51 protein-coding genes and 1 tRNA gene (2 of these 52 running past the window's edge) are annotated in these 56,634 nt (G+C 64.8%); 16 read left to right on the forward strand and 36 right to left on the reverse strand.

Going from position 1 to position 56,634, the window contains the following annotated elements; translation table 11 throughout:
- Window positions 1-603, forward strand: partial view of an adenylate/guanylate cyclase domain-containing protein gene (locus QX128_RS20135; RefSeq protein ID WP_315802316.1) — the 3' portion only. The gene continues 588 nt to the left of window position 1, outside the view; the window shows 603 of its 1,191 coding nt (coding positions 589-1,191); its start codon lies off the left edge, out of view; the stop codon is at window positions 601-603.
- A 9-nt stretch (window positions 604-612) separates the two neighbouring features.
- On the opposite strand, the gene clpS is transcribed toward QX128_RS20135, so the two are convergent.
- Window positions 613-918 carry an ATP-dependent Clp protease adapter ClpS gene (clpS, locus tag QX128_RS20140; RefSeq protein ID WP_035654766.1) on the reverse strand — a complete coding sequence of 102 codons (306 nt, stop codon included), beginning with the start codon at window positions 916-918 and terminating at the stop codon, window positions 613-615.
- A gap of 224 nt (window positions 919-1,142) precedes the next feature.
- On the opposite strand from clpS, the gene QX128_RS20145 reads away from it, so the two are divergent.
- Window positions 1,143-1,997, forward strand: a complete 855-nt coding sequence (locus tag QX128_RS20145; RefSeq protein WP_315802317.1) for a DUF1194 domain-containing protein — start codon at window positions 1,143-1,145, stop codon at window positions 1,995-1,997.
- Window positions 1,998-2,298: 301 nt separating this feature from the next.
- Window positions 2,299-2,853 carry a septal ring lytic transglycosylase RlpA family protein gene (locus QX128_RS20150; protein ID WP_315802318.1) on the forward strand — a complete coding sequence of 185 codons (555 nt, stop codon included), beginning with the start codon at window positions 2,299-2,301 and terminating at the stop codon, window positions 2,851-2,853.
- A gap of 302 nt (window positions 2,854-3,155) precedes the next feature.
- Here QX128_RS20150 and QX128_RS20155 read toward each other — a convergent pair whose 3' ends face one another.
- From QX128_RS20155 to QX128_RS20185, 7 genes are all read right to left on the reverse strand, one after another.
- On the reverse strand, window positions 3,156-4,391 hold the full coding sequence (locus QX128_RS20155) for a class I SAM-dependent RNA methyltransferase (RefSeq protein ID WP_315802319.1): 1,236 nt from the start codon (window positions 4,389-4,391) through the stop codon (window positions 3,156-3,158).
- Window positions 4,384-5,121, reverse strand: coding sequence for a TlyA family RNA methyltransferase (locus QX128_RS20160; RefSeq protein ID WP_315802320.1), 738 nt, complete (start codon window positions 5,119-5,121; stop codon window positions 4,384-4,386). The genes QX128_RS20155 and QX128_RS20160 overlap by 8 nt, the downstream gene beginning before the upstream one ends.
- Before the next feature lie 398 nt (window positions 5,122-5,519).
- The gene (locus tag QX128_RS20165; protein WP_315802321.1) at window positions 5,520-6,077 is read right to left on the reverse strand and encodes a nucleoside 2-deoxyribosyltransferase; all 558 of its coding nucleotides are present in this window, start codon (window positions 6,075-6,077) and stop codon (window positions 5,520-5,522) included.
- 30 nt (window positions 6,078-6,107) lie between these two features.
- Window positions 6,108-8,033, reverse strand: coding sequence for a 1-deoxy-D-xylulose-5-phosphate synthase (gene dxs, locus QX128_RS20170; RefSeq protein WP_316238317.1), 1,926 nt, complete (start codon window positions 8,031-8,033; stop codon window positions 6,108-6,110).
- A gap of 960 nt (window positions 8,034-8,993) precedes the next feature.
- Window positions 8,994-9,245, reverse strand: a complete 252-nt coding sequence (locus tag QX128_RS20175) for an exodeoxyribonuclease VII small subunit (protein WP_315802323.1) — start codon at window positions 9,243-9,245, stop codon at window positions 8,994-8,996.
- A gap of 100 nt (window positions 9,246-9,345) precedes the next feature.
- The gene (locus tag QX128_RS20180; RefSeq protein WP_315802324.1) at window positions 9,346-10,275 is read right to left on the reverse strand and encodes a histone deacetylase family protein; all 930 of its coding nucleotides are present in this window, start codon (window positions 10,273-10,275) and stop codon (window positions 9,346-9,348) included.
- 111 nt (window positions 10,276-10,386) lie between these two features.
- Window positions 10,387-12,063 (reverse strand): bifunctional metallophosphatase/5'-nucleotidase, encoded by a 1,677-nt coding sequence (locus QX128_RS20185; protein WP_316238318.1) that lies wholly within the window; start codon window positions 12,061-12,063, stop codon window positions 10,387-10,389.
- A gap of 106 nt (window positions 12,064-12,169) precedes the next feature.
- On the opposite strand from QX128_RS20185, the gene bla reads away from it, so the two are divergent.
- Window positions 12,170-13,057 carry a subclass B3 metallo-beta-lactamase gene (bla, locus tag QX128_RS20190; protein WP_316218409.1) on the forward strand — a complete coding sequence of 296 codons (888 nt, stop codon included), beginning with the start codon at window positions 12,170-12,172 and terminating at the stop codon, window positions 13,055-13,057.
- Between the two features lie 12 nt (window positions 13,058-13,069).
- On the opposite strand, the gene solA is transcribed toward bla, so the two are convergent.
- Complete coding sequence (gene solA / locus QX128_RS20195; protein ID WP_316238319.1) at window positions 13,070-14,263, reverse strand: N-methyl-L-tryptophan oxidase; 1,194 nt, start codon at window positions 14,261-14,263, stop codon at window positions 13,070-13,072.
- 21 nt (window positions 14,264-14,284) lie between these two features.
- Window positions 14,285-15,049, reverse strand: a complete 765-nt coding sequence (locus tag QX128_RS20200) for a crotonase/enoyl-CoA hydratase family protein (RefSeq protein ID WP_316238320.1) — start codon at window positions 15,047-15,049, stop codon at window positions 14,285-14,287.
- Between the two features lie 251 nt (window positions 15,050-15,300).
- Between QX128_RS20200 and QX128_RS20205 the strand changes: the two genes are divergently transcribed.
- Complete coding sequence (locus QX128_RS20205) at window positions 15,301-16,116, forward strand: hypothetical protein (RefSeq protein ID WP_316238321.1); 816 nt, start codon at window positions 15,301-15,303, stop codon at window positions 16,114-16,116.
- Window positions 16,117-16,145: 29 nt separating this feature from the next.
- Here the strand turns inward: QX128_RS20205 and QX128_RS20210 are convergent, their stop codons facing one another.
- From QX128_RS20210 to QX128_RS20220, 3 genes are all read right to left on the reverse strand, one after another.
- The gene (locus tag QX128_RS20210) at window positions 16,146-16,430 is read right to left on the reverse strand and encodes a hypothetical protein (protein ID WP_315802330.1); all 285 of its coding nucleotides are present in this window, start codon (window positions 16,428-16,430) and stop codon (window positions 16,146-16,148) included.
- Between the two features lie 242 nt (window positions 16,431-16,672).
- Entirely contained in the window at window positions 16,673-17,041 is a 369-nt protein-coding gene (locus QX128_RS20215; protein ID WP_315802331.1) for a hypothetical protein, read from the reverse strand.
- Window position 17,042: 1 nt separating this feature from the next.
- A complete protein-coding gene (locus tag QX128_RS20220; RefSeq protein WP_316238322.1) occupies window positions 17,043-17,543 on the reverse strand; it encodes a hypothetical protein in 501 nt (166 codons plus the stop codon).
- Window positions 17,544-17,938: 395 nt separating this feature from the next.
- Here QX128_RS20220 and QX128_RS20225 point away from each other — a divergent pair, with 395 nt between their 5' ends.
- Window positions 17,939-19,204: a DUF892 family protein gene (locus QX128_RS20225; protein ID WP_315802333.1), complete on the forward strand. Its 1,266-nt coding sequence runs from the start codon at window positions 17,939-17,941 to the stop codon at window positions 19,202-19,204.
- A 287-nt stretch (window positions 19,205-19,491) separates the two neighbouring features.
- Here the strand turns inward: QX128_RS20225 and QX128_RS20230 are convergent, their stop codons facing one another.
- A complete protein-coding gene (locus QX128_RS20230) occupies window positions 19,492-19,707 on the reverse strand; it encodes a hypothetical protein (protein WP_316218460.1) in 216 nt (71 codons plus the stop codon).
- 235 nt (window positions 19,708-19,942) lie between these two features.
- Window positions 19,943-20,338 (reverse strand): hypothetical protein, encoded by a 396-nt coding sequence (locus QX128_RS20235; protein ID WP_316238323.1) that lies wholly within the window; start codon window positions 20,336-20,338, stop codon window positions 19,943-19,945.
- A 175-nt stretch (window positions 20,339-20,513) separates the two neighbouring features.
- On the opposite strand from QX128_RS20235, the gene QX128_RS20240 reads away from it, so the two are divergent.
- Window positions 20,514-21,206: a phytanoyl-CoA dioxygenase family protein gene (locus QX128_RS20240; protein ID WP_316238324.1), complete on the forward strand. Its 693-nt coding sequence runs from the start codon at window positions 20,514-20,516 to the stop codon at window positions 21,204-21,206.
- 125 nt (window positions 21,207-21,331) lie between these two features.
- Here QX128_RS20240 and QX128_RS20245 read toward each other — a convergent pair whose 3' ends face one another.
- From QX128_RS20245 to QX128_RS20255, 3 genes are all read right to left on the reverse strand, one after another.
- Window positions 21,332-21,625, reverse strand: a complete 294-nt coding sequence (locus tag QX128_RS20245; protein WP_315802337.1) for an HdeA/HdeB family chaperone — start codon at window positions 21,623-21,625, stop codon at window positions 21,332-21,334.
- Between the two features lie 801 nt (window positions 21,626-22,426).
- On the reverse strand, window positions 22,427-23,584 hold the full coding sequence (locus QX128_RS20250; RefSeq protein ID WP_316216558.1) for an IS481 family transposase: 1,158 nt from the start codon (window positions 23,582-23,584) through the stop codon (window positions 22,427-22,429).
- A 421-nt stretch (window positions 23,585-24,005) separates the two neighbouring features.
- Entirely contained in the window at window positions 24,006-25,784 is a 1,779-nt protein-coding gene (locus tag QX128_RS20255; RefSeq protein WP_315802338.1) for an acyl-CoA dehydrogenase, read from the reverse strand.
- 289 nt (window positions 25,785-26,073) lie between these two features.
- Between QX128_RS20255 and QX128_RS20260 the strand changes: the two genes are divergently transcribed.
- The 4 genes from QX128_RS20260 to QX128_RS20275 all read left to right on the forward strand — a co-directional run bounded on the left by QX128_RS20260 (window position 26,074) and on the right by QX128_RS20275 (window position 29,069).
- A tRNA-Gln gene (locus QX128_RS20260) sits at window positions 26,074-26,148 on the forward strand.
- A 1,010-nt stretch (window positions 26,149-27,158) separates the two neighbouring features.
- A complete protein-coding gene (locus QX128_RS20265) occupies window positions 27,159-27,683 on the forward strand; it encodes a dienelactone hydrolase family protein (RefSeq protein WP_315802369.1) in 525 nt (174 codons plus the stop codon).
- A 208-nt stretch (window positions 27,684-27,891) separates the two neighbouring features.
- On the forward strand, window positions 27,892-28,092 hold the full coding sequence (locus tag QX128_RS20270) for a hypothetical protein (protein WP_316238325.1): 201 nt from the start codon (window positions 27,892-27,894) through the stop codon (window positions 28,090-28,092).
- Between the two features lie 5 nt (window positions 28,093-28,097).
- Entirely contained in the window at window positions 28,098-29,069 is a 972-nt protein-coding gene (locus tag QX128_RS20275; RefSeq protein WP_315802370.1) for a bifunctional enoyl-CoA hydratase/phosphate acetyltransferase, read from the forward strand.
- Window positions 29,070-29,220: 151 nt separating this feature from the next.
- Here QX128_RS20275 and QX128_RS20280 read toward each other — a convergent pair whose 3' ends face one another.
- The 11 genes from QX128_RS20280 to QX128_RS20330 form a co-directional block, all read right to left on the reverse strand.
- Window positions 29,221-29,502: an acyl carrier protein gene (locus QX128_RS20280; protein ID WP_316178390.1), complete on the reverse strand. Its 282-nt coding sequence runs from the start codon at window positions 29,500-29,502 to the stop codon at window positions 29,221-29,223.
- A complete protein-coding gene (locus QX128_RS20285) occupies window positions 29,499-30,710 on the reverse strand; it encodes a dihydrolipoamide acetyltransferase family protein (RefSeq protein ID WP_315802372.1) in 1,212 nt (403 codons plus the stop codon). Before QX128_RS20285 ends, QX128_RS20280 begins: the two co-directional genes overlap by 4 nt.
- 8 nt (window positions 30,711-30,718) lie before the next feature.
- Window positions 30,719-31,726 (reverse strand): alpha-ketoacid dehydrogenase subunit beta, encoded by a 1,008-nt coding sequence (locus tag QX128_RS20290; RefSeq protein ID WP_315802373.1) that lies wholly within the window; start codon window positions 31,724-31,726, stop codon window positions 30,719-30,721.
- Between the two features lie 6 nt (window positions 31,727-31,732).
- Window positions 31,733-32,737, reverse strand: a complete 1,005-nt coding sequence (gene pdhA, locus QX128_RS20295; protein ID WP_315802374.1) for a pyruvate dehydrogenase (acetyl-transferring) E1 component subunit alpha — start codon at window positions 32,735-32,737, stop codon at window positions 31,733-31,735.
- Window positions 32,734-34,548: an acetate--CoA ligase gene (gene acsA, locus QX128_RS20300; protein WP_316238326.1), complete on the reverse strand. Its 1,815-nt coding sequence runs from the start codon at window positions 34,546-34,548 to the stop codon at window positions 32,734-32,736. The genes pdhA and acsA overlap by 4 nt, the downstream gene beginning before the upstream one ends.
- A 404-nt stretch (window positions 34,549-34,952) precedes the next feature.
- Window positions 34,953-35,399 carry a YbhB/YbcL family Raf kinase inhibitor-like protein gene (locus tag QX128_RS20305; RefSeq protein ID WP_316238327.1) on the reverse strand — a complete coding sequence of 149 codons (447 nt, stop codon included), beginning with the start codon at window positions 35,397-35,399 and terminating at the stop codon, window positions 34,953-34,955.
- 11 nt (window positions 35,400-35,410) lie between these two features.
- The gene (locus tag QX128_RS20310) at window positions 35,411-38,251 is read right to left on the reverse strand and encodes an AMP-binding protein (RefSeq protein ID WP_316238328.1); all 2,841 of its coding nucleotides are present in this window, start codon (window positions 38,249-38,251) and stop codon (window positions 35,411-35,413) included.
- 222 nt (window positions 38,252-38,473) lie between these two features.
- Window positions 38,474-39,298: a DsbA family protein gene (locus QX128_RS20315; RefSeq protein WP_316238329.1), complete on the reverse strand. Its 825-nt coding sequence runs from the start codon at window positions 39,296-39,298 to the stop codon at window positions 38,474-38,476.
- 93 nt (window positions 39,299-39,391) lie between these two features.
- Window positions 39,392-41,929: a hypothetical protein gene (locus QX128_RS20320; RefSeq protein WP_316238330.1), complete on the reverse strand. Its 2,538-nt coding sequence runs from the start codon at window positions 41,927-41,929 to the stop codon at window positions 39,392-39,394.
- Window positions 41,926-43,095: a hypothetical protein gene (locus QX128_RS20325; protein WP_316238331.1), complete on the reverse strand. Its 1,170-nt coding sequence runs from the start codon at window positions 43,093-43,095 to the stop codon at window positions 41,926-41,928. Before QX128_RS20325 ends, QX128_RS20320 begins: the two co-directional genes overlap by 4 nt.
- Window positions 43,096-43,213: 118 nt before the next feature.
- Window positions 43,214-44,398 (reverse strand): hypothetical protein, encoded by a 1,185-nt coding sequence (locus QX128_RS20330; protein ID WP_315802381.1) that lies wholly within the window; start codon window positions 44,396-44,398, stop codon window positions 43,214-43,216.
- A 212-nt stretch (window positions 44,399-44,610) separates the two neighbouring features.
- On the opposite strand from QX128_RS20330, the gene QX128_RS20335 reads away from it, so the two are divergent.
- Complete coding sequence (locus QX128_RS20335) at window positions 44,611-44,979, forward strand: CapA family protein (protein WP_316238332.1); 369 nt, start codon at window positions 44,611-44,613, stop codon at window positions 44,977-44,979.
- A 706-nt stretch (window positions 44,980-45,685) separates the two neighbouring features.
- Here the strand turns inward: QX128_RS20335 and QX128_RS20340 are convergent.
- From QX128_RS20340 to QX128_RS20370, 7 genes are all read right to left on the reverse strand, one after another.
- The gene (locus QX128_RS20340; RefSeq protein WP_316218426.1) at window positions 45,686-46,156 is read right to left on the reverse strand and encodes a universal stress protein; all 471 of its coding nucleotides are present in this window, start codon (window positions 46,154-46,156) and stop codon (window positions 45,686-45,688) included.
- A gap of 210 nt (window positions 46,157-46,366) precedes the next feature.
- Window positions 46,367-47,473: an ABC transporter ATP-binding protein gene (locus QX128_RS20345; protein WP_315802385.1), complete on the reverse strand. Its 1,107-nt coding sequence runs from the start codon at window positions 47,471-47,473 to the stop codon at window positions 46,367-46,369.
- Between the two features lie 2 nt (window positions 47,474-47,475).
- A complete protein-coding gene (locus QX128_RS20350) occupies window positions 47,476-48,369 on the reverse strand; it encodes a carbohydrate ABC transporter permease (RefSeq protein WP_316238333.1) in 894 nt (297 codons plus the stop codon).
- On the reverse strand, window positions 48,366-49,262 hold the full coding sequence (locus QX128_RS20355) for a sugar ABC transporter permease (protein WP_316238334.1): 897 nt from the start codon (window positions 49,260-49,262) through the stop codon (window positions 48,366-48,368). Before QX128_RS20355 ends, QX128_RS20350 begins: the two co-directional genes overlap by 4 nt.
- A gap of 55 nt (window positions 49,263-49,317) precedes the next feature.
- Window positions 49,318-50,577: an ABC transporter substrate-binding protein gene (locus QX128_RS20360; protein WP_316238335.1), complete on the reverse strand. Its 1,260-nt coding sequence runs from the start codon at window positions 50,575-50,577 to the stop codon at window positions 49,318-49,320.
- 468 nt (window positions 50,578-51,045) lie between these two features.
- Window positions 51,046-51,294 carry a hypothetical protein gene (locus tag QX128_RS20365; protein WP_315802389.1) on the reverse strand — a complete coding sequence of 83 codons (249 nt, stop codon included), beginning with the start codon at window positions 51,292-51,294 and terminating at the stop codon, window positions 51,046-51,048.
- Window positions 51,295-51,695: 401 nt separating this feature from the next.
- Window positions 51,696-52,337, reverse strand: coding sequence for a MarR family transcriptional regulator (locus QX128_RS20370; protein WP_316178409.1), 642 nt, complete (start codon window positions 52,335-52,337; stop codon window positions 51,696-51,698).
- Between the two features lie 159 nt (window positions 52,338-52,496).
- On the opposite strand from QX128_RS20370, the gene QX128_RS20375 reads away from it, so the two are divergent.
- The 4 genes from QX128_RS20375 to QX128_RS20390 all read left to right on the forward strand — a co-directional run.
- On the forward strand, window positions 52,497-53,729 hold the full coding sequence (locus QX128_RS20375; RefSeq protein WP_316178411.1) for a dienelactone hydrolase family protein: 1,233 nt from the start codon (window positions 52,497-52,499) through the stop codon (window positions 53,727-53,729).
- A 78-nt stretch (window positions 53,730-53,807) separates the two neighbouring features.
- Complete coding sequence (locus tag QX128_RS20380) at window positions 53,808-55,349, forward strand: ABC transporter substrate-binding protein (RefSeq protein WP_315802392.1); 1,542 nt, start codon at window positions 53,808-53,810, stop codon at window positions 55,347-55,349.
- Window positions 55,350-55,363: 14 nt separating this feature from the next.
- Window positions 55,364-56,371, forward strand: a complete 1,008-nt coding sequence (locus QX128_RS20385; protein ID WP_315802393.1) for an ABC transporter permease — start codon at window positions 55,364-55,366, stop codon at window positions 56,369-56,371.
- Window positions 56,364-56,634, forward strand: the 5' end (the start) of a protein-coding gene (locus QX128_RS20390; protein WP_315802394.1) for an ABC transporter permease. It continues 620 nt past the right edge of the window; the window shows 271 of its 891 coding nt (coding positions 1-271); the start codon lies at window positions 56,364-56,366; the stop codon falls past the right edge of the window. The genes QX128_RS20385 and QX128_RS20390 overlap by 8 nt, the downstream gene beginning before the upstream one ends.

The following is a 56,634-nucleotide window of genomic DNA, read 5'->3' on the forward strand; positions in this document are numbered from 1 at the left end:
CAGATCCGCCGCGGCCACACCGATACGCTCGATGCGGCGATCTGGTTGTCGGATCTGCGCGGCTTCACGCCGCTGTCGGACCGGCTGCCGGCCGAGAACGTCGTCGACATCCTCAACCAGTACTTCGACTGCCAGGTGGATCCGATCCGCGAGCAGGGCGGCGAGGTGCTCAAGTTCATGGGCGACGGCCTGCTCGCGGTGTTCCCCATTCGCGCGCAGGGCGGCGATCCGAGCGAGGTCTGCGGCCGCGTGCTCACGGCGGCGCGGGCGTCGCGCGCCCGCGTCGACGCGCTGGAATATGCGGTCGGCGACATCGGGGAGCGGTTTCGTTTCGGCGTGGCGCTGCATGTCGGACGGTTGCTCTATGGCAATATCGGCGGCGGCAACCGGCTCGACTTCACCTGCATCGGCCCCGCCGTCAATCTCGCCGCAAGGCTGGAGAAGATGGCCGCGCAGCTGAAGCGCACGGTGGTCGCGTCCGAGGCCTTTGCCGGCGCCTGTCCCGAGCCGCTGACCGATCTCTGGACCGATCTCGGCGAATTTCCGATCGCTGGCCTCGCGACCGCGCAACGCGTGTTCGGGCTGCGCGAGGAAGGGAATTAGTTCGCCGGCTCAGGTCTCCGGCTCGGTGGTGAACAGCAGCGGATATCCCTTGGCGCGGCCGGCATCGGTCGCGCGCGTCGCCTTGGTCTCGGCGACGTCCTTTGTGAACACCGCCACCACGCAGACGCCGAGCTTATGGGCCGTGATCATGACCTTGTAGGCCTGGTCCTCGGTCATGCGGAATTCCGCCTTCAGGATCATCACCACGAAATCGCGCGGCGTGAAATCGTCGTTGACGAGGATCACCTTGTAGAGCCGCGGACGCTCGGTCTTGGTGCGTACCTTCGTCTTGGGCTTGGTGACGGCATCGTTCATTTGAAGGGCGCGCCTGTGTTCCTGATGCGGCAGTCACGCCACGATACAGGCTTCGAACGCTCCGGGAAACCACGGGCTGCATGCCTTGCGCGATGGGCGCACGCGGCTGCCTGACATCCGGGCAATCCAGGGGACTAACCGGAATGTGAATGGATGTGTGCGTTCCCGCTTTGCGCTCTGCGGATTGCATGTCACCATCATCAGACGCGATTGGAGGGCAGCTCATGCGCTGGTGGATCTCGATCGGGGTGGCGTGTCTGGCGGGCGCCTTGGCTGGCGGCGACGTCGCCAGCGTCGTGGCCGCGCCGAGGACCCAGCCGGCGCAGCAACTGAGCGAGAAGGAAGCCTCCGTCGACGTTGAGCTCATCCTCGCCGTCGACGTGTCCTACTCGATGGATCTGGACGAGCTGGCGATCCAGCGCGAAGGCTACGCCCAGGCGCTCAGCTCGCGCGAGTTCCTGCAGGCGCTGAAGAACGGCGTGCACGGCCGCATCGCCGTGACCTATTTCGAATGGGCGGCCTCGAGCGACCAGAAGATCATCATTCCATGGCGCCTGATCGACGGACCGGAAAGTGCCGACGCCGTCGCCGCCGAGATCATGAAGACGCCGATCCGCCGGGCGTCGCGCACCTCGATCTCGGGCGCGATCTACTTCGCCATGCCGTTGTTCGATGAGAACCCCTATCGCGGGCTGCGCCGCGTCATCGACATCTCCGGCGACGGGCCCAACAACAACGGTCCCTCGCCGGTGACGATCGCGCGCGACGAGGCCGTCAACAAGGGCATCACGATCAACGGCCTGCCGATCATGGTCAAGGAGCCGTCCTACTCGACCATGGATATCGAGAACCTCGATCTCTACTACAAGGATTGCGTCACCGGCGGCCACGGCTCGTTCGTGGTCACGATCAAGAGCCGCGAGGAGTTCAAGGAGGCCATCCGCACCAAGCTGCTGATGGAGGTCGCCGGACGGGCACCGCCGCCGCGCATCGTGCCGGTCGCCGATGACGCCGACAAGGAGCCGCGCGTGTCCTGCACGATCGGCGAGAAGATCTGGCAGGATCGCTGGGGCCGGTGACCCGGGCTGCGCCACACCGGCGCCCCTGATCCGCCATCGACCGGCGCGCAGCGCTTCACACCGCCTGTCCTGGTCGGAGGCGTGCACTGCGCACCCATCGGACGCGTGTCGGGTGCAAGGATTGGTATCCCGATCTCGTGTGGAAAAACCCCGTCCTGTTGCCGATCCGGCGAATCTGTGACCTCACAGCCACACACGATCTGAAAAACCAGGGGTTGCATGGCGCCAAAATTCTCTTTGCCACTGTGCCGCCGCGATTGGGCCGCGACCATGAGCGGGTTGAGGCGGAGGCGCACAGAACATGCGTATCATCGACCGGACAGCAGGTCCCTCGTCAGTCGTCCATGGCCCGGGTGCAGGGCTCGCATCCCAACTTCTGAGGCCAGCGCTGCTGTGTGCGGCGGCGGCTTCGCTCGCCGCCTGCGCGCAATCGTCGGCGGTCCGGCAGGCGCGCTGGGCGGCGCCGACGAAGCAAGCTGCCGCCGAATTCCGGCCGCAGGTGCAGCGTGCGGAGACGGCGCCGGAGTCGGTGGTGCGCGTCCAGCAGGCCGAGCTCAGCCCGCCTCCAGCCCACGCCACCTCGTCGGGCCTCGCCAGCTACTACTCGGAAGGCCGCAAGACCGCGAGCGGCGAACGCTTCGATCCCTCCGAGCTGACGGCCGCCCATCGCAGCCTGCCGTTCGGCACCCGTTTGCAGGTCACCAACGTCAAGACCGGCCGCTCGGTGGTGGTGCGTGTCAACGACCGTGGACCGTTCGTGCAGGGCCGGGTGGTGGATGTGTCCTACTCCGCCGCCCAGGCGCTCGGCATGATCCACACCGGCGTCGCCCCGGTGAAGGTCAGCGTGGTGCGGTAGCAGTCATAGACACGGCAGCGCCGCTGCTTGACCTCTCGTGTTTCTTGAGTGGCCGGGATCTCGCAGCGGCGGCAGTGCACCTCGCCCCGCTTGCGGGGAGAGGTCGGATTGCATCGAAGATGCAATCCGGGTGAGGGGGACAGGTCTATCCACGCACACACCCGGTGCGTTTGCCCCTGCTGACACTTCCCGTGCGGCTGCCTCTCACCCCAACCCTCTCCCCGTAAGAACGGGGAGAGGGTGCGCACCGTTCGTGCCGAGCAAGCTCTGCGCTCAACTAATAGGCATCCCGCATCACCGCCTCACCGCACCAGCCGCGCCACCAACTCCACATGCGGCGTGTGGCGGAACTGGTCGACGGGGACGACCGTCTCGAGCTTGTAGCCGCCGTCGATCAGCATGCGGACGTCGCGGGCGAAGGTGGTGACGTTGCAGGACACCGCGACGATCACCGGCGCCTTGCTGGCCGCGAGCTGCCTGGCCTGGGCCTGCGCGCCCTGGCGCGGCGGGTCGAACACGACGGCATCGATGTCGCGCAATTCCGGCGGCATCAGCGGGCGGCGGAACAGGTCGCGCGCCTCGGCCTTGATCGGCTTGAGGCCGGGCGTCCCGGCCGCCTTCTGCAGCGCCGCGATCGCGCCGGCATCATTGTCCATGGCGGTGACGCGCGCCCGCGTGGCGAGCCGCAGCGCGAACGGGCCGACGCCGCAGAACAGGTCGGCGACGTGCTTGGCCTTGCCGGTCCGCTCCATCACGAGCTGCGCCAGCGTCTCCTCGCCTTGCACGGTGGCCTGCAGAAACGAGCCGGGCGGCAGCGTCACCTGCGCCGTGCCCATCGTGACAACTGGCGCATTGCGCATCAGCACCAGCTCGCCGTGGCGCGTCAGCCGCGCCAGTCGGTGCTGTTCGGCGAGGCGGGACAGGGCCGCGATGCGCGGCGGCGGCAGCGGGCCGGAGCCGCGGATGTCGATGTCGAGGCCGTTGCTGGTCGCGGTCGCCTGGATGTCGAGCGGCTTGCCGGTCGGCTTCAGCGCCTCAGCCAGGGCCCATGCGGCTTCCAGCGCACCGTCCAGAGCAGGATCGAGGATCGGGCAGCGGTCGATCGGCACGATATCGTGGCTGTTCGCGGCCGAGAATCCGACCCTGAGAACGTCGTGCGTGCCCATCCGGGCGTGGAAGGTGGCGCGGCGCCGGCCGGCGCCGTGGGCATCGATCAGATCGGCCACGTCGCAGTCGACCTTGGCGGCCCGTAGCGTCTCGACGATGATGTTGCGCTTCCATTGCTGATAGGGCCCGGGCATCCAGTGCTGGATGGCGCAGCCGCCGCACACGCCGAAATGCGCGCAGAACGGCGCGATCCGCTCGGGACTCGCCGTCTCCACCGCGAGCAGCTTGCGGCGATCGGGATGGCCGGGCACGACGGCCGTCTCCACGGTCTCGCCGGCCAGCGTGTAGGGCACGTACAGCGCCTCGCCCGATGACAGCGACACGCCATCGCCGCGATGGCCGACCTGGTCGATGACGAGACGTTCAACCATGGCGGCGCGCTCCCAGGAAGAATTCGGCGTTGCCGTCGCCGCCCTTGATCGATGACGGAAAGATCGCGATTTCGCTGCAGCCGAGCGAGGCGGCGAAGGCGGCGATGTCATCGCACACGGCTTGATGGACGGCTGCATCCTTGATGATGCCGCCCTTGCCGTGCTTTCCCTGCGCCTCGAATTGCGGCTTGATCAGCGCCAGCAGGCTCATCGGCGAGGCGGCGAGCGATAGCGCGGCCGGCAGCACCGCCTTGAGCGAGATGAAGCTGCAGTCGATCACGACGATGTCGGGGCGCTGCGCCAGCCGCTTGCCGTCGTAGCTGCGGATGTCGGTCTGCTCCATCGAGATGATCTTCGGGTGATTGCGCAATGACGGGTGCAACTGGTCGCGGCCGACGTCGACCGCGAACACGAGCGCCGCGCCATTCGCCAGCAGCACCTCGGTGAAGCCGCCGGTGGAGGCGCCGACATCGAGGCAGACATGGTCCTCGACCTCGATGCCGTAATGCTCCAGCGCCGCCGCCAGCTTGACGCCGCCACGCGACACCCAGGGATGCGCCGGCTCGGCCTGCAGGACGGCGTCGGCGGGAATGCTCTCCGAGGCTTTGCCGACCTGCTTGTCGTTGGCGAACACGAGCCCCGCCTCGATCGCCGCCTGCGCCCGCGCGCGGCTCTCGAACAGGCCGCGTTCGACGAGGAGGATGTCAGCGCGTTTGCGGGCAGGGGTCATGGGCGGTTTGATGAATGGTCATGAGTTGTGGAGTGGTCATGAGTTGTGGAGGTCGCGCAACCATTCCGGTGTCGTCCCGGGCAAGCACTGGCGCGCATCGCGCGTCGGTGCGCCGACCCGGGACCCATAACCACAGGACGTAGTTTGTAGGAAGATGGCAACTACGTGTCTGCCCAACACACCGTCCTGTGGTTATGGGTCCCGGCTTTCGCAGGGACGACATGGGAGTTCGTGTCATCGATCGTGCCACCACGCGAGACTCGTAGGGTGGGCAAAGGCGCGTGCACCGGTGTTTCCGCAAGCTCGTATCGCAATTGACGCGCCGTGCCCACCATCTCGATTGCAGAGCGTGGATGGACGGTGGGCACGCTGCACCTGGCGGCGCCGCTTTGCCCACCCTACGAGACCGTGGCCAGCCGCTCCGCCGCTAGCTTCACGCACAGCTCGAACGCCGAGAGATCGTTCCAGACATTCGCCGGCCGCTCGCGCGGCAGCACCAGTGGATGGCCGCGCAGCTCGAGCGCGTGGATCATCATGAGATTGTCGGGCAGGCCGAAATCCTCGACCGTCAGGCCTTCGCCATCGACCAGGCGGCCGTCCTGCTCCGTCACCGCCGTGAAGCGCCGGGCTCGATCGGCGTAGATGGCCGGGTCGTTGCAGTAGCCGAGACACAGCTTGCCGGATCCGGCCATGTAGCCGAACTCATAGACCGTGCCGGCATCGGCGCCGGGGCCGCGGAACGGCGTGAGATTGGCGATGATGGCATCGGCGTCGTCCATCATCGCCTCGTTGCCATGGAAGATCTGGCGCGAGGCGTCGGAGGAGGCGAGGTCGATGCTGTTGTCGAGGGGGTAGAGGCCGATCAGGCCGTGGCGGTCGCAGATCGCGGCCTTCCGCCGGCCGATTTCAATGGCATCCGGCAGGAACACGTCGGGACCTGCCAGATAGATCTTCATGGCTCACCACTGCGGGACGCAAGCCCGCCCTCAGGCGAGCTTGACCGACTCGGTCGCGTAGTCCTTGCCGAGCGCCTCGAACACCTTGCGGACGATGCCCTTGGCGTCCAGCCCGGCGCGGGCGTACATCGCCGCCGGCGTGTCGTGGTCCTGGAACTCGTCGGGCAGCACCATCGAACGCATCTTCAGGCCGCCGTCCAGCATGCCCTGGTCGGACAGATACTGCATCACGTGCGAGCCGAAGCCGCCGATCGAGCCTTCCTCGATCGTGATCAGGATGTCGTGCTCGCGGGCGAGCTTCATCACCAGCTCCTCGTCGAGCGGCTTCATGAAGCGCGCATCGGCGATCGAGGCGGACAGGCCATGGGCGGCGAGCTCGTCGGCCGCCTTCTCGCACTCGGCCAACCGGGTGCCGAACGAGAGCAGAGCGACCTGCTTGCCCTGGCGGATCATGCGGCCCTTGCCGATCGGCAAGGGAACGCCAACCTCGGGCATTTCCACGCCGCGGCCTTCGCCGCGCGGATAGCGCACCGAGCTCGGCCGGTCGTTGATCGCGACCTGGGTCGCCACCATGTGTACCAGCTCGGCCTCGTCGGAGGCCGCCATGATCACCATGTTCGGCAGGCAGCCGAGATAGGCGTTGTCGAACGAGCCGGCATGGGTGGCGCCGTCGGCGCCGACCAGGCCGGCGCGGTCGATCGCGAAGCGCACCGGCAGGCTCTGGATGCAGACGTCGTGGACGATCTGGTCGTAGCCGCGCTGCAGGAAGGTCGAGTAGATCGCGCAGAACGGCTTGTAGCCTTCCGCCGCGAGGCCGGCGGCGAAGGTCACCGCATGCTGCTCGGCGATGCCGACGTCGAAGGTGCGCTTCGGGAACGCCTTGGCGAAGATGTCGATGCCGGTGCCCGAGGGCATCGCGGCCGTGATGCCGACGATCTTGTCGTCCTTCTCGGCTTCCTTGACCAGGCTCTGGCCGAACACGTTCTGATAGGCCGGCGCGTTCGGCTTGGCCTTGGCCTGGGTGCCGGTGGCGATGTCGAACTTGGCGACCGCGTGATATTTGTCGGCCGCCGCTTCCGCGGGCGAGTAGCCCTTGCCCTTCTGGGTCACGACGTGGACCAGGATCGGGCCGGCCTCCATGTCGCGGACGTTCTTCAGCACGGGGAGCAGATGGTCGAGGTTGTGGCCGTCGATCGGGCCGACGTAGTAGAAGCCGAGCTCCTCGAACAGCGTGCCGCCGTCCATCATGAAGCCGCGCGAATATTCCTCGACGCGGCTGGCGCGGTTGGCAATCACCTTGGGCAGATGCTGGCCGAGCTGCTTGGCGGCATCGCGCAGGGTACGGTAGGTCTTGCCCGAGTAGAGGCGGGACAGATAGGCCGACATCGCGCCGACCGGCGGCGCGATCGACATGTCGTTGTCGTTGAGGATCACGATAAGGCGGGAGTTCATCGCGCCGGCATTGTTCATCGCCTCATAGGCCATGCCGGCGGACATCGCACCGTCGCCGATCACGGCGATCACGTTGTTCTTGCCGCCCGACAGGTCGCGCGCCACGGCCATGCCGAGGCCGGCGGAAATCGAGGTCGACGAGTGCGCAGCGCCAAACGGATCGTAGTCGCTCTCGGCGCGCTTGGTAAACCCGGACAGGCCGCCGCCGGTGCGCAAGGTGCGGATGCGGTCGCGGCGTCCGGTCAGGATCTTGTGCGGATAGGCCTGGTGGCCGACGTCCCAGATCAGGCGGTCGCGCGGGGTGTCGAATACGTAATGGATGGCCGTGGTCAGCTCGACCACGCCGAGACCCGCGCCGAAATGGCCGCCGGTCACCGAGACCGCGTCGATGGTCTCCTGGCGCAATTCGTCGGCGACCTGCCGGACCTGCTCGACCTTCAGCCGGCGCAGATCTTCCGGGGTCTTGATGGTGTCGAGAAGCGGCGTCTTACTAAATGTGGTCACGGTGACATTCCAATTTTGCAGGTCGGGTTCAAGGGCCGACATCTGAGAGGTTCATCGTAACGGGCGGCGAAACCTGAGGTCTTGAAGGTCACATCCGCGCGGATCGAAGCCGCAGTCCGAAGACTAGCCGGGTTTGGGATCGATCTATGTGATGTAAGTCACTCTTGGTGGCCTTGCCGTCCTCGTTAGTCGCCCAAGATCGCCAAGTCGTTCAGCCAAGTGAGTTTTGCTAGCTCTTGCAAGCGCTTAGATTCCTCTCTCTGGAGAGGATGGACACTTCCAAAAACCCGCAGTTGCGAGAAGCTTTACACCAAAGTGCGTCTTAAAGCCAACCCGGCGGGCGTTGGCAAGCCCGCAAACGGTACCTTTGCGCCACGTCTCAACCGCGGCGGCGTGCCGGAGGTTCCAGTGCGCTGCTCAAATCGACGGCAGCCAGCGCTCCGCAATAGACCGGGGACGCGAGCTCGGTCCAGGCTTTTTCCCGCGGCACAGAATCCGCCGATGCGGCGATTGCGCGCGCCGCGGCGCGGTGAGCCATGCGTTCGCGTAAGGGGATCGGTCCGCGGACGATCATGAAGAAGTCGCCGGCGTGCGGCCTTTCGTGGGCCGTCACGAAGCGGACGCGGAAGGCCTATGAGCGCAGCACGTTGTCATGATCGGGCCCGGACGCTTGCAGCCGTGGACCGGCGCGCTCATGGGATCGGGGACGCCATGGTCGAACTGCCAGGATCCAATCGTGTCGCATGGTAAACGAAGCACGTAGCGGCGGCTCTCGATCGGTGAACGCGGGGCAGAGACTTCGCCAGGGGGCACTTGGCGGCCAAGCCCGTCGACAATGCAGCTGCTCCGATGTGCGGCCGAATTGCACGATTGAGAGGCGCTCCGACCGCGCGTGAAAGTCGCGCCGGACGGCAGCGAAATAAATCCGGACTGTTGCCCGGAGAGGCCCGCCGCTAGCCGCTATTGCACGTCGAGCGGTACGGTTCCCGCCGCATGGCCGCTGGCGTCGGTCGTGATCTTCTCGACCCGGGCCTCGGCCTGGCGCAGCAGTTCCTCGCAGCGCCGCTTCAGCGCCTCGCCGCGCTCATAGATCGTCACCGACTCCTCGAGCGGCACCTTGCCGTCCTCGAGCCGCTTCACGATCGTTTCCAGCTCCTCGATCGCGCGCTCGAACGACAGCTTCTTGACGTCGGTTACGGTGTTGTCCGCCATGCGGGTTCCCTGCAGCTCACTCAACTCCGGGGCCGTGCTTTTACACCCCGCTCGCGGCCCTGTCAGGCCCTGCCGGGGTGGATCGGCCGGAACCTGGGGATTACGCCCCGGTCAGCGCCGCGACGTGGGCCGCGACGGATTCCTTAAGCCCCTGAAGGTCATAGCCGCCCTCCAGGACCGAAACGACGCGGCCGCCGGCGGTCTTGTCAGCCAGATCCATCAGCTTGCGGGTGACCCAGCCGAAATCCTCGGCCCGCAGGTTGAGCGACGCCAGCGGATCGCGATAGTGGGCGTCGAAGCCGGCCGAGATGATCACGAGCTCCGGGCTGAACTTAGTGAGCTGCGGCAGGATCAGGTTCTCGAAGGCGGAGCGGAACTCGAGGCTGCCGTCCTCGGAGGCCAGCGGCGCGTTGACGATGGTGTCGTGCTCGCCGCGCTCGCCGCGGGCGCCGGTGCCCGGGAACAGCGGCATCTGGTGGGTCGAGCAGTACATCACGCTCTTGTCGGCCCAGAAGATGTCCTGGGTGCCGTTGCCATGGTGGACGTCGAAATCGACGATGGCGGCGCGCGCGATGCCGAAGGTGCGTTGGGCGTAGCGCGCGGCGATCGCGACATTGTCGAAGAAGCAGAAGCCCATCGGCTTGGCGATCTCGGCATGGTGCCCGGGCGGGCGCACCGCGACGAAGGCGTTGCGGTGGCGGCCGGACATCACCGACTCGGTCGCCGCGACCGCGCCGCCGACGCCGCGCATCACCGCTTCCCAGGTGCCCGGCGACATCGAGGTATCGCCGTCGAGATAGATGATCCCCGAGGTCGGGGCCATATGGCGCAGCTCGGTGACGTAGTGCTCGTTGTGGCAGAGCAGGGCGAGCTCGATGTCCGCCTCCGGGGCCTCGTCGCGATCGAGCAGGGCGAAGCGCTCCTCGGTCAGCGCCTCCTCGACGGCGCGCAGCCGGTCGGCGCGCTCGGGGTGGCCGGACGGCGTGGCGTGATCGAGGCAGGCTTCATGAGAGAGATACAGCGTCGACATCAGGGCTCTGCCACTCGCGCGTTGCGGGAGTGCCCAATCTATGCGCTGAACGCAGCCTCGGAAAGAGCCCCGCGGGCGATATGACCGGCTTTCCGCCCAGCGTGCGGGGCGTCACGAGGCCTTGTTGACGATGCGGCCGCGCGGCGGCGGCGCCAGCGGGCCGTTGGCCTTGAGATAGGCGAACAGCGCCTCGTCGTCATAGGGGCCGGTGATCGGATCGCGGCCGCTCTTGAACGCGGTGAAGCCGTCGCCGCCGAGCGCGAGGTAGTTGTTGATGGTGACCCGGTAGGACGCGGCGGGATCGATGGCCTTGCCGTCGAGCATCATGCTGGCGGCATCGATCCGCGCGCCCGCGGATTGTTTGGCATCGAAGGCATAGGAGAAGCCGCTGGAGACCTGCAGGATGCGCGGCCGCGCCGGGTCGAGCCATTGCTGCTCCAGCGCGGCCTTGATCTCGGCGCCGGTCAGGGTGACCGTCATCAGCTGGTTGCGAAACGGCTGGCTCGCGAACACGTCGGCATAGGTCACGGCGCCGTCGTCGCGGCGGACGAGATCGGTGCGGATGCCGCCGGGATTGGTCATCGCGATCACCGCGGCGCCCTTGTCGGCCGCCCGCGTCGCCGCGAGCTGGGCATCGGCGACGACGTCGCCCAGCACGCTCTCGCCGGACGCATCGGGCATCCGCGACAGCGTTGCGCTGAGCACGCCGGCGGGCCGGTTGGCGTAGGGCGCGGCGAGCTTCTCATAGGCGTCGATCAGCGCGGTCTGTGCCGGATCCTTCGGCAGCGTGGTGTCGACGACGATGTTGGTGGCGGTCGCGCTGATCACGTCGCGCGTGATGCGGTCGAGCTTGACGTCGATCGCGGTCACCAGCGTGCCGAACTTGTCGCCCGAGGTGACGAGCCGCTTGTCGATGGTGCAGACATAGGCCTGGTGGGTGTGGCCGGAGATCACGATGTCGACCGCGCTGTCGAGGTCCTTGACGATGTCTACGATCGGCCCCGACAGCCCGGGACATTCGTTCATGCCGCCGGACGGCCAGCCGCCCTCGTGGATCAGCACGACGATCGCCTGCACGCCCTTGGCCTTCAATTCCGGGATCAGCGCGTTGACGCTCTCGGCCTCGTTGCGGAAGTCGAGGCCGGCCGCGCTCGCCGGCGAGATGATGCCCGCGGTCCCCTTCAACGTCAGCCCGATGAAGGCGACCGGGATGTCCTCGAAGGTGCGGATCTCGTAGGGCGGAAACACCGTCTTGTCGGTGCCGGCGAGGAACGTCGACGCCGCGAGATAATGGAATTTGGCGCCGGTGAACGGCTGCGGCCCGCGGCAGCCGTCGGTCGGATGACAGCCGCCGTTCTGCATCCGCAGCAGCTCGGCCTTGCCCTCGTCGAACTCGTGGTTGCCGACCGCCGACAGCGCGAGCCCCATCTGCGACATCGATTCGATGGTCGGCTCGTCGTGGAACATCGCCGACAGGAACGGGCTCGCGCCGATCAGGTCGCCGGCGGCGACGAAGATCGTGTTGGGCTGGCCGTCGGCGAGCAGCTTGACGAGGCTCGCCATCTGCTCGGCGCCGCCGGCTGGAACCACGGTGGTCTTGGTCGGGTCGGCGGGATCGGCGACGCGGATCCCGGAGGAGGGCGGCTTCAGATTGCCGTGGAAGTCGTTGATGGCGAGGATGCGCAACGCCACCGGCTCGTCCTCGGCCGAGGCGGGCGGGCCGGCGATGCTTGCAACGGCGGCGCCGGTCAGCAGGCAGGCAAGCGCAAAGCGGGACAGACGGCTCATGGCAGGGTCACGTGTGGTGCAGGTCCGACGGACGAAGCGCGATTGCCCCGTCGCGGTCGCAATGACATAAAAAGATTGCATAACAACAATACATCGGGAGGCCGGAATGAAAAGAATGATGCTGCTCGCGGCGACATTGTCGCTGGCCGCCGGCTCCGCTGCAGCGCAATCGCTGCCGGACCTGATGAAGCAGATGGTCGCGGCGTGGAATAAGCCGACCGAGCCGTTCAAGGTGATCGACAACGTCTACTACGTCGGCACCAACGGGCTGGCCTCCTACCTGATCACCACGCCGCAGGGCCATATCCTGATCGATACCGTGATGCCGGAATCGACCGCGCAGATCGAGGCCAGCATCGGCAAGCTCGGCTTCAAGGTCGCCGACATCAAATACATCCTCAACACCCACGCCCATATCGACCACACCGGCGGGCTCGCGCAGATCAAGCAGGAGACCGGGGCGCAGATGGTGGCGGGCGCCAAGGACGTGCCGCTGCTCGAAGGCGGCTTCTATCCGGGCCGCGAGGAGGAGCGCTATCTCGGCTTCCCGCCGGTCAAGGTCGACCGCGCCGTGCGCGAGGGCGACACCGTCACGCTCGGCGGCGTGACGTTGACGGCGCACGAGACGCCGGGCCATTCGCCGGGCTGCACCAGCTGGACGACCGACGTGAAGGACGGCGACGCCACCCGCAGCCTGATCTTCTTCTGCAGCGCCACCGTGGCGTTGAACCGGCTGGTCGGCCGTCCCACCTATCCGGGCATCGTCGACGACTACAAGAAGACCTTCGCCTGGGCCAAGACGGCGCATCCCGACATCCTGCTGGCGCCCCATCCGGAGATGTACGACATGGCCGGCAAGCGGGCGAAGATCGCGGAAGGCGCGGCCAACCCGTTCGTCAAGCCGGGCGAGTTCAACGCCTATCTCGACAAGCTGGAGACGCAGTTCAACGAGGGGCTGGCCAAGCAGACGGCGGCGCTGCAGTCCGGCAAGTAGTTGCGCCGTCCGCTATGCTGGATCGGCGACGGCCAGCCGGTCCAGCGTGAAGCCGGAGAGGTCGACGCGCGGCGTCTCGCCCCGGGCCATCGCCGCGAGCGCCTCGCCGACACCAGGCGAATGCTTGAAGCCGTGGCCCGAGCAGGCCGAGGCGTAGATCACGTCCGCATCACCCGGATCGCGGTCGATGACGAAGCGGCCGCCCGGCGCGTTGGTATAGAGGCAGACCTCGCTGCGCAGGCAGCGCGGGCCAAGATCCGGCACGAAGGGGCGGACATAGGTCTCATAGGTCGCGGCGATCTCGTCCGGCGTGACCTCGCGCGCGACGTCGTCCGGATCGGTCTCGCCGGTCAGCACCTCGTTGGCGATCTTGACGCCATTGTCAGGCGAGCCCAGCCACGGAAAGCCGTAGATGTCGGAGGCCGCGCGGTCGCGGCCGGTGACGTCCCAGATGAAGACCGGCGCATCCGGACCGAAGCGCTCCGGATGGGACAGCACCTCGAACCAGTACAGCACCTGGCGGGTGACATTGACGCGGCGGCGCAGCGGCGCGATCAGCTCGGTGATCCACGGCCCGGTGGTGACGATCAATGTGTCCGCCGAGGCCGTAGCGCCGTCGTCCAGGGTCACGACGAGGGCGCCCGCGGCACGGCGAAACGCCGCCACGCGCCGGCCGGTCACGAGCTCCGCGCCATGGCGCGCGGCCACCGCAAGCTCGGCGCGCACGCAGTCCTCGACCATGAGATAGCCGCCCTCGCGATCGAGGAAGGCGCGGTCGTTCGCCGCGGTGGCAAACGCCGGAAAGGCGGCGCGCAACTGCTCTGACGACAGCGTCTCGCCGTCGACGCCGTGCAGCCGCGCCGCGGTTTCGATGTTGGCGAAGAACTGCGCGCTGCTGACGCCGTGGACCTCGCCGCCATCCTGGCTCGGGATGAACAGGCAGCCGCATTGTTCGAACAGCCGTGCGCCGGTCTCGCGCTCCAGCTCCCGCCACAGCACGTGCGAGCGCTGCGCCAGCGGCGTGTAGTCGACGCCTTCGCCGATCGCCGCGCGGGTGATGCGGGTCTCCCCATGGGTCGAGCCGAATTTGTGCGGCGGCTGGAAGCGGTCGATGCCGAGCACGCGCTTGCCCGCCTTGGCGAGATGCAGCAATGCGGCGCTGCCGACGGCGCCGCAGCCGATCACGATGACATCAAACTGCGCCATGCGCGCCCGCCGCGGCTCCGCTCATTTCTTCTTCTTGCGCGACAGGAACGCCTTGAACGCGCCGACCGCCTCCTCGGAGGTCATGCGCTCGGCGAACAGATAGGCCTCCTGGTCGATGCGGCGGGTCAGCTCGTCCGGCGCGGTGCGGATCAGCCTGCGCCCGATCGCGACCGCCTCGGCCGGCAGCCGGCAGATGTCGCGTGCCACCTTGTGCGCCTCGACCTCGGTATGGCCCGGCGCCACCACCGTATTGACGAAGCCCGCGATCTGCGCATCCTCCGCGGTCATGGTGCGCCCCATGACCAGCATCGCGAACGCGCGCTGATAGCCCATGGTCTGCGGCATCAGCAGGCTCGAGGCGCCCTCCGGCACCAGGCCGAGATGGATGAAGGGCGTCGAGAACGTCGCCGTGGTCGACGCCAGCACGTAGTCGCAATGGAACAGCATCGTCGTGCCGATGCCGATCGCGACGCCGTCGACCGCGGCGATGATCGGCTTGACGTTATGCGCCAGCGAATACAGGAACTTGGTCGCCGCCGACGTGCGCGCGGCGTCGCTGCCGGCATTGCCGGCATGCAGGAAATCCTCCAGATCATTGCCGGCCGTGAACACGCCGGAGCCGCCGTTGATGATGATGCATCGCACCAGCGGGTTGTTCTGCGCGGTGTCGATCGCATCGCTCATGCCGAGATACATGGCCTGGGTGATGGCGTTCTTCTTCTCCGGCCGCCGGAGCTTGATCGTCCGGGTCTCGCCCTCGTCGGTGACGATCAGATGGTCGGTCATGGGCCCCTCATGCGTGTGCGCCGGCCGCTGCGTTGCCGCCGGCCATTTGTCCAGTCCTGCATCTCACCGCAGCCTACATCATCCGCTGGTCGCGCCAAGGGCTGAAGCGGTCATTGGTCGCGAAGGGAATGCGGGCGTGACCGCAGGCGAGCGTACGCCATGAGTCTCGCCGTGGTTTACGACTGGTTTGCAACAGTATCGGCGTCCGCTATCGTCCCGCGCAGAACTGCGATGTTTTGCAAGGCAATTCGATGACCAAGCTCTTTTCAGTACTGCTGTCGCTGCCGCTGCTCTGTCAGGTCTTCCCGGGGATCGCTGAGGCTGCCGCCACCGACCGCGCGCTGCTGTCGCTGTTCTGCGCGCCCGGCGCGATCGCGGGCACCACCTGCAAGCGCGCCAGATCCTATCCCGACTCCGAGGGGCGCCGCTGTGACGTCACCCTGAAGCCGGAGCGGCAGCAGGGACGTTTCCTGGCCTCCAGCAATCCGCTGCTGCTCGTGAGCTATGGCAGCGGCTGCGAGCCGCACGCGACCGATTTCGGCGGCGCGGTCGTGTTCGAGCAGGTCGGCGGCGCCTACAAATTTCGCGGCTTCCAGCCGGGCATGCAGGTGGATGAATGCGTCATCTCCACCACCAGGAACGAAGCGCAGGACGTGCTCGTCTGCCTGACCGGGCATATGGGGCAGGGGGTGGTCGAGACGGGCGTGGCGCGCGTCGGCTTCGCCAATGCCAGCGGCGGGTCCATCGAGATGTCCTATGATTTTCTGCTGCAGGCCGAGGACACGACGGGAGCCTACCTGACCAACATCGTTACCTGTTCGGAGCAGCTCAAATATTTCGATCTGTCGAAGCTCGCGGCCGGGCCGAGCCCCGGAACGGTCGTTGCGGACGTGAGCTACGCCGACCGCGAGACGATCGAGACAGCCTGTGGCAAAGGCTTTCCGAAGCCGAAGGATGCGGAAGACATGCGCGAGCCCGCGGCGGGCGAGGGCTCGGTGCCGCAGGGTTACGCCAAGACCGGCAGCGTTGTCATCGACATCGCGAGCCGCGCGGCCAGGCTGCGCTGAGGGCCGACGGCGACGCCAAGCGCACCGTCTCACGCGGCGATGCGGCCGCCGCTGAGCGTTCCCCGGGCGGTGTAGGTCTGCAGCCCCGTGCTCGGCGGCGCTGTGGAGACCGTCACCCCGGTTGTGCCGTCCGAATAGGTGGTCGTGGTGATGATCTCGCCAGCGACCGTGATCGAGACCTTGCTGATCACGATCCTGCTCGCCGTCGGGACGCCGGCCGTGCTGACCGCGGAGCGCGATCCCGTTCGCGCCAGGGCGGTCGCCGCCGGGGCTGCTGACGTCGTGGTGACGGAGCCGATGGCATTGATGGGCATGGCTCGCCTCGCTCGGATGTGAGGCCGATGCGGGCTGCGGATCCGGTGCTGACGTCCGCACCCTGCGACGGGACTGTCGTCGCCTTTGGCCTCGTGCGTGAGGTCCGCCGCGAGGCTCGCGCCGCCGGGTTAACAATGTCTCAACGCGCCTCGCGGCGTATGGGCGCGCCGCAGGGCCCGCGGGCGTCGGGCTGCCCCGTCGTGGCGCGACCGGCCGCACGCGATCGATCCGCCTCTGCCGCCTATTTGGCGCCGTCGGACCGGGGGACGGGCGCTGCGCGCGAGGCAGCGGCCGGAGCCTGCTGCCGCACGGCCTCGCGCCGCAGGGCCTGCTCCAGCACCACCAGCCGCGTCGCCATGCGCGTCAGTTCGTCATGGACCGAGCCCTGAACGCCCTGCACGGCGTGCTGCACCTCGCGCAGTGCGTCGCGCTGGGTCTCGGCCTTGAGCACCCTGAACTCGGCCTCGATCGAGGTCAGGCGCTGGTTCACCGCCCGGATCGCCTCGGCGATCTCCTTCTGGCCGTCCTGCAGCGCGCGCACGTGATCGACCAGCCGCAGATGATCGGTCAGCTCCTCGACCGTCTTGCCGATGTTGCTGCGGCCCCACATCCTACTTCACCGACCTCAGCAGGTTCCTGATCGTCGCCAGATGATCCTCCGGCGATCCGAGTCGCGCCGAGATCGCGCTCATCAGATCCTTGCGCAGCTCCGACAGCTCGTCCTCCGGCACGATCCGCTCGGCTGGCTCATCATAGGGCATCCGCCGCGGCTCGACCTCGACGGGGCGTGGCGCGACGTCGAAATAAGGCGGCCGCTCGTAGACCGGGATGTGCGGCGCCTGACGCGATGAGGTGATGCGCGCCAGACCTGGAAATCGCGGCGGCGGCGTCCGCGCGGGACGTTCGATCTGGTCGATCAGCGCCGCCAGCGCGACATCCATGTTGCTGTCGTCAGGCTCCTCTTCGACGACGTAGGAGGGCTTCCGCACTGTCGCCCCATTCGCGGGCGATGATAGCGCAAACGACGATGCGTGGTCGCGGAGTCGCTCGATGACCCGGCGGACTCGCTCGCCGAGACCTGGCTTCTCCCTGGCCGGTGTTCGCATCAACATGTCACTCTCCAGCGGAACAGCTTAGGCGAGTAGGGAAAACCTTAGCAAGAGGCCATCGTTCAGCTGCCAACAGGATGTCGCGCAGTAGCCCGCGCCCGGCGGCGCATGCGCTGACCCCCGGCCGGTTCCTCTTGCGGATCCCTGGCACGAACGCGCGAAGCGCCGATGACGCCGGCAACCCAGGTGTGAAGTGCGTTCCGGCGTGCATATGGACCTGGCCGGCGGGGGGAGCTGGTTTGACGCGGCGTCGCCCCTGACCCTTCGTGCCGTGGCCGGCCTGCCGGGCCGCGCGGCCGGCAGGAACGCGCAACGCCATCAGTCGGAGGTAAGGAACAACCATGGTGCCCGGCCGTTCGGACCTTGCTTGCCGTCCCCGCAAACGTCCGAGGCCTTCCATGTATCACCACGTCAAGAAGCTGATGTTCACCGTCCGTGTCGACGAGCCCGATCCGCGCTTCGGCAACATGCTGCTGGAGCAGTTCGGCGGCGCGAATGGCGAGCTCGCCGCCGCCATGCAGTACTCGATCCAGGGTCTCAATTGCGAGGACCCCGATCGCAAGGACCTGTTGATGGACATCGGCACCGAGGAGCTGAGCCATCTCGAGGTCGTCGGCACGCTCGCCCGCATGCATCTCAAGCCCGCCAAGTTCGACCGCGAGGCGGCCGAGGCCGATCCGCTGATCGCGATCGCCGGCGGTGGCGGCGTCAACCTGTTCAACTCGCAGGGCAGCGCCTGGACCGCGGACTATCTCAAGATCACCGGCGAGCTCGACGTCGACCTGCGCAGCAACATCGCCGCCGAAGCCCGCGCCAAGATCGTCTACGAGCGGCTGATCAATTTCACCGACGATGCCGGCACCAAGGACGCGCTGCAGTTCCTGATGACGCGCGAGATCACCCACATGAAGGCGTTCGCGCTGGCGTTGGAGAGCATGAACAAGCCGGCCTTCAGCATCGGCCGCATCGCGCCGACGCCGGGCCTGGTCGATCAGTTCTTCAACGATTCCACCGGCACCGGCGACCACGGCGAGATCGACACCCGCGGTCCCTGGAACGAGGGCGGCGACTGGGTGTTCACGGAATCGCCGGCGATCCAGGCCGAGAACGGCGCGGCCAATGCGATCGTCACCGAGAGCTCGCCGCCGGCCGACGAGGCCGGCCTCGGCGATCTCCTGATCGAGGAGCTGCGCGACATCCTCCACGCCGAGAAGCAGCTCACCAAGGCGCTGCCGAAGATGGCGGAGGCCGCGCGCTTCGATCAGCTCCGCGAACTGTTCGAGCAGCACCTGGCCGAGACCGAGGCGCAGATCGAGCGCATCAACGAATGCTTCGAGCTGCTCGGCAAGACGCCGCGGGCAAAACCCTGCAAGGGCATGATGGGCCTGGTCGAGGAAGGCCAGGAGATCATCGCGCAAGGCGAGGACAAGGAGGATGCCGCCGCCGATCTGGCGCTGATCGGCGCCGCCCAGCGCGTCGAGCATTACGAGATGTCCGGCTACACCACCGCGCGCAATCTCGCCCAGCAGCTCCGCCACAGCGCCGTCGTCGCCCTGCTGTCGAAGTCGCTGGCCGAGGAGGAGAACGCCGATCAGCTCCTCAACCAGGTCGCCCGCTCGCTGATGTCCGTCGCCAAGATGCCTGCCGCGATCGAGCAGGCGTGATTGGGAGTAGGGCGGATGAGCAAGCGTCATCCGCCGTTTTTCCGCGAAGATGGCGGGTTACGTCTTCGGCTAACCCGCCCTATTTTCTACGCAGCGGCCGACCTCCCTGGAGGCAAGGCTCGCGTCGAACATCGCAGCTATGTGCTCGTCTCCCTCCACGTCGTCATGGCCGGGCTTGTCCCGGCCATCCACGTCATACCGCGCGCTGAGAACCGCGTGGATGCCCGGGACAAGCCCGGGCATGACGGAGTAACCAACGCTGCGATCGCGTGCCGCAGCGGCTCGACTTATTCTGCGGACGTCCGCCACCGCTCCGCGCGCCGGGCATGCACCGGCGTCAGGCAGCGCCGGGCACGGTTGATCTGCGCGTCGGTGGCGCCGCGGCTGCGCGCATACATCTCGGCGACCTCGGCCGTGTACTTCTCGACGTAGTAACGGACATCTGAGCACGACATCCGCGTCTCCGCACCTGACTCGCCCGCCGCCTGAAGCTCCGATCCCATCGCCAGGATCAGCAGCCCCCCAGCCATCACGCCCCGCAACATCGACATCCCCCCTGATTGCCTTGTTTGCTAACAGCAGTGAATCGTGCCGGCGGCGCAAATTAACAATCGCCCGATCGCGAAGTCTGACGCGCAGTGTTGCTTGGCGGCGTCACCGCAGTGTCACGGCCGACTGCCGATACGCCACGGTTCCGCGCGGGAACTGTTAGTCAGGCCATCGCGGATGCACGACGGCTCACACCGTCATGCTCTGGCTTGACGTGCCGGTGCCGCCGCTCGTGCCGTTTCCGGAAGCGCCTTGTGCATTGTAGCCTTGCGCATTGTAACCCTCCGCGCCCTTGCTGCTGCTGTCCGATGCGGCTGCGGTCTTGGTCACCTCGGTCGATCCGTCGGAATAGGTGACGGTTGTCGTGGTGACGCCATCGAGCGTGATCGACACCTCGCTGACCACTGCCTTGCTCGAAGACGAGCCACCGCTGCGGGAGGAACTTTGCGATGCGCCGTCGGCCGGGCTCGTGGCCGACGACGAGGCCGTGGCGGTCGTCGACGAAGTTGCTGTGGTGGACAATGGGGCGGTGGTGGCCTGGGCCGAGACCGTGGAGAGAGGAGAACTGACGGAGCTGATCGACATGGGACTCTCGCGTGAAGAGGGACCAACCGCGCGAGCCGCGCGGTTTGCTTCTTCAACGCAACGAGAGCGCGGAGCTGGCGCGACGAGTTGCGTCTGATTGTGTCCGTGCCCCGCTGCGCTGTCGCCGAACTGGCGATTGCCAAACGCCTTGGGTGCGCTCTAATCTCACGCGCGTATGACCGTCGAGTTCTCCTCTCTCCAGAAGTCCCGCTTTGCTGACGCCGGTGCGGTGCATTTGCCGGCGTCGCTCGATGCGTCGGCGTTGCGCGGACTTGTCGCGGCCTTGTCCGGCCACGCACCAGCGCAGGCCGGCACGCGTCTGCACGGCGTGGCAGCGTTGACACCCTTTCTCGCCAATGACGGTCCGGTCGGCCGCGCCGCCGCCGCCGTTCTTGGGGACGCGACGCGCCCGGTTCGCGCCGTTTATTTCGATAAGACTGCGCAGGCCAACTGGGCGGTGCCCTGGCATCAGGACCGCACCATCGTGGTCCGTGACCGCATCGAGGTCGCAGGCTTCGGCCCCTGGACGATCAAAGGCGGCCTGCAGCACGTCGCGCCGCCTTATGAGGTGCTCGCGCGAATGGTCACCCTGCGCGTCCATCTCGACGCCGTCCCTGACGGCAACGCGCCGCTCCTGATCGCCCCCGGCTCGCACCGCCTCGGTCGCATCCCGGAAGCCGATGTGCCCGTCGTCGTCGCGCGCTGGGGCACCGCCGTATGCCGCGCCGAGCCGGGCGACATCTGGCTGTATGCGACACCGATCCTGCACGCGTCGGAGCCGTCCGTGCAGCCCGGACATCGTCGCGTGCTGCAGGTCGACTTTACGGCGGACGAGTTGCCGGGTGGGCTGATCTGGTTGGGCGTATGAGCCGTCCCGACGGAGCAGGGGCATAAGCGCAGCGTCATCCGCCGTTCGAGGAGCGGCGAGACGGCGGATTACGCTGTCGCTAACCCGCCCTACGCAGCCTGCTTCAGCAATTCGTCGATGGCCTGTTACTTGCCGAGAATCTTCTCCGCGGCCGTCACAATGCTGACCGAGGGATGCTCGGCGCAATAGGTGCCGAACTTCTTGGCGTTGGCGACGAACTCCTCGGTGTCGAACAGCGCTTCGTCCTGGTCGCCCTTGTACCAGCCGTCCAGCCAGATCAGCACCATCTTGATGGTGTCGTCGCCGCTTTCGACGAACTGCTTGCAGCTCATGGTCGAGAGATCGAGCACGACGGCGGAGGCCGGAGCAGGGGACAGCAGAACGGCCGCGGTGAACAGAGGAGCGACGAGCGATTTCATGGGGCGTCTCCAAACGGATATGATGAAAACAATGAACTATGCAGAGCGTTACCAATCCCTTCGCAGACCGAGCTGAAAGACGTGGTTCCGGTCGCGGCGAGCGGCAGTGGTAGCACTGGCCGGAGCGCGCTCAGAAGTCAAGGATGCGGCGGTTGGGTGCGGCGATCCGATGCGCCCGTCGGGCAACTCACCTCGATCCGAAGCCGTGGTGTCAATGGATTCCGAAAAACATAAATCGCTTGGCGGCTTCCCCAAATCAGCATTATGGTCCGCGCATCCCGTTGCACGGTAGGGGACGGTTCGCGGTCGTCACGGACGTTTGCAGCGGGATGCGGTGGACGCGGGCGGGCGGCGTGCTGATAGCACGGACGAACGTCAGGCTCGCGGACGGTGAAGGCGTGTGGTTCTGATACTCCGATGCTAGTATCCAGCGCGATGCGCGAGAGCGCGTCGTCGCGACATGGTGGCCAGAAAGCCCGGTGCACCAGGAAGAGCGCGCTATAGCCCGTTAAAACCATCGCGCGGGGAAGGCCGGGTCTGTCCGGCTGTACCTGTGGTGACTGCCGCCTGCTTTATTTCTGCAGGCGGGCCACGGGCCTCAGCCGAGGTCCGGCCTTCCTCGCGCCCTCCATCTGGAGAGGGCGGGACTTCTGGGCATCACTCGGGCGCGGCAGGCGTCGCGAGACCGCGAATGCTCATCTCATCACGAGCTCATCTGATGCGGCATTTTGTATGGCAGTGTGGATCGGGACTGTGCGCCTGGCGTCATTGCGAGCGCAGTGTTTAGCCCGGAGACATAGCTTACACCTGTTCGGGGACATGGTTGACACTTTTGGGGTCACGCAAATCGATCGCTGCGATCTGATGAGCGGCAAAGAAAACTCCGAATTTTCCGTCTTGTCTGAGTGGACGAATAGCGAGTCGCTCACCGCGAAAGGCTTGAGGGACTTTCCAGAGCCGTCCCTCGAAACTGACATAGGCCTTCGTGCTCGACACGGAACGGACGATCTCCCCCTCGTCGTAGTCCACCGTCGGAAGGCGATCCGGCATGGTGCGTTGGCTGGGCCGATAGCGGCTTGCCGGCACATTGAAGTCGAGAGCCTCATGGGGGCGGTCGAGATTGTAGACGGCTCGCCATTCGTCGAGTGCCCGCTGGACATCGGGAAGGTCCCTGTAACGCTTGAAGGCAAAGACCTCGGCCTTCAGGCTGCGGTGGAAGCGTTCGTTCTTGCCGCGGCTCTGGGGATGATAGGGCCGGCTATGGATCGTTCGAACGCCGAGCTTCAGCAGCCAGACCGTCAACGCGGTCCAGGGGTCTTCGAGAGTAAAGCCCCAGGGGCCACCGTTGTCGACGAACATCGCATCCGGCAGTCCATAGCGGCGGAACGTCGTCTCCAAATGTCCTTTGACCGTAGAGCCGCGCTCATTGTCGCAGGCCGCCAGGCACAAGGAAAAGCGCGAGTGATCGTCCAGCGCGGTGAGCGGATGACAAGACACACCGTTCTCCAGCGCACTGTGTCCCTTGAAGTCCATCTGCCACAGCTGATTGGGCGCATCCTTCTCGAACCGCGTGTAGGGCTGCCCGGGCGTGCCGCCAGGCTCCGTCACCCGATCGTAGCGGCGCAGGATGTTATGCACGGTGGAGATCGCCGGGACAGCTTGCCCATCGCGATCGAGACGATGCGCGAGCTTGCGCGCGCCCCAGGCCGGGTGAGCATCGCGCAACGCGACAATCTGCTGCTCAGTCGCAGCTGCGGTGCGCTCCGGACTTCGATGCGGCCGCCGCGACCGGTCCGCCAGCGTCGTATCGCCGGCGTCAGACCGCTCGATCCATTTGTAGCCGGTCTGGGGGCTGATGCCGAACCGCCGACACAGCTGCCGCCGGTTGGCTCCCTCCTGCTTGGCAAGCATCACAAACTCTCGTCGCTGGTCCATGACAGACACCTCTCGCCACGGCATCGCTCGCCCCTTTGCTTGACGAATCGAGCCAATTTTGAGGTGTCAACCATGTCTCCGAACACCTGTCAGCCATGTCCCCGGGCTGAACAGCAGCGAAGCAATCCAGAGTCCTTGCTCGACCCTAGATCGCTTCGCTGCGCTCGCGATGACGGAATTCCGAGTAGACGGCCTGCGCAAGAAACGACCTTCATCGCCACAAAGTTTGCAATGACGTAGTGCGGGGCAGGGCGCGGCCACAACCTCAACTGTCGTCCCGGCCTTGAGCCGGGACCCATAACCCCAGGGAGGAGTGCGGGGCACGATGGAGGAGCGATTGGGCCAAGCCATGACCGCCGGTGAGTCTGGGTCCCGGCTCAAGGCCGGGACGACACCTTTTGTGTGGCGCATGTCGCGCCACCAGCACATTGTGTGGCTCGAGTCCTCACGCCACCAGCACGGCCTCCGCGGCGAGCACGGCGTCGGCGCCATCGGTGACGGTCTTTTCCAGCGACGGCGCCTGCACCGCGAACGTCTCGGCGAAGAAGCGGGCCAGCGCGACGTGGCGGGCGCCGTCGGTCTCGTTCTCGCTGCGCGCGGCCAGCGCCTCGTTGGCGAGCATGCAGCCGCCGAGCGCGGAGCCGAACAGGCGCAGGTAAGGCGTGGCGCCGGCGAGCGCGTCGTTCGGCGCGGTGCCGAGCTTGTCCAGCAGCCAGCGGCTGGAGCGGTCGAGCGCGCCCAGCGCGTCGCGCAGCTTGGCGCCGGTGGTGCCGAAGGCCGGATCGTTCGAGGCCTCGACGCGGCGGACGATCTCGGTGAGCTCGTCGAGCAGCTTGAACACCGAGGCGCCGCCATTGGCGCCGAGCTTGCGCGTCACCAGGTCGATCGCCTGGATGCCGTTGGTGCCCTCGTAGATCGCGGTGATGCGGGCGTCGCGATAGTGCTGTGCGGCGCCGGTCTCCTCGATGAAGCCCATGCCGCCATGGATCTGCACGCCGAGATAGGCGACCTCGTTGCCGATGTCGGTGGAGAAGGCCTTCGCGATCGGCGTCAGCAGCGCGCCGCGCGCGGCGGCCTCGGCACGGACGGCCGGATCCTTGGCGCGCACGGCGACATCGAGCGCGACGGCGGTGGCGTAGCAGATCGAGCGCGAGGCGGCGGTCAGCGAGCGCATCTGCATCAGCATGCGCTTGACGTCGGGATGGGCGATGATCGCATCGGAGCCGGTGCCTTTGCTGCCGACGGCGCGGCCCTGTTTGCGCTCCTGCGCATAGGCCAGCGCCTGCTGATAGGCGCGATCGGCGACGCCGACGCCCTCGAGGCCGACGCCGAGCCGCGCCTGGTTCATCATCGTGAACATGCAGCGCATGCCGGCATTCTCTTCGCCGACGAGATAGCCGATGGCGCCGCCATGGTCGCCCATCGTCATGGTGCAGGTCGGCGAGGCGTGCATGCCGAGCTTGTGCTCGATGCCGCTGGCATAGATGTCGTTGCGGGCGCCGAGCGAGCCGTCGGCGTTGACGAGGAATTTGGGGATGAGGAAGAGCGAGATGCCCTTGGTGCCGGCCGGCGCGTCCGGCAGCCGCGCGAGCACGAAATGCACGATGTTGTCGGTCATGTCGTGATCGCCATAGGTGATGAAGATCTTCGAGCCGGTGATGCGGTAGGTGCCGTCGGCGGCGCGCTCGGCGCGGGTGCGCAAGGCGCCGACATCGGAGCCGGCCTGCGGCTCGGTCAGCTGCATGGTGCCAGTCCACTCACCGGAGATCAGCTTGCCGAGATAGATGTCCTTCAGCTCGTCGCTGCCATGCGCGTCGAGCGCCTCGATGGCGGAGAGTGTCAGCAGCGGACACAGGCCGAAGGCGACGTTCGAGGCGCTCCAGATCTCGGTGCAGGCGGCGTTGATGGCGAGCGGCAGGCCCTGGCCGCCATGCGCCTCGGGGCCGGACACCGCGTTCCAGCCGGCCTCGGTCCAGCGCTTGTAGGCATCGGGCCAGCCCGGCGCGGTCGTCACCTTCTTGTCGGCGAGCTTGACGCCGTTCCTGTCGCCGATCGTGTTGAGCGGGGCGAGCACGTCGGTGGCGAACTTGCCGGCTTCCTCGAGCACGGCGGCGGTGATGTCGGGGTCGAAATCGCCGTAATGGCCGGCCTCGACCGCCGCCTTCAGCCCGGCGCCGTGGTTGAGGGCGAGCAGCATGTCGTTGAGCGGGGCGCGATAGGTCATGGCGTGTCCTCGGGGGTCGAAATTTGCCGGTTTGGCCGCCGTCATCCCATGAAACCGGCCGGGTCTCAACTTTTTCGCAAGTCGTTGCGGCAGGCCGCCGCGGCGGCTCGGGACGGGCGGGATAAGAGCTTGTCCAAATTGACGAATTGGCGGCAGCCCCGGATCACTTGGGCGCGCCGTAAAATTCCTGCCGCCCGGCGGTTGAAATGGGCGGGCGCGCTCTGTAGACCACGGACGCCGATCCGGAATCGCCGGGCGTCTCCACGCTACGCCGATCCGCCGAGCCTGATGGGGCGTAGCCAAGCGGTAAGGCAGCGGATTTTGATTCCGCCATTCGGAGGTTCGATCCCTCCCGCCCCAGCCAGATTTCTGCTGCCCGGTCAGTATCTTACATTTTCACGATTTTGTTGTTCTGAAACTCGCCAGAGACCGCATTCTGAAACTCCGTTTGCGTTGTGTTCGCCAAGACGTGAGCTCGTCGTTTGCGTGTGGCCGCAAGGATGCGCGGAGCTGTGCGCTTGGCATAGCCGGCGTAACTTTCCTTTGTGCAGTGTGCCGACAGGGCGCGCCCCTGTCCCTCCGTAAGTTCGGCTTCCTCAAGCTCGGTCATCCCGCCGTGTCGGCAGGCGTCGAGACTGTCAGCAAACCCTACTCGTTCTCCGGCATGCAGAAGCTCGTTCAACGGATGCGGAAGGAAATTTGGTCTGCCCGTCACGTTCACACTCGACGGCGAATTCGGCCGGGTATAGTCGGTGAACTACGCGCCATGCCTTGCGGCATAGGCCGACGAGTTTTTCGCCGCGCCGAAAGAGGACACTTTCGCCCGCGCTATTCGCGGCGCGCGGGGTGATACTCTTGATCGGCAGCGATCCGATGCGCTCACCTTTTTTGTTTCGCAGATCGCAGACGGCTTGCATGCTGTGCTCATAGCTTGGCCACGACCGCTTCGAGACCTTCTCAAGATACGCCTTCGTCTGCTTATATTCGCGGAAAAGCCAGTCAAGCGACCCGACGCGCGCTATAGAAGCTTTCGCGTAGATCACACCCAATCTCGCTCGAAGAGCGCCATTTTCCGCTCGCCGTGACAATTGGTGATTGTAAGATCGTCACCGGAGAACCGGACACTCATTGATCTGTGTCAAGAAACAAAGCCTATCGAGAATACAAGGTTGCGGCCTCTACCGAGGAGCCGCTTTATCGATGGCACAGGTAAGAAGTGACACCCACGACATCCGGATCCCGCCGATTGGTCTTGCAGGAGTGTTGCATGTCCCGGGAGATGCCTATGCAATTGTCGCCTTCGTACATGGGAGTGGTTCAAGTCGGTTGAGTCCGCGAAACCGGGCGGTCGCAGACGCATTGAACACCCGGGGTATGGCGACGCTTCTATTCGATCTTCTCACCGACGATGAAGAGGATGATCGGGCCAACGTCTTCGATATCTCGCTGCTAGCGGACCGGCTCGCTGGCGTTGTCAGCTGGCTGGATGCACAGCCGTCTCTCGCAAGACTTCCCCTGGGCCTGTTTGGGGCCAGCACTGGAGCTGCGGCTGCACTCGTTGCGGCCGCGAAATTTCCCCGCCGCGTGAGGGCTGTCGTATCGCGGGGCGGCCGTCCGGACCTTGCTGGTGACTTCCTTGATGAAGTTCGGGCCCCCACCCTCCTTGTTGTGGGAGGAGCGGATGTCGGCGTGATCGAACTCAACGAGGAGGCGTTGGCACGGCTGCAGGGTTTGAAGGCCTTGGAAATCATTCCGGGTGCCAGCCACCTGTTTCCCGAGCCGGGAGCGCTGGAGGCGGTTATTGAGCATGCTGCTCGCTGGTTCGAACATTATCTCGGGGCTGGCTCGGAGAAGTCGGCGCCCGGTATCGGGACCGAAAACGAGCGCAAGGGATCGTAGCGCCGTTCGAGAGCCGATTGGAGACGAGATGGATCGTTTTCGTCTCCGGCCACATGCGACCTGCCTCAGCCGAACGTGAACAGCCAGTCCGTGACGGCACAACGATCACGACGCTGGGCGCAAGGCTGACGAGCTTCTGCAATTCGCTGCCAAGTAACAACGATGCAGGCACGCGACGTGTCATGACCACCCCTGCGCAGGACGTGTCATGACCAGCCCTGCGCAGAAAGGCAGTTTGAAGCAATGCTGGATATCGCCGATCCGCTCCAGCCTCGCAGCCTCCGTGGCTGGATTGACGTTTCTCTCAAGCCGCCTGCTTGGTCGTCAGACCTTTGATTTACCTCATGGCACCCGTCTGTCCATGGGGCTGGATATGACAAGCATCTCCGAGCGGAGTCATGTCGGATGAATCCTATGGACAGCGGAACCATCACAGTCCAGCAAGGAGGCGCGTCTGTCCGCCCCGAAGCGAAGGGCCGTCACTATCAGAGGATCATTGAGCAAGCGGAAGGCCTGCAGCCCCTCCGCACAGCCGTCGTCCATCCAGTTGATGCCCTGTCTCTCAGCGGTGCCATCGAAGCAGCGCGAGCGGGCTTGATTCTGCCCGTGATGGTCGGGCCCGAGGCGAAGATACGGGCGGCGGCCGAGCAGGCCAAGCTCGATTTGACCCCTTACGAACTCGTTCCGGCTGAGCACAGCCATGCGGCCGCTGTACAGGCGGCCGCCCTCGCCCGCGACCGCAGGGTGGAAGCGCTGATGAAGGGCAGCCTGCATACAGATGAATTCATGATGCCGATCCTGGCTGAGGAGAAGCTGCGGACCGAGCGCAGGATGAGCCACATATTTGTCATCGACACCCCGCTCTATCCGCGGCCGCTTTTCGTGACCGACGCAGCCATCAACATCTATCCAAATCTCTCCGACAAAAGGGATATTGTGCAAAACGCAGTTGACCTTGCGCATGCGCTTGGCAATCCGTCGCCTCACGTCGCAATTCTCTCGGCGATCGAAACTGTTACCGAGAAGATTCGCTCCACGATCGATGCGGCGGCACTCTGCAAGATGGCGGATCGCGGTCAGATCACTGGAGCCGTCATCGACGGGCCACTCGCCTTCGATAATGCCGTTTCCAGGGAGGCGGCGACGAGCAAAGGCATCGTCTCTCCGGTTGCCGGACGGGCCGATATCTTTGTTGTGCCCGACATCGAGGCGGGTAACATGCTGGCAAAGCAACTCGAATATCTCGCCGGCGCGGACGTTGCGGGCGTTGTGATCGGTGCTCGCGTTCCCATCATTCTGACGAGCCGGGCCGACAAATCACTGGCGAGACTCGGATCTTGTGCAATCGCGTTGCTGTGGGCACGCTATCGCGTGCCGACTGCCTAGCAGAAACAGGACTTCTCGTCCTTAGACAGAGCCCAGCATCGCTCCGACCGGGGGGCGCGCGCCGCCGCCCGTTGCATCCTGATTCAAGCGGCCGGCGATTGAAGTTGCCGGGCAAGGCTCAGAACTCGCAATTCCCGCGGGCGCAACCAACTTACTCCTTGGCCGATTCCAGTTTGGCTCTGAGATAGGCGATCATTCCGGAGAGAGTAACGAGTTTGGGATAGTCGATCTCCGGAATATCGATGCCCGTCCGGTGATGTAGGGCGGTCACGAGGTTCAGGAAGTCTATCGAGTCAATATCGACGGTCTCGCGCAAATCAGCTGCTGGATCAATGTTTGCCAGATCGACTTCTGGCGCGATGTTGTTAAGCTCCTGCTTGACGATTTCGCTGAGCTCCCCCTGCATGGTTCTGCGAATCTCGATCTCGGTCATAGCTTTTCAGGCTCCTGCAAAAGTCTGCCGATCTCGGCCAGAAACAAGGCGCCGGCGTGTCCATCGGTCACGCGATGATCACCTGCCAGCGTCATGGTCACCACGGAACGGGGGCCGATCACGCCATCGATGATCCAGGGACGCGTAACGACCTTACCAAAGCCAACGATCGCGACCTGGGGTGGATAGATGATGGCATAGAGAGCTTCGACTCCGCGCTCGCCTAGGCTGGATACTGTGATCGTCGGATCTGACAGTTCCGAACTGCGAATCCGCCCCGAGCGCGTTCGTTGCACCAGGTCGCGTAAGCTGCTCATCAAGTCGTGGAGCGGCAGTCGGTCCGCGTCATGCAGAGCCGGCGCCGCCAAGCCGCCGCCGCGGATCGCAATGGCAACCCCGACATGCACCGCCTTTGACGGCTCGAATTTGTTGTCGCGGTAGAAGCCGTTGAAGGCTGGAAAGCGACGAATCGCCAGCGCGACCGCCTTCAGCGCAAGCGCGCCGATCAAAAGGCGGCTGTCGGGCGGAAGCGCCACGTTTTGGTCGGCCAGCCAGTGTTCGCATGGCGTGACGTCGATCTGATGTTCAAGATAATAGTGTGGGATCTCCCGCTTCGACCGGGCCATTGCGGCCGCGATGGCTGTCCGCATCGCCGCGAGATCAAGCCAGCCCGCGCGCCTCTTTTCGGTTGGTGGCGGGGTTGCGCCGGACTGTCGCTCCACGTCGACGTAGACGATTGCTCCGCCCGGTCCACTGCCGGTGATGGTGGAGAGATCGACGCCGCGTTCTGCGGCGAGCCGTCGTGCGGCAGGCGAAGCGGGAAGCCGTCCCACGACAGCAGCCGCAAGCGGTGGCGGCATTGGCGCGCCGATCGGCGTGGGCGGTGGTTGGGAGGGCACCGCAATCGGGGGATGCGCGGTTGGCAGAGGTAACGGCGGTGGCACCGGCGCTGTGACGGCGGCTCTTTCTTCACCGTCGGTACGGATCAGTGCTAGCGGCGTTCCGACTGGCACCTTGCTGTGAAGATTGACGAGGAATTTTTCGATTTCGCCGGCCAGGAAGGTTTCGATCTCGATCGCGCCCTTCTGTGTCTCGACCACCGCAACAATATCGCCGCGTTTGACCCGGTCTCCCGGCTTCACCAGCCATTCCACCAGCGTGCCGGCTTCCATATCGGCGCCGAGAGAGGGCATGAGGAATTCGGCCACGGCCCGCCTCACGTCCGGCCGAGCGCCGTTTTCGCAGCGGTCACGATCTTCGCTGTCTGTGGCAGTGCCGCGTTTTCGAGGTGGTGAGGGTAGGGGATCGGCACCTCCTCGCTGCAAACCCGCCCGATCGGCGCGTCGAGCGACCAGAAGGCTTGTTCGACGATGCGCATGCCGATCTCTGCCGCCAGGCTCCCGGAGCGCCAGCCTTCGTCGACGATGACGGCACGTCGGGTCTTGGCCACCGAAGTCATGATCGTGGCGTCGTCGAGCGGCCGCAGACTGCGCAGATCGATCACCTCGGCATCGATGCCATCGGTTGCGAGCGCGGTCGCAGCCTCGAGCGTCTTCCAGAGCGACCCGCCATAGGTGATGAGAGAAATATCGCGGCCCTGGCGGCGCACGGCAGCCTTGTCGATATTGACGGCTCCGGCACCGGACGCGAGCTTGCCCGACATGTTGTAGAGCATGACGTTCTCGAAGATCAGCACCGGGTCGGGTTCCTGTAGGGCGGTCCACAGCATGCCGCGGGCATCTTCCAAGGTTGCCGGCGCGAGCACCTTGATGCCGGGAATATGTGCGTACCAGCCTTCAAGGCTGTGGGAATGTTGGGCTGCCAGCTGGCGGCCGGCACCGGTGGCCATGCGGATCACAAGCGGCACGCCGAACTGATTGCCCGACATGTGGCGCACCGTCGCTGCATTGTTGAGGATCTGATCGAGCGCGAGCAGGCTGAAATTGACCGTCATCAGCTCGACGATCGGCCGCATGCCAGCCATTGCTGCGCCAATGCCGGCGCCGGTAAAGCCTGACTCCGAGAGCGGCGTATCGCGAATCCGCTGCGGCCCGAATTCGGCGAGCAGTCCGTGACTCACCGCGTAGCAGCCGCCATAGCGACCGACGTCCTCACCCATCAGAAAGACGCGGTTGTCGCGGCTGAGCGCGTCCCGAAGCGCTGCACGCACCGCCTCGCGATAGGTCATCTCGATTGCATTGGTCCTGGGTGCCACCTGCTGCATGAAACCTCACATCCCGGTGGGGACCGCTCTGTCTGCATAAACAAAGCGGCTCAGTTGCTCGGTCGGCTCCCATGTCCCGGCCTCAGCAAAAACGACTGCTTCAGCGATTTCGGCATCGATCTCGGCCGTCATGCGGGACACCTCGTCCGGATGGACCATGTGATTGGCCTCGAGCCATCCCTGGAAACGCACAATCGGCTCCCGTGGACGCCACGACTCGACCTCGGCCTTGTCGCGGTAGAGCTGGGGATCGAACATTGAATGCGCGCGCAGCCGATAGGTGCGGCATTCAAGAAAATAGGGCATGCGCGTTTTGCGCACCGCCTGGACCGCGCGGCGGGCCGCCGCCTCGACCGCCACCACATCCATGCCATCGACGGCTTCCGAAGTGATGCGGTAGCATGCCGCCTTGCGCTGGATGTCAGTTTCGGATTCCGAAAGGGCGAGCGCGGTTCCCATGGCGTAGAGATTGTTTTCGCACACGAACAACACCGGCAACTGCCAAAGCTCCGCCAGATTCAGGCTTTCGTGGAATTCGCCTTCGGCCACCGCGCCGTCTCCGAAGAAGCATGCCGTGACGAGATCATCGCCCTGCATATGGGAGGCGAGCGCAAGGCCGATCGCCAACGGCAGGCCGCCACCGACAATGGCATTGCCGCCATAGAAATTGGTCGCGGCGTTGAACAAGTGCATCGAGCCGCCACGTCCGCGGCTGCAGCCTTCCTGCTTGCCGTACATCTCGGCCATCACGGTTGTCATCGGCACGCCGCGCACCAGGGCCTGCCCGTGCTCGCGATATGTCGCCACGATCCGATCGCGTTTTTCCAGCGCGGTTATCACTCCGACAGCGACCGCTTCCTCGCCGTCGTAGAGATGCATGAAGCCGCGGATCTTCTCCTGAGTGTACAATTCGGCACATTTCTCCTCGAAGCGGCGGATGCGGATCATGTGCTTGAGCAGACCCAGCATGTGCTCGCGCGACAAATGCGGCTTTGTGGCTGCAACCGTCATCGTTCCTCGCTTTCGAGAGTGGAGAGGTCGCCTTCGGGCAGACCGAGTTCGCGGGCCTTGAGGAGGCGCCGCATGATCTTGCCGCTGCGAGTCTTCGGCAGGTTCTGGCGGAACGCGATGTCCTTTGGCGCGACCGCCGGTCCGAGCCGCTGCCGCGCGTGGCCGAGGAGCTCCTTTCGCAGCGCGTCGCTCGGCGCAAAGCCCGGGTTGAGCGCCACATAGGCCTTGACCACCTCGCCGGCAGTGGGCTCCGGGATGCCAATCACGCCGGCTTCCGCAACGGCCTTGTGCTCCATCAGGGTGCTCTCCACCTCGAAAGGTCCGATCAGATGGCCGGAGCTCTTGATGACGTCGTCGGCGCGGCCGACGAACCAGTAATAGCCATCGCTGTCGCGCATCGCGAGGTCACCGGTGAGATACCAGCCGCCTGCAAAGCACTTCTTGTAGCGCGCCTCCTCGTTCAGATAGCCCCGCATCATCGACGGCCAGCCCGGATGCAAGGCCAATTCGCCCATGGCCATCGGCTTGGCAATCTCGCGCAGCCCGCCGCCTTCCAATCGTTCGACGATGCCGGCCTCGATGCCGGGTAGTGGTCGGCCCATCGACCCCGGCTTCACGTCCATCGACAGAAAATTCGTGATCATGATGCCGCCGGTCTCGGTCTGCCACCAATTATCGTGGAACGGCTTGCCGAAAGCCTCCATGCCCCACATCACGGCTTCCGGATTGAGCGGCTCGCCGACGCTGGCAAGCAGGCGCAGCGTCGACAGGTCGAACTTCTTGGCAAATTCGGCGCCGGCTTTCATCAACATGCGGATCGCGGTCGGCGCGGTGTACCAGACCGTGATTTTCTGATCCTGCAGAATGCGGTACCAGCGCTCGGTGTCGAACTCGGCCTGGTCGATGACCATGGTCACGCCATTGGTCAGTGGCGAAATGATTCCGTAAGAAGTCCCGGTGACCCATCCCGGGTCTGCGGTGCACCAGAAAATATCGTCGGGATGAAAGTCGAGCACGAGCTTGCCGGTCACATTGTGGGCGATGACCGCCTCGTGCACATGCACCGCTCCCTTGGGCGTGCCGGTCGTGCCGCTGGTGAAATGGAGCAGCGCCATATCCTCAGGGAGGGTCCGCACCGTCTCGAAGACTTCAGAGGCCTCCGCAAGCGCCGCAGCAAGGTCGATCGTATCGGGCGGCAAAGTGGCCGAGCATTCAGTCAGGAACAGTCTTTCCAGGCTGGCGAGCTCCCTGCGCCAGGGCTCGATCTTGCGGCGATAGAAGGCTTCGGTGGTGATGAGCGCCTTGGCTCCGCCGATCGTCATGCGCGCCTTGATGGGCTCGGGTCCGAACGCCGAGAACAAGGGTGAAAACACGCCGCCATTCTTCAACGTGCCGAGGGCTGCGATGTAGAGTTCCGGCACCCGCCCGAGCAGCGAGAAGACCCGGTCGCCCTTCCTTATCTCGTGCCGGGCCAGGGTGTTGGCGAAGCGGTTCACCTGGGCGCCGAGCGCGGCATAGGTGAAATCGCGAGTGCTGTCGTCGCGGCCGATCCAGCGCAGCGCAAGCTTGTCGCCGCGACCGGCCTTCATATGGCGGTCGATGGCCTCATGGGCGATGTTGAGACCGCCGCCGGGAAGCCCGTCGAGCAAGGCTCGCGCATCGGCCCATGAGAAGGTCCGCCTGGCCTGATCATAATCGATCAGGTTTGCGCCGACGTAGTCTTGCGGGCGCTTGCGGATTCGTTCCCATTGCCGCTGCTCGGTCTGAGCTTCACTCCCGCCGCGGGAGTTCGCCGCGTCCGTGGTGGTCATGATTGGCTCCGGTTCATTGCGAACGCGCCCGACGCGTCGCTGTACCAGCTAAAATTTGGTCCGAGCGCGCGGACGCTCGTTGATCTGCGTCAACAGTGAGCCCCGCGGTCTGCCGGTTTGGCACCATGTGACCTGTCCCCGAAGTTTCATCCAGCCGTAATTGGAGTCCTGTTGGGTTTGCACTGACGCAGGTGCGGCGCCCGCGTTTGGAGGCGCATATGAGCTGACGGTCATTGTCGATGACACCAGGCGAGCGAGCCGGAGATCCAGTTCGAGGGCCGCGATCACGCCACCCTAGTCATATCAATGGGGCGCGTTTCGCGAGCTTCTTGCCGATGCCCGACACGCGCGCTTTACCGCTGATTGACAATGGGTCATGTTTCTGTGCGCTCAGGTTGGCAGCGCTATCTCTCATAGCGGCCGACAAGAACCGCTTCCGCGAGCGCAAATTTGCGTGCCTCGCGCTCGATATCCCGGCAGGACGCGTTTGCCTTGGCCCTGACATGGTCGGTCGAAAGCGCGAGCAGCCGAAAATGATAACGATGCGGCCCGTGGTCATGTGGAGGGCAGGGCCCGCCATAGCCGGTCTTGTGGAAATCGTTCACCGCTTCCTTGATGATCACATTCGTGGCATTCTCGGCAAGCTCCGTCTTCGTGAGCGGAATGTCGTAGGCCGCCCAGTGATGCCAAGTGCCGGCGGGCGCGTCGGGATCGTCGCAGAGCAGCACGAAGCTCCGCGTTCCCGCTGGCGCACCGGACCACTGTAGAGGAGGCGAAACGTTGTCTCCGTCACAGGTAAAGTGCCGCGGAATGACCGCTCCGTCGGCAAAGGCGCTGGAAACGAGCTTCATGGCTCTCTCCTTCAGGCTGCGGGGGACATCGGCTCGGGCTTGACGAGTTCTTCCAGATCCGGCTCGCCGCAACGAGCGAGCATCCATTGTCGCACTTGGTCGCGCAGCCGAATGATGGATTGAAAATCGGTGCCGCCGGGTTGGATCGGATCGCCGATCTCGATGCTGACTGCGCTGTAGCGCGGGAACCACTGATCGCTGCGCAACATTGTCCGTGTGCCGGCGATGATGCCCGGCAGGACGGGAAGATCGGCTTCTGCCGCGGTCTTGAAGGCGCCGAGATAGAAGCCGGACAACCCGGCCCTGCGGGTGAACGTTCCTTCTGGAAAGAAGACGAGAAGCCGCCGGTCGCGGGCTAGCGCACCCAGTCGCGCGGCATCCGTCAGGCTGCCCGAGACGTCGTAACGTTCGACGAAGGGAATATCGAGCCGGCGCAGGATTGGTCCTGCGACAAGCTGCTCGGCCAATTCACGCTTTGCGACGATCGCTGGCTCCCCGGGGAGTGTCGCAGCCAGAGCAAAGGCGTCCATATAGCTGGAATGGTTGAATACGAGTACCGCCCCTTGCGCAGGGATTTTCTCCAGGCCCTTGATCGCAAGCGGAACGCCCATCCCTGCGAGCGCAATGCGACCGATCTGCCTGAGCGCCGACCAGCGCGATCTCGGCGTCGGAAGGATGAGCACGGCAAGATATCCCGCAGCGAAGGCGCCGCCGAGCATGATCCACCACCATGCTGCATAGATGTCCTCGTAGAGCAGTCGGCCAAGCCGACCGGCCTGAGTCGCCGCGCTGGCAAGGGCAAGACGCAACAACTGCAAACCAAGTGTGCCCTGGTGCGTATCGATATCGCCTCTTTGGTATAGCTCCCGGGCCGCACTGCGGCGAATCTTTCCGCTCGATGTCTTCGGCACTGTGCGGGGCGGCGCCAACACGATCTCGTCGGGTGGCGTGCCGGCGACGTCCGTCACAACCTCCTGGGCGCGCGCCTGCAACTCGAGGCGGCGAGGTTGGTCGGACTCACGGGTTTCGACCAGCACGACGACGCGCTCCGTCCCCGAGACGCGATCGGGTACGCCGAACACCGCGACGCCGCCTTTGTGCACGCCCGGGATATTGGCAACTGCTTGCTCGATCTCTTGGGGATAGAGATGCCTGCCGGCTCGTATGATGATGTCCTTGACTCGTCCCGTCACGAAGATGTCGCCCCCAACCATGTAGCCGCGGTCGCCGGTGTCGAGCCAATCTCCATGGAACAGTTCGCGCGTCTTCGTCTCGTTGCGGAAATAGCCGCTTGTCGCCGATGGGCCGCGAAACTCGATCCGTCCTTCCCGCCGTTCGCCCAGCTCGCGGCCGGTCGCGTCAACCACGCGGATTTCATGGCCGGGAAGCGGCTGGCCGCACGCCGGAATCTCCAGGACCGCTGTATCGCCAGGCGGTGCCGGCTTCGCGATGCCGTGAATACTCAGTTCGTCGCGATTGATGCGATCGATGACCGGCCCGCGGCCGAGCGGCGGAAAAGCCAGGCCGACGGAGTTTTCGGCCAGGCCATAGACCGGCGCCATCGCCTTTGCGGGAAAGCCGTGACGGCCGAACCGCTCGGCAAACTGGCGCAGAGTCTGCACGCTGACCGGTTCGGCGCCGTTGGCGACCATGCGCAGCGAGCCCAGATCGAGTCCCTCGAGATCATCATCGCTGATCTTGGCAAGGCATAGCTCGAAACCGAAATTGGGCGATGCTGAAAACGTTGCGTGATACCGATGCATCGCCCACAGCCAGCTCTGCGGTCGGATCAGAAAACTCAACGGCGACATCACGTAGAGCGGTGCTGCATAATGCATGCAGCCGAGCCACGCGCCGATCAGCCCCATGTCGTGATACAGCGGCAGCCAGCTGACGAAGACGTCGGCGGAACCGGCTTCCATCACCGTGCCCATCGCTCTGATGTTGGCGAGCAGCTTCGCATGGCTGAGCACCACGCCTTTCGGGTCACCGGTGCTGCCTGACGTATACTGGATCAGGGCCGTTGCACTCGCATCCTTCAAATGGGGGAGCGGCGCCGGCGCCGCGGAGGCTTCGATGTCGGCGACACTGGCGACGCTGACCAGGCTTTGCACCAGACTGCGAAGCAGGCCGGCTAATCGCCGTCCTTCCGGCATGGTGATCAGCATCCGGGTGCCGGCATTGCGCAAAATCATGGTCTGGCGCCGTAGATGGTCCTCAAGCTGCGACAGGCGCATCGGCGGGTAGATCGGGACCGGTATCGCGCCGGCGTAGAGAATGCCGAAGAAGGCGACGAAAAAATCGATGCTGGTTGGGAGCATCAATCCAATCCGGTCTCCTGCCGTGATGTCTCGTGCGATCAGACCACGGGCCACCTGCCGGGCTTTCGCCGCAAGTTCTCCATAGCTGAGCGTCCCGAGCGTCGTCGCCTCGTCCTGCAATACTGTCAAATGCAGCCGGTCGGCGTGTCGCGTGGCGTGCCAGTCCAGCACCTCGATCAAGGTGCGCGCCTCGCTTGCGGCCGGTACGGCCGGAAGCGCCGAAACCGGGCGCCCGACTGAGACCGGGCGGTCCAGCGTCGGGCCGGCCCGTTCGAGCGCGCGGACCAGATCCTCGACGGTTTCTGCCTCGCCGACCGCCTGGGCCGGAAGGCGAACGTGGAAAGCCCGCTCGATGCGCAGGATCAATTCAGTGCGCGCGAGGCTGTCGATCCCGAGGTCTCGCTCGATGCGACTCGAAGGCTCGACCTCCATGAACCGGCCGCGCTGAGGATGAAGCTCGTGGACGAGATCCTTCACGAGCGCGATCAAGGCGCGACGACGCTCGAGAGTGCCTGGCGCAAAATCATCCATGACATCAGGTAGCTCGAATAGCTCACGCGACTATTGAGCAATGTCAATTCGGCCATGCGCAGATGCGGCACTGGCAACCGCCAGCAGTTGCCCGCCGCATCCATGTCGCAACCAGCGTCGCCACCATGACCGACGCATTGCGTCAGGTGCGTCTGTTCCTGTGCGGGGACGTCACCGGAACGCACTTGGCGGAGCTGGTGCCAAGCCTCGGCCGCTCGCGCGCTATGGTTCCTTCACAGCCGAGAGGTGTGCCTTCAGCCCTGCGGCCCCGACCGCCCCGGGGACTATGCTGTCGCCGACGACATAACCCGGCGTGCCATTGATGCCGAGCGCCGAGGCAAGGCGCGTGTTCTGCTGCAGGGCCTCGTTCACCTCGACGCTCGCCGCATCCTTCTCGATCTCGCCTGCGTTGAAGCCGAGATCTGCGGCCACCTCAAGCGCCGCGGCACGATCGACCCTTCCCTTCTTCGCCAGCAGGCGGCGATGAAACTCCAGGGATTCCCCGGCACTGGGATGATGCATCTGCAGCGCGATCGCGACCTTCGCGGCTTCGACGGAGTCCGGCCCGAGAATCGGAAGCTCTTTGAGCACGATGCGCACGTTCGGTTCGTCGGCGATCAGCGTAAGGGTGTCGCCGAGCGCCTTGCGGCAATAGCCGCAGTTGAAGTCGTAAAATTCGACCACCGTCCTGGTGCCGTCAGCGGCGCCGAGTGTCGTCTGCAACGGCGCGTTGTACAGCGCCTTGGCGTTGTCACTGATCGCCTGCTTGACGCTGGCCGCCGCAGCCGCGGGCGCGGTCTGGGCGACAGCGTTGCGCTTGGCAATCAGCGCCATCAGGGCAGTGCGCACCGCCTCCGGGTGATCAGCCAGGTATTTCTCGATTGCCGGCCCCAGGGCTTCCGGGTGCGCGGCGAGATATTGCTGGATCGCCTGGTCGATGTCCGCGCGCTGCCACTCAGCCTGGGCTGTCCTGGGTACGGCGATCGCCGCGGCAACGAGCGTGACTGCTGTGATGGCACGAATACGAATGCGCGAGAGCTTCGGCATGTCAGTTACTCCAATCATCCCTCAGTTCCTTCCACTCGTGTTCTTCACCACGACAAGCGAGCACTGCATCATCATCGGCACCACACAAAGCTCCTAGCGACCTCTCTCGAGCGGCGGTGGTGCAGTCCAGCGAGGCGCAAGCGGCGCAATGCGACCACGTGCGGCCGGCCAGCAGCGCTTGCCGAGTGGCCCGGGAACCATGCCGGGCGGGCAGGTGATCGGGCCTGTGTTAGACGGCGCGCGCTTGTCTGGAACCTTGGGTATCGAGGGACGTCGCGGTGACGGCCCGGGCACGACAGGCACAGGCGAGGGTTTTCGCGCCACGCAAACGCCCTCGTCGTCGCGAACCTTGCCCGCGGCGCAGGGCTCTTGCGGAACGGACTTCTTCTGGGCAGGCGCAACACATCGCGAGCGATCCTTCGGATTGACGGCGGCCGGACAGCACTCGCCGCTCGTCGTCAGGTTTGCGGTCGCGCAGCACTTGCCCGCCGCGGTCGGGACGTAGCCTGCGGCACAGCAAAGCGAGATCTTGGGAATCTTGAACGTTGGCTGGCACTGTGTCCCGTCGGCGCTCGGCGTCTGTCCGATCGGACAGCAAACCCCTTTCGAAGTCGCCTGGCTTTTCAGGCAGCATTTGCCCGCGATCTTCACATAGCCGGGCGAACAGCAATCCGGGCACTTTCCGTTTGGGATTTTCGGAATGGAGGGCTCGCAAACGCCATTCACGAGAGCGCTCAGGCAGCAAGCCTGAACGCCACCCGGACCGGAATAGATGTGATCGTTGTTGCAGCACTCCTGCTTGGGGCCGATCGCCGTCTGGGTGACCCCGCACATCGGTTTGGCAATGTCAGTCGATGGAATCGAGCCGCTCGAACAGGCACCGCCGGGTCCGAGGTCGGCAGGTGAACAGCACCTGCCGCCCAGGAGGATTTCAGGCGGCGCGCAGTTCGATGCGCAAGCGCCCTTGCTCCACACCTGATTGATCGGACAGACCGGGAAACCCGGGGGACCGCACACATGCGTCTGACAGGCGCGGAAACTCGGCGGTGGCAGCGGCACGCCGGCCGGGAGCGGGCCCGGGAGCAGCTCCGCCGGCTGCTCCGCGCAGATCCGCAGGATAGCAATGTCTCCCAGATGCCCCCGGGCCGACAGATCGGGCGGCGCATCGGCATAATCGATGAAATAGCTCGTCCGCGGCGGCGCATCGCCACGACGGATGCGCCAAGCTGGATTTCCCTGCAGGCCGTCGATTGCGAGCATGTCTGTATGACCAAGCTCTGCGGAGAGCTTGGGGTCGGTCGTGTAGCGCAACTGTTCTCCGGTGATCCAGACGAAGCCGCCGCAGGAGCGGGGATTGATGTTGCCGCGCTCATCGTAGCTGTAGCCGATGGCGACGCCGCCATTGTCGTTGCGGAAGGTCTCGGGGAAGCCCACCGCATATTCGTCCGGCACGGCCTGCCAGATCGGCTGTTGGGCCTCGGTGACGCCGATCATGGTATAGCGCAGCGCGCGACCGATCGATGGCGCCGACAGCGCCTCGAAATCCTGCGCGCCAGTCGGCGCCGGCCGCTCGGCAAGATACATCCGCCCTGCATCATCGAAGGTGATGCGCGAGATTTCGGTCGGGCCGGCCGCGGGTGGCACTGCGACCTCGATCCTGATGTCCGAGCCGAACGAACCATCCGGCTTGAGGCCGACCGACCAGATGCGCAGTCCGTCGGCGACAGCGTAATAGAGACGACGATCGCGTATCGCGAGACCGAACACGCGCCGTGCCGTCGCGGCATAGCCCCAGGTCTCGGGGCGGGTGCTATCAAACTGTGGGCTCGCGAGATTAATGCCGGCCCCTGCAGCAGCCGGCATCGGCGCAAGCCCGACGGCGGCCGTGCCGGCGGTGCCGTGATCGTAGACGCCGAGATCCGCGCCGTTCGGGTCGAGGCGATGGATCAGGCCGGTCTCGCGGTCGGCGACGAACAGCGACTTCGTGGCAGAATCATACGCGAGCGCGCCGAGCGCTGCGCCCGAGTTCGCCTTTCCCTCAGTGAGGACGTTCGCAAATAGCTTCACCTCGCCGGTAAGGCCGTTGATCTTCCAGATCGACCCAGGGCCTCCTCCGGGGCCCCATTGTGCCGGCATGAAGACTGCACCGGTCCTCCCGGATCTGATGTGCTGCGGCTTGCCATCCGATCCGGGTGCGACGATGGGCAGCCCATAGGCCGATGTCGCCGCGACATAGATGTTGGGGGGCGACTGGTCGTCCAGCGCAACACCGAACACCTGTCCGATCCACTTCGCGCTCACCGTGAACGGTTTCGGAGCGCCGACCACCTGTGCTTCCGGCGGCCCGCCCATGCGGCTGAGATCAACGACGCGCAGCGACGGTCCGTCTGGATTAATGAAGGAGTTCAGATCGGGGTCCTGGCCAGGCTCGATCTCGAACGGACGCAGACCGCCGGAGAAGCCGGTGACGACCGCCTGGCCCGGCGCGTAGATGCTCCGGGGGGCCTGAGCCGATGCCGTGCTGACGAGCGCGAGTGCCAAGCTCGACACGATGACGATGCGCAGCATCGCACGGGCGGCGATAGCCAACGACGTATGACGACAATATTCCATGATGTTCTGTCGCCTCATTTCGGGGGCTCAGGTCGCGGAACGCAGGTGCCGCTCTTCGGGTCGGGGATGGTGTCCGGCGGGCAGCATTGCCCGCAGGAGGTCATCTGGGCCGGATTGCAGCAGCTCCCATCGAACGCCATGCCTTGGCTCGGATCGGCGCATGGCGTGATGCAGTCGCCGATGCCGCCGATGCGAACCTGTCCGGTGGAGCACGCCGGCGGCGGACACATGCCGAACGGCGCAAAGCCCAAGTTGGCGGGCTGGTTCGTGTTGTCACACAGACATGACGAGATCCCGCTCGGCATCATGGCGCCGGGATGCGTGCCGTCCGGGCACTCGCACGCGAAGGCGTATCGATGATCGCCTGAATCAGGATTGGGGACTTCCTGCCAGTCAGCCTTCATCGGCGACGGGCAGAAGCAATACTGCACTCCTTCGCAACCTGTACCCTCAGCGGAAGGGGGCAACTGCTCGATGAGTGTTCCCTCGGCAGTCGTCGTGCATGCCAATGTCGGCTGCCACGGCTCCATGTAGCTCCCCGTGCTCTGGCAGCTCGGGATGGAGTGGCCGATCGAGCCGGGCGCAACACATGCAGGGTCATGCATTCTGGTGAGGAAGTCCTTGCCTTCACACTTCTTCAGGTCGATGGCAGCGCAATTGGCGAAACGGGGCGGTGGTCGCGTGCAATCGCAAGCGCCGAGACCAATCTCTTCCTGAAGCCAGCACAGCGCGTCCTCCATGCATTGCCCGATGTCCGAGCCAAGGGAACCCGCCCCCTGCTCGGTTGAGCAGGCGCATTGCATGACCTTCGCGGGCGAACCGACGGCGGACAGCACATTGGCGAGCTCCCCGAGCAGGCCCTGTCCAATCTTCGAGCCGCCCGCCGACTGCAGTTGGGCGAGGATCTGGGTGAGGTTTCCCTGTACTTTGCTGCAGAACGAGTTGACCGCGCCTTGCCCCGCAGCGCCGGCGACCTCGGTGAGGACCCCGGTGGCTGCAGCCGCCGCAGCGCACCCAGCTCCGTCCGCACAGGCATCCGCGCAACTCGACAGTCCGCCCACCGTCTGTTTGGCAGCATTGAATATGTCGCTTGGATTGCAGCCTGCTCGCGCCGGCGACGCTAACAGCAGCATTGCGGCGGCGATCGCTGCGCCGTGGAACCACCAACTTCCTCGAAGTTGCATGACCATCGCCCGCCACTGACTTGGCCCGATAGAGATAACCGAACCCGCGTCCATTGAATTTGAGATGCGTCAATCGATAGACGGCCGATCGTGCCGGCCGTGGCGTCACGACGCAATCTCATTTCACCGCCTGCTTCGGCACACAGGTACCGCTGTTCGGGTCAGGTATCGTGCCCACCGGACAACATTGCCCGCAGGACGTCATCTGCGCGGGATTACAGCAACTGCCATCAAACGCCATGCCCTGGGTTGGATCGGAGCACGGTGTCACACACGCACCGGTCAGGCCCATACGCGTCTGTCCCGCGGGGCACGCCGGCGGCGGACACATGCCGAACGGCGCAAAACCCAGGTTCGCCGGCTTACCCGTATTGTCGCAGAGGCACTGAGACAAGCCGCTCGGTAGGATCGGGCCTGGGTGTGTTTGATGATCCGGATTGTTGGCCTCATATGGACAATCGCAGGCGAATAGCCAGCGATGCACGTCGCTGTTCGGATTGGAGATCTCGTGCCAGGCCGGCACCATCGGCTTGGGACAAAAGCAAGATATGACCGGGTCACAGCCCGTATCCTCTTGCGTGGGAGGTAGTTGAACGGCCAGCGTTCCCTCCGCCGACTCAATCCTCTCCACCGTTGGGATATTGTCGCCGTAGCCGCACTTCTGCCACTTGTCATTGCAGTTCGCAATCGAGCTGTAGGGAACGCAGGCGGGGTCCTTCATCTGATCGAAGTGACCTTCCGTCTGGCAATGCTTGACGTCGACCGATCCGCAATAAGCCATCTGAGGCGGTGGCCGCGAGCAATTGCAGCCGATCCCCAGCCCCCCGCACAACGCATCTTGAATGCACGCGCCGATATCGGCGCCGATCGAATTCGTGCTCTGCTCCGTTTCACAGGCGCACTGCACAACCTTGGCAGCTGAGCCCACGGCTGCGAGCTCAGTTGACAAATCGCCGAGCACTTCCTTCGCGATTGCATTGCCGAATATCGTGTTCAGCGCACCGACGATATCCTTTCCCTTCACTTTGGCTTCCGCGCAGAATTGATCGACCAGACCTTGTCCCTTTCCGGTGTCCGATCCTTCGAGGGCGACCCCCGCAAGAGCTATTTCAAGTGCGACCGCGGCAGCGCAGGATGCGTCATCCTCGCAAACAGACTTGCAGTCCGATGTTGCCTTGAGCGTTCCGCAGAACGCGTTGGCAACGTCCTCGAAGCTGCATCCTGCGCGCGCAGAGGAGCCGAGCAGCGCGACTGCCGCCATGATGGCGACACCTTGGATCCACCAGCCCGTGGGAAATGTCATCGTCGTCGTCCCAGCCCGGATACCCCCAGCTTAGGCAAAGTCCAATCTATTGAAATTGAGATGCCTCAATCGACGCGGCATGCTCGTCACGTCATCGACGACGGCGCCTTCAGCTTTCCTTGTACGCGTGGCCCCGAAGACAGCGGGGCGAAACCGCCAGTCGCAGCGGACCCGAATTCGACCCTCCAAGATCCTTCGCCTTCGCGCTGACGATGACTGCGATCCGTCCAGCTTCATCTGACGCATCTCGGAAGCTCATTGAGCAGCGGGCCTCGCGGTCGGCCGAGGATTATGTGGTCCTTGCCGAGCAGGCGAGCGGCCCCATTTCGCGGCGCAATGCACCATCCTACATCTGGGGCGCCGCCCTGGACGAACTCGCGCGCATGCAGCCGGATGCACGGATCGTCAATCTCGAAACGGCCGTGACCCACAGTAACGACGGGGCTCACAAGGGCATCAACTACCGCATGAGCCCGGAGAACGCGGACTGCCTCATCGCAGCAGGAATCGACCGCTGTGTCCTGGCCAATAACCACGTGCTCGACTGGGGCTACGCCGGTCTGGACAGTGCTGAGCTGTGACAGCGAAGAGATCGTCGAGGCCGTAAGCCGGAGAGGGATGCGTGGTTATGTACGATCGGTGATCGAAGCGCGACGGCAGGTCCCATCGCGCATTGCTACGATAGCCAAGGATCCATCGAGCTATGATCTCGTTGTTGTCGGCACGCCGGTGTGGGCCTGGTCGCTTTCGTCGCCCGTCCGCGCCTTCCTGCTGGCAAGCAGGTCAAGACTTCCTGCGGTGGCGTTCTTTTGCACGCTTGACAGAGCCTTCGGCCAGATGCAGGAACTCGCGGGCAAGCCTCCAGTCGGATGTCTCGCAATCACGGCACGTGAGGTCGCATCGGCTACGTACCAAGCGAAGGTCGTAATGTTTGCGGAGGCCCTGCAGCGCAGTCTGGCCGAGCAGCGTGAAAGAGCGGCGCCAACTGCGGCCTGAATGGCTGCGTGCTGATAGGCAGCCTGCGACATTTCAGCGAAGCGCGCCGAGCAGATCGCTCCGCGATACGGTTGGGCTGCGGCGAGGTGTGTCAACCGGCGTGCAAGATATTGGACGCCGGTGGGCATCGAAAGTGCGCTCGGCAAGGGTGTGAGCGCCGGCCGTCTGCCTTGGCGGGTGTCAGCTTGAGACGGTGACCGTCTCGGCGAGATCCTGGGGTGCTTCGGCATTGCCCGGCGCAGCATCCATGAGACGCGAGCAGTCATACCTCGGCCGCAGAAGCGGTCGAGTTCAGGATTCGACAGAGACGAACGGCCGGTCCGGCGGGCGAACGACAAGCACCGGCACGTTGCTGTGTGTCAGTACTTTGTTCGTTTCGCTTCCGAGCATGATGGCGGTGATCCCGCGCCTGCCGTGCGATGCCATGACGATCAGGTCGCATGACCTCGCTTTCGCCATGTCGACTATGGCCAGATAAGGATGATCATGTTCGACATGCACGGCCTCGCAGCCGACGCCAGCGGCCAACGCGACCTCCTTGGCCGCATCGAGGTACTTCGTGGCAAGGGCCGCGACCTGCTTCGCGTACTGCGCCGGCGTGTCCGTGACCATTGCCGGCTCGACGGCAAAGGTGTGGAAGGGGGTGGATACGGTCAATATCGTGACCTTGGCGCTAGCCGACTTGGCGAGGGCGATGCCGTACTCAACCGCAGCCTGCGACAACGTCGAGCCGTCCGTCGGGATTAGAATATGTTTATGCATGCGGCATCCTGACTGTGAAACCATTGCGGCCCGACCGATGCAGTTCTCGACCACGGTTCCGCGTGCCGCAAAGCGGAGCCGCTAAAGAAAGCGTAGGCACTTGCAGCAACCGTGATGACAGGCTGCTATTGTTTCGATCTTGCAGGCGGGGAGGTTGATTTCCATCAAGCTCCAACACCAAGGCTGGTCCTGCATCCAGCCGGAGGGGTGTCAGACCCGCTTGCCGGAGTCGGGATCGAACAGCTTCGCCTTGTCCATGTTGACCTCGAAAGAATAGAGGCTGCCGACAGGCGCCTTGTCCTCGGGGTGGACGCGCGCGATCATCTCTACACCGCCCAGATCGAACACGATCATGGTATCGGGTCCGGTCGGTTCGACCACATCGACTGGACGTTGGAACGTGCAGAGCAACCCGCTCGGCTTCTGGGTGCCCTGACGGGTGATGATTTCCGGCCGGAGTCCCAGTTTCAGATGGCGCCCGACATGAGCGCCAATCGAGGCTGACGCTCCCGGCGGAACGGCAAGTCGCACATTGCCGCGCGCGTCTTCCACTTCGAGCCAGATTCCATCACCCTGAACGACGCGTGCCGGCACCAGGTTCATCGCCGGCGAGCCCATGAAACCTGCAACGAACAGGTCCGCCGGCTGCTCATAGACGGTTTCCGGCGCGGCGAACTGACGGATCCGCCCATTGTCCATCACGGCGATGCGTGAAGCCAGCGTCATCGCCTCCACCTGATCATGAGTGACATAGATGATGGTCTGCCCGAGCCGGGCGTGCAGCTTCTTGATCTCGGTGCGCATCTCCACCCGCAGCTTGGCATCGAGATTGGACAAAGGCTCGTCGAACAGAAAAACATCGGGCTCGCGCACCAGCGCCCGTCCCATGGCGACGCGCTGGCGCTGTCCGCCGGATAGCTGGCCGGGCTTGCGCTGCAGTAGCTGCTCAATATGCAGCAGTTCGGTCACGCGCGCGAGAGCCTGCTGCTGCTGCACCTCCGGGATTCGCCGCGTCACCATCCCGAACAGGATGTTGTCGCGGACGGTCTTGGTCGGATAGAGCGAATAGGACTGAAACACCATTGCGATGTTTCGATCCTTTGGCGGTACATCATCGACGATCCGGTCGCCGATCCGGACCCGGCCTTCCGACAATGTCTCGAGCCCGGCCACAACGTTGAGCAGGGTCGACTTGCCGCAGCCCGAAGGCCCGACCAGCACGACGAATTCGCCATCGGCGATTTCGAGGTCGATGCCGTCGAGCACCGCAGTTGCGCCGAATTGCTTGTAGACCTTGTCGAGACATACAGAAGCCACGGTCAACCTTTCACGGCACCAGCGGAGAGCCCGCGCAAGAAATAGTTTCCGGCGATGATATAGACGGCCAGCGTGGGCAGAGCAGCGATGATGGCCGCCGCCATGTCGACATTGTATTCCTTGACGCCCGTCGAGGTCGCGACCAGATTGTTCAGCGCAACCGTGACCGGGTTGCTGTCGCCGGCCGTGAAGGCCACTCCAAACAGATAGTCGTTCCAGATCTGGGTGAACTGCCAGATCACGGTCACCACGATGGTCGACGGCGCGAGCGGGAGCACGACCTGGAAGAAGATCCGGAAGAAGCCCGCGCCGTCGATCTTGGCCGCATTCATGATGCCGTCCGAGACGGTGACGAAGAAGTTGCGGAAGAACAGCGTCGTGAACGGAATTCCATAGATCACGTGGACCAGCACCAGTCCGGGAATGGTGCCGGCCAGATCGAGGATGCCGAGGGTACGCGCCATCGGCACCAGAACGACCTGAAAGGGAATAAAGGCGCCGAACAGGATCAACCCGAACAACGTCTCTGAGCCGGGAAACCGCCACTTCGCCAGGGTATAGCCGTTGACGGCGCCAAGCATGGTGGAGAGGCATACCGACGGAACGACCATCAGAACCGAATTCCAGAGATAGGGCTTGAGACCGGCGCAGCGTACCCCGACACAGGCGGATTCCCAGGCTTTCGGCCACGCCTCGAAGGTGACGGCGCGTGGAAGGCTGATCAGCGATCCGGTACGGATCTCCGCGAGCGACTTCAATGATGTCGCCACCATCACCAGCAACGGCAGCAGGTAGTAGAGAACGAACAGGCCGAGGATCGCGAACAGGACGCCGCGCAGCGCCGTGGTTCGGATACCGGTCGGGCGGACGATGCCGGGTGCGCGCGAGCGGATCATTGGCGGTCCGTCCGCAGCTCGGACCATAGATATGGCACCATGATCGCCACCACGGTCGCCAGCATCATGGTTGCGCTCGCCGCCGCGGTCCCGAGCTCGCTGCGCTGGAATGCGAACGAGTACATGAAGGTCGCAGGCATATCGGTCGCATAGCCTGGCCCGCCGTTCGTCAATGCAATGACGAGGTCGAAGCTCTTGATCGCGAGATGGCTCAGCACGACAAATTCTGACAGAAAGATCGGCCGCAGCATCGGCAGCACGAGCTGGATATAGAGGCGGAACGGACCGGCACCATCGACCGCCGCGGCCTTGAGAACATCGTCGTCGATCGAGCGCAGGCCCGCGAGAAATAGCGCCATGGCATAGCCGGAAGATTGCCAGATGCCGGCAATCACGACGGTGTAGATTGCCATGTCCGGATTGACCAGCCAGTCGAAGCGAAAGCTCGTGACGCCGAGCGACTGCACCATCTTTTCCAGTCCGAGACCAGGGTTGAGGATCCATTTCCAGGCGGTGCCGGTGACAATGAACGACAATGCCATCGGGTAGAGATAGATGGTGCGGATCACGCCTTCGACGCGGATGCGCTGGTCGAGCAGGATCGCCAGCATGATGCCGATAACGGTGCAGCCGCCCATGAACAGGGTGGTGAAGATGAACAGGTTGGCGATCGCCACATACCAGCGCGGCGTCGCCCACAGCCGCGCGTATTGGACGAGCCCGGCAAAGCTGTAATCGGGCAGGACGCTGGACCGGGTGAACGAGATGTAGATCGTCCAGGCAATGAACAGATACACGAACACGAACACGGCCGCGCCGGACGGACTTATGACCAGGCGCGGCAGCCAAGTGTCGACACGTCGCAGGAATCGATGGAGCGCTGCGTGGTGCATGGCGATGGTACTGCTCGACGGATATGAGGCGCTGCAGACGGCAGCGCCGTTCGTCTTATGACCTCGCGCGCCTGATCGCCTCCATCAATCGTTTGACAGCGTCCTGCGAGCTCATGTCCGAATTGAAATGGTTGGTCACGACGTCCAGGATCTCGCCGCGTACCGAACGCGACACCGCCATTTCATGCGCCATGCTTGGAACCAGGGTATTCGCCTTGGTGTCCGCAGCCAGATCGTCCATCGATTTCCGCGCGCAGGAATCGAACTTGTCGCGCGGCACGCCGAGCCGTGCGGGGATCGACCCCTTGTTGAGGCTGAACGTCTCTTGGAAACCCTCCGACATGATCAGGCTGGCAAGCACCTTCTGACCCTCCAGCTTGTCGACACCGTTCACCTTGAACATCGCGATGCTGTCCGAATTCAAGATGAAGCCCGGCAGGCCCGGCGCCGGAATGCACAAGAAATCCTGGCCAGCCACTTTTCCGGCCGCCACGAACTCGCCTTTCGCCCAATCTCCCATCAGCTGGAAGCCAGCCTGGCCGTTCATGATGGTGGCCGTGGCGAGGTTCCAGTCGCGGCCGGAGAAATCCGGGCTGACATAGGAACGCAGCTTGCGCATCTGGTCGAACACCTTGATCATCGTGCCGCTGGTGATCGCTTTTTCGTCGAGTTCGACCAGCGCTTTGCGATAGAAATCCGCGCCACCCAACCCGAGCACGACCGTCTCGAACAAGGTCGCGTCCTGCCATGGCTGGCCACCATGCGCCAGCGGCGTGATCCCCGCGGCTTTGAGCTTGTCCGCTGCGGCGTTGAACTCGTCCCAGGTTGTCGGCGGCAAGACGCCGGCTTTGGCAAGCACCGCCGGGTTGGCCCAGATCCAGTTGACCCGATGGATGTTGACGGGGGCGGCCACGTATTTGCCGTCGAACTTCATGATCGACGCAAGCACCGGCGGCAGCAGCTCGTCCCACTTTTCCGCCCGAGCGACCGCATCGATATCGGTGAGTACGCCCTGGCGCGCCCATTCCTGGATATTCGGTCCTTTGAGTTGGACCGCGCTCGGCGGATTGCCGGCAACAACGCGCGCTCGCAAGGCGGTCATGGCGGCGTCGCCACCCCCGCCAGCGACTGGAGAATCGATCCATTTGCCGCCTTGGGCTTCGAAGGCGCTCTTCAGCGTGGCGATCGCCTTGGCTTCGCCACCGGATGTCCACCAGTGCAGCACCTCGACGGTGCCGCCGGCCTGGCAGACGCTGGGGAAGGCGAGGACGCCAAGCAACATGCCTAGTGCTGCAGTATGACCGCCGAGCCGCATGGGAAGTCTCCTCATCCTTCTCGCTTCTCGTTAAAGTTTGGTCTCGATTGACCTGAAGTTGTGGAAAGCTGACATGTCCATCGCCAAGAGCGTTGACCTGCGTCAACAATGTCGACGGTCGCTTGAGAGCTGGTAGATCGGCAGCAACTCGACAAGGTCCAAGCCATGGCTGTCGTGCTGGGTGTTGAGCCTTCCGATCTGCTGAAGCCGCCTCTCTAAAAGAGGACGTTTGGAAAGATAGCTGGCGAACCGGCACGGTCAGCAACAGCGATCCTGCAATATCGGATCACCGGCACGTTGCACCTCGGCGTTCGGGCGTCCGTCAGCGCGGAAGCATAGCGTTCAAGGCGAAACTCAGAAGAGCCGGACGATCTCGGGGCCAAGATCGTCGTCTGGTTGCGCTTCGCTTGCCGGCAGTTGGAGAATCGTGCGCGGACGGGCAGGGGCTACGTCCCATGCTGGTGGCATTCACCTTCGGCGGGCTATCGAAGCGCCCAGAAGGAACGCGAACAGCAGAGAAGCAAGCGGGGCCCGGCGGGCGGCGTTGCTTAGGACGCTGAGCGGCATGCCTGGCTTGCGCCCGGACTCCACGGCGCTGCGCACCTGCTTCGCAGCCTGCTTTACGAGACCAGCGAAGGAGCCAAAGGCGGTCTTCTTGTCCTCGGCAGGATAGAGCCCTTCATAGATGAACGGCGGGAGCGATGGATCGTCTCTCATGGTCGTTTTCTCGTTTTGCGGGATGCGCTTGTTTGCCTGTTGGCATCAATGGCGCGGAATTGGAGATGGTTCCGCGCCTCCCCCTTGGGCGCGGTTGTGATCCTGAGGCCGTGGCTTTGGCGGGTCGTCCTAGCCCAGCCCAACCATTGGACGGTGCGGGCGCCGCTAAAATTTCCCATTTGAGATCAAGGCGCCTCAATAGAAGGAGGGGTGCGCAAGCCATTGATCTCATTTCTGGTCTTTCGCCCCTGTCGTGCCCCACACGACCGGAGGCTGCGGGCAAAGGCCTGTTCTCTCTCCGTCCATCTAGCCTCCAGAGATGGGGCGCTCAAATGAACGGCCTCAGCGCGTCCACAGTCGCGACATAGCGGTCCAAGGTCGAAATATTGCGCTGAGGCGGGTCAGGACTGGTGCCGCCTCGTGATCGCGATGCGCGTCGCCTGGCCGTACAGCCCCGCCATCTGGTCAAGCTGAGCCGCTGTCGCGGCGCAGCCGTCGATCCAGCCGGGTAGGCCGTCGAACATCGGCGGCAGGGTTGCCGCGCGCAAGGCCGCATAATCCTCGGTGACGGCGCGGCCGCGTGTCGTGGCGCGGTAGCGTGTCTCCTTGCGTGAGGAACGGCCTTCGGTCTCGATCAGCCCGGCGCGGACCAGCTTGCGCGTCGCATATTGCAGATTGGGCACGTCAACGCGGTTGAGCAGTTGGCCAACCTCGGCGAGCCGCTTCGGCTCGTCGCCCATGCGTACGACATTGAGGACGGCGACATCGTCGCCGGTCAGCGGCACCTCGCAAACGGCGGCGAGGCAGGAAGCCTTCCAGCGATAATAGGACTGGGCCAGCCGCTCCAGCGCGAATTCAAAGTCGGACAGCCGTCGCTCGGTGTCACTGCGCGCAAGATGCCACGCTCCCTTCGCGTCGCCTTTGCTGCCGCTCTCGGCCTCATCGCGAGCCGCCTCTGACCGTGACCGCGCCTTGCCGCCCGCCACTCTCGCCTTCACCGCCACGGTCTTGCGCCTCGCCCCAGCGCTCGTCGTCCTCTTCAATAGCCCGTCTCCCGATGCCGCTCCGCACAATGCGTGTGCAGCGCATGCTCAATCTCTGCTGTTTACATCCAACGTTTTTACATTAAAAATTCAATGAAGAAAACACATCAGGCGCGGCGTCACCGTGGACGTCGGCCGGCAGAACCGGGGAGCACGACAGTGGCTGGTCAGTGGATCGACATCGCCGCCGCCGATGGCGGCACGTTCAAGGGCTATCTCGCGGTGCCCGCGTCAGGCTCCGGTCCCGGCATCGTGCTCCTGCAGGAGATCTTCGGCGTCAACGCCTCGATGCGCGCGGTCGCCGACTATTATGCTGAGGAAGGGTATGTGGTGCTGGCGCCGGACCTGTTCTGGCGCTTCGAGCCGGGCATCGAGCTCGGCTATGGTGAGGCGGATTTCGGTAAAGCCTTCGGCTACTACCAGCGCTTCGACGTCAATCTCGCGATCAAGGACACGGCCGACGCGCTGAAGGTGCTGCGCGCCCGTCCCGAGTGCAAGGGCAAGGTCGGCGCGCTCGGCTTCTGCCTCGGCGGCAAGCTCGCTTATCTCACCGCCGCCCGCACCGACGTCGATTGCGCCGTCTCCTATTATGGCGTTGGCATCGAGGCCGATATCGCCGAGGCCAAGAACATCAAGGGCCCGATCGTCTTCCACTTCGCCGAGCTCGACAAGTTCGCGCCGGCCGAGGCGCGCGAGGCGGTCAAGGCCGGCTTTGCCGGCCGCGACGATGCCGAGTTCTATCTCTATCCAGGCTGCGACCACGCCTTCGCCGCGCCGGAGCGCGCCAGCTTCGACAAGCCGGCGACCCTGATGGCGCATTCGCGCTCGATCGCGCTGTTCCGGAAAGTGCTCGGCCCGCACTACGATCTGTCGTCGCTGTGGGACCGTCACACCGAGCTCGAATTCGCCACCCGCTCGGCGGAGGCGACGATGGGCACCATGGTCGCCGAGCCCTACGTCAACCACATCCCGACCATGACCGGCGGCGTCGGCTACAAGGATCTCTTGAGGTTCTACGCCAACCATTTCATTCCGAAGACGCCGGCGGACACCAAGCTGGTGCCGATCTCGCGCACCATCGGCGCCGACCGCGTCGTCGACGAGATGCTGTTCTGCTTCACCCACGACATCGAGATCGACTGGATGCTGCCCGGCATCCCGCCGACCGGCAAATATGTCGAGATTCCGCTGGTTGCGATCGTCCGCTTCCGCGGCGACAAGCTCTACAACGAGCACATCTACTGGGATCAGGCCTCGGTGCTGGTGCAGATCGGCCTGCTCGATCCGGCGAAGCTCCCGGTCGCCGGCATCGAGACGGCGAAGAAGCTGGTCGACGAATCCTTGCCCTCGAACACGCTGATGAAGCGCTGGGCCGAGAGCGCGCCGAACTGATCAATTCGTCCGGCGGCGTCGGCAGGGACGTCGCTTCTCTTCGCTCATCGTCCTTCGTCCATGCGGAGTTGCATCACCATGCGTGACCATCAGATCTCTCGTCGTACGATGTTGCAGCTCGCAGGCGCAGCTGCGTTGCCACTCGCCACCGGCCTGCCGCTGCGCCCCGCCAGTGCCGCGCCGGGCACGCTGACCATCGCCTACAACGTCAACCTGCCGTCGTTCGATCCGACCGTCGGCGTCTCGGCGGTCAATCCGACCATCCAGTCGATCTACCAGGCCATCTTCGATCCCTATATCGGCCAGGCCGCCGATCTCTCGTTCAAGCCGGGCCTCTTGACGAAGTGGGGCTGGAACGAGGACCGCACCAAGGTCACGATGGAGCTGCGCTCCGACGCGACCTGGCATGACGGCTCCAAGGTGACGCCGGAGGACGTGGTGTGGTCGCTGACCCGCGCCGCCGATCCGAAGGGCGGCAACCCGATCCAGTTCGTCTGGTCGAAGATCAACAACTTCAAGATCGACGGCCAGACCATCACGGCCGACGTGGTAGAGTTCGAGCCGGTGCTATTCAAATGGATGGCGTTCCTCACCGGCTACGTGCTGCCCAAGGCCTATTACGAGAAGGTCGGCGCGGAGGGCTTTGAGAAGGCGCCGATCGGCTCCGGCCCGTACAAGGTCGATGCCTTCGAGCGCAACGCGTTCCTGCGGCTGAAGGCGCATCCCGGCTATTGGGGGCCGAAGCCGGCGTTCGAGACCGTCGTCTTCAAGTTCGTCACCGATCCGACCAGCCGCGTCGCCGAGATCGAGTCCGGTGGCTCCGACATCACCTTCGAGATTCCCTATGAAGAGTTCGACCGCCTCAAGGCCAAGCCGAATTTGGCAGGCCTGACGCAGCCGATCTCCGACATCGGAATGATCTTCCTTACCGACATCGATCCGATGCTCGACCGCAACATCAGGCTCGCCGCCAACCACGCCATCGACAAGAAGGCGATCGTCGACAAGCTGCTGCGCGGCTATGGCGTGCCGATCGACACCTTGGAAGCTCCGGGCTACGCCGCCTTCGATCCCTCGATCAAGGTCGCCTATGATCCGGAGCTCGCCAAGAGCCTGCTCGCCCAGAGCGGCTACTCGGCCGCTAAGCCGGTCAAGTTCACCATCCAGACCACGCGCGGCTTCAAGCCGAAGGACTACGAAATGGTCCAGGCGATCGCCGGCATGTGGCGCAAGGTCGGCATCGAGGCCAACATCGAGGTCTACGAGATCGCGCAGCATTTCGAGCTGCGCGCCCGTCACGCGCTGGCCCCCGCCGCGTTCTACAATTGGGGCAACGCGATCGGCGATCCCACCACCTCCACCGGCTTTGCGATGTTCGGCCCGTCGCCACATTCAGCCTGGAAGGGCAAGGACCTGATCGAGCGCATCGGGCCCTTGTGGGGCGAGAAGGACGAGGCCAAGCGCATCGCCGGCTGGAAAGCGGTCGACAAATACATCGCCGAGGAGGGTGAGGTGATCCCGCTGCTGCAATACGTCCAGCCGATCGTGCACAAGAAGGGGCTGAAGGTGGTGCCGCAGGCCAACGGCATGATCCTGCCGCAGCTCGTGACCCAGGGCTGAGACGGAGTCGGGCGATGCGCTGGAGCGCCATTCTCAAGCGCCTCGCTCTGATCCCGCCGACCCTGCTCGGCGTCGGCGCCATCGTGTTCGTGCTGCTGCGCGTGGTGCCCGGCGATCCCATCGCGATGATGATCCCGCCCGGCGCCTCGCCGGCCGACATTGCGCGGCTGCGCGCGCTCTACGGCCTCGATCAGCCGCTGCTGTCGCAGTTCATCACCTGGCTTGGCCAAGTCGCGTCGGGCGATTTCGGCCGCTCGATCAGCCTGCGCCAGCAGGTGTTCGAATTGGTCGGCGCGCGGCTACCGGCGACCCTTGAGCTCGCAGCGCTCTCGGTGATCATGGCGCTCGTGATGGGCGGAGCCGTGGCGCTGGTCGGCAGCCTCACGCGCGGCACCCGCGCCGAATGGCTGCTCGACACCGCCAACGGCTTCTTTCTCGCCATTCCTGATTTCCTGTGGGCCCTGATCCTGCTGCTCGGCTTCGGCGTGCTGCTGCCGCTGCTGCCGATTTCCGGCCGGCTCGATCCGCAGCTTGCCGTGGCCTTCCGCACCCACTTCTATCTGATCGAGAGCCTGCTCACCCTGCGCCTCGACGTCGCCGCCGATCTCTTGCGCCATATGTTGCTGCCGTCGCTGGCGCTCGCGCTGCCCTTCGCCGCGCTGGTCGCGCGTCTCCTCAAGGCGCAGCTCGCAGAGGCCGAGGACCAGGACTACGCCCAGATCGCCCGCACCCGCGGATTTTCGCGCACCACGATCCTGCAGCGCGAGGTGTTCCCCAACGCGCTGATCCCGACGGTCGCGCTCTCAGGCGTGCAGATCACCCTGTTGCTCGGCGGCACCGTGCTGGTCGAGCGCATCTTCTCCTACGAGGGCATCGGCAACATGGCGATCGATGCCGTCATCAACCGCGACTTCCCGCTGATCCAGGGGCTGATCCTGACCTTCGCCGTCCTGTTCATCGCTCTCAATCTCGCCGTCGACCTGCTGGTGGCGCTGCTCGATCCGAGGCTGCGCCATGGTTGACCTGGTTCTTTCTGGCCCGATCACGGCCCAGCCGTCGCGCTGGCGCAGCGCTCTCTCACGCGGCGGCGCGCGGCTGTGGATCGGCGGCGGCCTTGTCGCGCTGCTGCTGCTCATCGCGCTGTTCGCCCCGGTCATCGCGCCGCATGATCCGGCCGAGCAGGATCTGATGTCGGCGCAGCTGCCGCCGGCCTTCATGCGCGGCGGCGAGGCGGCGTTTCCGTTGGGCACCGACAGCCTCGGCCGCTGCGTGCTGTCGCGCCTGA

Source organism: Bradyrhizobium sp. SZCCHNR1015, from assembly GCF_032489875.1.
GTDB lineage: Bacteria > Pseudomonadota > Alphaproteobacteria > Rhizobiales > Xanthobacteraceae > Bradyrhizobium.

Bases quoted from the DNA above. Each gene is read 5' to 3' on its own strand.
- clpS (WP_035654766.1), bottom strand. From the start codon at position 918: ATGAACGATGCCGTCACCAAGCCCAAGACGAAGGTACGCACCAAGACC.
- QX128_RS20145 (WP_315802317.1), top strand. From the start codon at position 1,143: ATGCGCTGGTGGATCTCGATCGGGGTGGCGTGTCTGGCGGGCGCCTTG.
- QX128_RS20150 (WP_315802318.1), top strand. From the start codon at position 2,299: ATGCGTATCATCGACCGGACAGCAGGTCCCTCGTCAGTCGTCCATGGC.
- QX128_RS20155 (WP_315802319.1), bottom strand. From the start codon at position 4,391: ATGGTTGAACGTCTCGTCATCGACCAGGTCGGCCATCGCGGCGATGGC.
- QX128_RS20160 (WP_315802320.1), bottom strand. From the start codon at position 5,121: ATGACCCCTGCCCGCAAACGCGCTGACATCCTCCTCGTCGAACGCGGC.
- QX128_RS20165 (WP_315802321.1), bottom strand. From the start codon at position 6,077: ATGAAGATCTATCTGGCAGGTCCCGACGTGTTCCTGCCGGATGCCATT.
- QX128_RS20175 (WP_315802323.1), bottom strand. From the start codon at position 9,245: ATGGCGGACAACACCGTAACCGACGTCAAGAAGCTGTCGTTCGAGCGC.
- QX128_RS20180 (WP_315802324.1), bottom strand. From the start codon at position 10,275: ATGTCGACGCTGTATCTCTCTCATGAAGCCTGCCTCGATCACGCCACG.
- QX128_RS20185 (WP_316238318.1), bottom strand. From the start codon at position 12,063: ATGAGCCGTCTGTCCCGCTTTGCGCTTGCCTGCCTGCTGACCGGCGCC.
- bla (WP_316218409.1), top strand. From the start codon at position 12,170: ATGAAAAGAATGATGCTGCTCGCGGCGACATTGTCGCTGGCCGCCGGC.
- solA (WP_316238319.1), bottom strand. From the start codon at position 14,263: ATGGCGCAGTTTGATGTCATCGTGATCGGCTGCGGCGCCGTCGGCAGC.
- QX128_RS20200 (WP_316238320.1), bottom strand. From the start codon at position 15,049: ATGACCGACCATCTGATCGTCACCGACGAGGGCGAGACCCGGACGATC.
- QX128_RS20205 (WP_316238321.1), top strand. From the start codon at position 15,301: ATGACCAAGCTCTTTTCAGTACTGCTGTCGCTGCCGCTGCTCTGTCAG.
- QX128_RS20210 (WP_315802330.1), bottom strand. From the start codon at position 16,430: ATGCCCATCAATGCCATCGGCTCCGTCACCACGACGTCAGCAGCCCCG.
- QX128_RS20215 (WP_315802331.1), bottom strand. From the start codon at position 17,041: ATGTGGGGCCGCAGCAACATCGGCAAGACGGTCGAGGAGCTGACCGAT.
- QX128_RS20220 (WP_316238322.1), bottom strand. From the start codon at position 17,543: ATGTTGATGCGAACACCGGCCAGGGAGAAGCCAGGTCTCGGCGAGCGA.
- QX128_RS20225 (WP_315802333.1), top strand. From the start codon at position 17,939: ATGTATCACCACGTCAAGAAGCTGATGTTCACCGTCCGTGTCGACGAG.
- QX128_RS20230 (WP_316218460.1), bottom strand. From the start codon at position 19,707: ATGGGATCGGAGCTTCAGGCGGCGGGCGAGTCAGGTGCGGAGACGCGG.
- QX128_RS20235 (WP_316238323.1), bottom strand. From the start codon at position 20,338: ATGTCGATCAGCTCCGTCAGTTCTCCTCTCTCCACGGTCTCGGCCCAG.
- QX128_RS20240 (WP_316238324.1), top strand. From the start codon at position 20,514: ATGACCGTCGAGTTCTCCTCTCTCCAGAAGTCCCGCTTTGCTGACGCC.
- QX128_RS20245 (WP_315802337.1), bottom strand. From the start codon at position 21,625: ATGAAATCGCTCGTCGCTCCTCTGTTCACCGCGGCCGTTCTGCTGTCC.
- QX128_RS20250 (WP_316216558.1), bottom strand. From the start codon at position 23,584: ATGCCGTGGCGAGAGGTGTCTGTCATGGACCAGCGACGAGAGTTTGTG.
- QX128_RS20255 (WP_315802338.1), bottom strand. From the start codon at position 25,784: ATGACCTATCGCGCCCCGCTCAACGACATGCTGCTCGCCCTCAACCAC.
- QX128_RS20265 (WP_315802369.1), top strand. From the start codon at position 27,159: ATGGCGACGCTTCTATTCGATCTTCTCACCGACGATGAAGAGGATGAT.
- QX128_RS20270 (WP_316238325.1), top strand. From the start codon at position 27,892: ATGACCAGCCCTGCGCAGAAAGGCAGTTTGAAGCAATGCTGGATATCG.
- QX128_RS20275 (WP_315802370.1), top strand. From the start codon at position 28,098: ATGGACAGCGGAACCATCACAGTCCAGCAAGGAGGCGCGTCTGTCCGC.
- QX128_RS20280 (WP_316178390.1), bottom strand. From the start codon at position 29,502: ATGACCGAGATCGAGATTCGCAGAACCATGCAGGGGGAGCTCAGCGAA.
- QX128_RS20290 (WP_315802373.1), bottom strand. From the start codon at position 31,726: ATGCAGCAGGTGGCACCCAGGACCAATGCAATCGAGATGACCTATCGC.
- pdhA (WP_315802374.1), bottom strand. From the start codon at position 32,737: ATGACGGTTGCAGCCACAAAGCCGCATTTGTCGCGCGAGCACATGCTG.
- acsA (WP_316238326.1), bottom strand. From the start codon at position 34,548: ATGACCACCACGGACGCGGCGAACTCCCGCGGCGGGAGTGAAGCTCAG.
- QX128_RS20305 (WP_316238327.1), bottom strand. From the start codon at position 35,399: ATGAAGCTCGTTTCCAGCGCCTTTGCCGACGGAGCGGTCATTCCGCGG.
- QX128_RS20310 (WP_316238328.1), bottom strand. From the start codon at position 38,251: ATGGATGATTTTGCGCCAGGCACTCTCGAGCGTCGTCGCGCCTTGATC.
- QX128_RS20315 (WP_316238329.1), bottom strand. From the start codon at position 39,298: ATGCCGAAGCTCTCGCGCATTCGTATTCGTGCCATCACAGCAGTCACG.
- QX128_RS20320 (WP_316238330.1), bottom strand. From the start codon at position 41,929: ATGAGGCGACAGAACATCATGGAATATTGTCGTCATACGTCGTTGGCT.
- QX128_RS20325 (WP_316238331.1), bottom strand. From the start codon at position 43,095: ATGCAACTTCGAGGAAGTTGGTGGTTCCACGGCGCAGCGATCGCCGCC.
- QX128_RS20330 (WP_315802381.1), bottom strand. From the start codon at position 44,398: ATGACATTTCCCACGGGCTGGTGGATCCAAGGTGTCGCCATCATGGCG.
- QX128_RS20335 (WP_316238332.1), top strand. From the start codon at position 44,611: ATGACTGCGATCCGTCCAGCTTCATCTGACGCATCTCGGAAGCTCATT.
- QX128_RS20340 (WP_316218426.1), bottom strand. From the start codon at position 46,156: ATGCATAAACATATTCTAATCCCGACGGACGGCTCGACGTTGTCGCAG.
- QX128_RS20350 (WP_316238333.1), bottom strand. From the start codon at position 48,369: ATGATCCGCTCGCGCGCACCCGGCATCGTCCGCCCGACCGGTATCCGA.
- QX128_RS20355 (WP_316238334.1), bottom strand. From the start codon at position 49,262: ATGCACCACGCAGCGCTCCATCGATTCCTGCGACGTGTCGACACTTGG.
- QX128_RS20360 (WP_316238335.1), bottom strand. From the start codon at position 50,577: ATGCGGCTCGGCGGTCATACTGCAGCACTAGGCATGTTGCTTGGCGTC.
- QX128_RS20365 (WP_315802389.1), bottom strand. From the start codon at position 51,294: ATGAGAGACGATCCATCGCTCCCGCCGTTCATCTATGAAGGGCTCTAT.
- QX128_RS20380 (WP_315802392.1), top strand. From the start codon at position 53,808: ATGCGTGACCATCAGATCTCTCGTCGTACGATGTTGCAGCTCGCAGGC.
- QX128_RS20385 (WP_315802393.1), top strand. From the start codon at position 55,364: ATGCGCTGGAGCGCCATTCTCAAGCGCCTCGCTCTGATCCCGCCGACC.